The 57,671-nt window shown below is 72.3% G+C and carries 45 protein-coding genes and 1 pseudogene (1 of these 46 only partly in view); 28 read left to right on the forward strand and 18 right to left on the reverse strand.

What is annotated here, in order from left to right; genetic code table 11:
- Positions 1-9 carry the 5' portion of a class I SAM-dependent methyltransferase gene (locus N5I75_RS20335; RefSeq protein WP_476679310.1) on the reverse strand. It extends 576 nt beyond the left edge of the window, so the window shows 9 of its 585 coding nt (coding positions 1-9); the start codon lies at positions 7-9; the stop codon falls past the left edge of the window.
- Positions 10-130: 121 nt separating this feature from the next.
- Between N5I75_RS20335 and N5I75_RS20340 the strand changes: the two genes are divergently transcribed.
- Positions 131-487, forward strand: coding sequence for a YciI family protein (locus tag N5I75_RS20340; protein WP_476679311.1), 357 nt, complete (start codon positions 131-133; stop codon positions 485-487).
- A gap of 119 nt (positions 488-606) precedes the next feature.
- Positions 607-1,821 (forward strand): RNA polymerase sigma factor, encoded by a 1,215-nt coding sequence (locus tag N5I75_RS20345; RefSeq protein WP_476679560.1) that lies wholly within the window; start codon positions 607-609, stop codon positions 1,819-1,821.
- A gap of 31 nt (positions 1,822-1,852) precedes the next feature.
- Here N5I75_RS20345 and N5I75_RS20350 read toward each other — a convergent pair whose 3' ends face one another.
- Positions 1,853-3,091, reverse strand: coding sequence for a class I SAM-dependent methyltransferase (locus N5I75_RS20350; RefSeq protein ID WP_476679561.1), 1,239 nt, complete (start codon positions 3,089-3,091; stop codon positions 1,853-1,855).
- Between the two features lie 82 nt (positions 3,092-3,173).
- Between N5I75_RS20350 and N5I75_RS20355 the strand changes: the two genes are divergently transcribed.
- The 4 genes from N5I75_RS20355 (at position 3,174) to groL (ending at position 7,189) form a co-directional block, all read left to right on the forward strand.
- Positions 3,174-4,130, forward strand: coding sequence for a polysaccharide deacetylase family protein (locus tag N5I75_RS20355; protein ID WP_476679312.1), 957 nt, complete (start codon positions 3,174-3,176; stop codon positions 4,128-4,130).
- Positions 4,127-4,825 (forward strand): polysaccharide deacetylase family protein, encoded by a 699-nt coding sequence (locus tag N5I75_RS20360; RefSeq protein WP_476679313.1) that lies wholly within the window; start codon positions 4,127-4,129, stop codon positions 4,823-4,825. The genes N5I75_RS20355 and N5I75_RS20360 overlap by 4 nt, the downstream gene beginning before the upstream one ends.
- A gap of 309 nt (positions 4,826-5,134) precedes the next feature.
- The gene (gene groES / locus N5I75_RS20365) at positions 5,135-5,443 is read left to right on the forward strand and encodes a co-chaperone GroES (RefSeq protein WP_282535600.1); all 309 of its coding nucleotides are present in this window, start codon (positions 5,135-5,137) and stop codon (positions 5,441-5,443) included.
- Between the two features lie 120 nt (positions 5,444-5,563).
- Positions 5,564-7,189 carry a chaperonin GroEL gene (gene groL / locus N5I75_RS20370; protein WP_394433484.1) on the forward strand — a complete coding sequence of 542 codons (1,626 nt, stop codon included), beginning with the start codon at positions 5,564-5,566 and terminating at the stop codon, positions 7,187-7,189.
- 369 nt (positions 7,190-7,558) lie between these two features.
- Here groL and N5I75_RS20375 read toward each other — a convergent pair whose 3' ends face one another.
- Positions 7,559-8,332, reverse strand: coding sequence for an SDR family NAD(P)-dependent oxidoreductase (locus tag N5I75_RS20375; RefSeq protein WP_476679314.1), 774 nt, complete (start codon positions 8,330-8,332; stop codon positions 7,559-7,561).
- A 207-nt stretch (positions 8,333-8,539) separates the two neighbouring features.
- On the reverse strand, positions 8,540-9,217 hold the full coding sequence (locus tag N5I75_RS20380; protein ID WP_476679315.1) for an MOSC domain-containing protein: 678 nt from the start codon (positions 9,215-9,217) through the stop codon (positions 8,540-8,542).
- An 82-nt stretch (positions 9,218-9,299) separates the two neighbouring features.
- On the opposite strand from N5I75_RS20380, the gene N5I75_RS20385 reads away from it, so the two are divergent.
- Positions 9,300-10,238, forward strand: coding sequence for a LysR family transcriptional regulator (locus N5I75_RS20385; RefSeq protein ID WP_476679316.1), 939 nt, complete (start codon positions 9,300-9,302; stop codon positions 10,236-10,238).
- Positions 10,239-10,350: 112 nt separating this feature from the next.
- Here N5I75_RS20385 and N5I75_RS20390 read toward each other — a convergent pair whose 3' ends face one another.
- The gene (locus N5I75_RS20390) at positions 10,351-10,692 is read right to left on the reverse strand and encodes a WhiB family transcriptional regulator (RefSeq protein ID WP_476679317.1); all 342 of its coding nucleotides are present in this window, start codon (positions 10,690-10,692) and stop codon (positions 10,351-10,353) included.
- Positions 10,693-11,101: 409 nt separating this feature from the next.
- On the opposite strand from N5I75_RS20390, the gene N5I75_RS20395 reads away from it, so the two are divergent.
- The 4 genes from N5I75_RS20395 (at position 11,102) to N5I75_RS20410 (ending at position 15,476) form a co-directional block, all read left to right on the forward strand.
- Positions 11,102-11,713: a response regulator transcription factor gene (locus tag N5I75_RS20395; RefSeq protein ID WP_003948568.1), complete on the forward strand. Its 612-nt coding sequence runs from the start codon at positions 11,102-11,104 to the stop codon at positions 11,711-11,713.
- 293 nt (positions 11,714-12,006) lie between these two features.
- Positions 12,007-12,594: a sigma-70 family RNA polymerase sigma factor gene (locus tag N5I75_RS20400; protein ID WP_476679318.1), complete on the forward strand. Its 588-nt coding sequence runs from the start codon at positions 12,007-12,009 to the stop codon at positions 12,592-12,594.
- Between the two features lie 150 nt (positions 12,595-12,744).
- A complete protein-coding gene (guaB, locus tag N5I75_RS20405; protein WP_394433491.1) occupies positions 12,745-14,247 on the forward strand; it encodes an IMP dehydrogenase in 1,503 nt (500 codons plus the stop codon).
- 104 nt (positions 14,248-14,351) lie between these two features.
- Positions 14,352-15,476, forward strand: a complete 1,125-nt coding sequence (locus N5I75_RS20410; protein WP_476679319.1) for a GuaB3 family IMP dehydrogenase-related protein — start codon at positions 14,352-14,354, stop codon at positions 15,474-15,476.
- Between the two features lie 74 nt (positions 15,477-15,550).
- Here the strand turns inward: N5I75_RS20410 and N5I75_RS20415 are convergent, their stop codons facing one another.
- The 3 genes and pseudogenes from N5I75_RS20415 to N5I75_RS20425 all read right to left on the reverse strand — a co-directional run bounded on the left by N5I75_RS20415 (position 15,551) and on the right by N5I75_RS20425 (position 17,410).
- The gene (locus tag N5I75_RS20415; protein ID WP_476679320.1) at positions 15,551-16,096 is read right to left on the reverse strand and encodes a hypothetical protein; all 546 of its coding nucleotides are present in this window, start codon (positions 16,094-16,096) and stop codon (positions 15,551-15,553) included.
- 61 nt (positions 16,097-16,157) lie between these two features.
- Positions 16,158-16,406, reverse strand: a pseudogene (locus N5I75_RS20420) (UDP binding domain-containing protein); the annotation flags it as partial.
- A complete protein-coding gene (locus N5I75_RS20425; protein ID WP_476679321.1) occupies positions 16,328-17,410 on the reverse strand; it encodes a nucleotide sugar dehydrogenase in 1,083 nt (360 codons plus the stop codon). The gene N5I75_RS20425 and the pseudogene N5I75_RS20420, both read right to left, overlap by 79 nt.
- Positions 17,411-17,634: 224 nt before the next feature.
- On the opposite strand from N5I75_RS20425, the gene N5I75_RS20430 reads away from it, so the two are divergent.
- From N5I75_RS20430 to N5I75_RS20465, 8 genes are all read left to right on the forward strand, one after another.
- The gene (locus tag N5I75_RS20430) at positions 17,635-19,341 is read left to right on the forward strand and encodes a glycerol-3-phosphate dehydrogenase/oxidase (protein WP_476679322.1); all 1,707 of its coding nucleotides are present in this window, start codon (positions 17,635-17,637) and stop codon (positions 19,339-19,341) included.
- 204 nt (positions 19,342-19,545) lie between these two features.
- On the forward strand, positions 19,546-21,633 hold the full coding sequence (locus N5I75_RS20435) for a serine/threonine-protein kinase (protein ID WP_476679323.1): 2,088 nt from the start codon (positions 19,546-19,548) through the stop codon (positions 21,631-21,633).
- Positions 21,634-21,842: 209 nt separating this feature from the next.
- Entirely contained in the window at positions 21,843-24,230 is a 2,388-nt protein-coding gene (locus N5I75_RS20440) for a protein kinase (RefSeq protein ID WP_476679324.1), read from the forward strand.
- A gap of 123 nt (positions 24,231-24,353) precedes the next feature.
- Entirely contained in the window at positions 24,354-25,982 is a 1,629-nt protein-coding gene (locus tag N5I75_RS20445; protein ID WP_476679562.1) for a serine/threonine-protein kinase, read from the forward strand.
- Between the two features lie 93 nt (positions 25,983-26,075).
- Entirely contained in the window at positions 26,076-27,656 is a 1,581-nt protein-coding gene (locus N5I75_RS20450; protein WP_476679325.1) for a serine/threonine-protein kinase, read from the forward strand.
- Between the two features lie 91 nt (positions 27,657-27,747).
- Positions 27,748-29,415 carry a serine/threonine-protein kinase gene (locus N5I75_RS20455; RefSeq protein ID WP_476679326.1) on the forward strand — a complete coding sequence of 556 codons (1,668 nt, stop codon included), beginning with the start codon at positions 27,748-27,750 and terminating at the stop codon, positions 29,413-29,415.
- Positions 29,416-29,553: 138 nt separating this feature from the next.
- The gene (locus N5I75_RS20460) at positions 29,554-31,179 is read left to right on the forward strand and encodes a succinic semialdehyde dehydrogenase (RefSeq protein WP_476679327.1); all 1,626 of its coding nucleotides are present in this window, start codon (positions 29,554-29,556) and stop codon (positions 31,177-31,179) included.
- Positions 31,180-31,252: 73 nt separating this feature from the next.
- Complete coding sequence (locus N5I75_RS20465; protein ID WP_476679328.1) at positions 31,253-33,049, forward strand: GMC family oxidoreductase N-terminal domain-containing protein; 1,797 nt, start codon at positions 31,253-31,255, stop codon at positions 33,047-33,049.
- A gap of 82 nt (positions 33,050-33,131) precedes the next feature.
- Here N5I75_RS20465 and N5I75_RS20470 read toward each other — a convergent pair whose 3' ends face one another.
- Entirely contained in the window at positions 33,132-34,214 is a 1,083-nt protein-coding gene (locus tag N5I75_RS20470) for a hypothetical protein (protein ID WP_476679329.1), read from the reverse strand.
- 141 nt (positions 34,215-34,355) lie between these two features.
- On the reverse strand, positions 34,356-36,437 hold the full coding sequence (locus N5I75_RS20475; protein ID WP_476679330.1) for a glycosyltransferase family 4 protein: 2,082 nt from the start codon (positions 36,435-36,437) through the stop codon (positions 34,356-34,358).
- Between the two features lie 242 nt (positions 36,438-36,679).
- Here N5I75_RS20475 and N5I75_RS20480 point away from each other — a divergent pair, with 242 nt between their 5' ends.
- The gene (locus tag N5I75_RS20480; RefSeq protein ID WP_476679331.1) at positions 36,680-37,429 is read left to right on the forward strand and encodes a hypothetical protein; all 750 of its coding nucleotides are present in this window, start codon (positions 36,680-36,682) and stop codon (positions 37,427-37,429) included.
- Positions 37,430-37,887: 458 nt separating this feature from the next.
- Here the strand turns inward: N5I75_RS20480 and N5I75_RS20485 are convergent, their stop codons facing one another.
- Positions 37,888-38,175, reverse strand: coding sequence for a chorismate mutase (locus N5I75_RS20485; protein WP_476679332.1), 288 nt, complete (start codon positions 38,173-38,175; stop codon positions 37,888-37,890).
- 356 nt (positions 38,176-38,531) lie between these two features.
- Here N5I75_RS20485 and guaA point away from each other — a divergent pair, with 356 nt between their 5' ends.
- Positions 38,532-40,112: a glutamine-hydrolyzing GMP synthase gene (guaA, locus tag N5I75_RS20490; protein ID WP_476679333.1), complete on the forward strand. Its 1,581-nt coding sequence runs from the start codon at positions 38,532-38,534 to the stop codon at positions 40,110-40,112.
- A gap of 24 nt (positions 40,113-40,136) precedes the next feature.
- On the opposite strand, the gene N5I75_RS20495 is transcribed toward guaA, so the two are convergent.
- Positions 40,137-40,616 carry a pyridoxamine 5'-phosphate oxidase family protein gene (locus N5I75_RS20495; protein WP_476679334.1) on the reverse strand — a complete coding sequence of 160 codons (480 nt, stop codon included), beginning with the start codon at positions 40,614-40,616 and terminating at the stop codon, positions 40,137-40,139.
- Between the two features lie 117 nt (positions 40,617-40,733).
- On the opposite strand from N5I75_RS20495, the gene N5I75_RS20500 reads away from it, so the two are divergent.
- Positions 40,734-41,525, forward strand: a complete 792-nt coding sequence (locus tag N5I75_RS20500) for a class II aldolase/adducin family protein (protein WP_476679335.1) — start codon at positions 40,734-40,736, stop codon at positions 41,523-41,525.
- Between the two features lie 17 nt (positions 41,526-41,542).
- Here the strand turns inward: N5I75_RS20500 and N5I75_RS20505 are convergent, their stop codons facing one another.
- Positions 41,543-42,406: a DUF4429 domain-containing protein gene (locus N5I75_RS20505; RefSeq protein WP_476679336.1), complete on the reverse strand. Its 864-nt coding sequence runs from the start codon at positions 42,404-42,406 to the stop codon at positions 41,543-41,545.
- A gap of 165 nt (positions 42,407-42,571) precedes the next feature.
- On the opposite strand from N5I75_RS20505, the gene N5I75_RS20510 reads away from it, so the two are divergent.
- Both N5I75_RS20510 and N5I75_RS20515 read left to right on the forward strand, forming a co-directional pair.
- Positions 42,572-43,849, forward strand: coding sequence for a hypothetical protein (locus tag N5I75_RS20510; RefSeq protein ID WP_476679337.1), 1,278 nt, complete (start codon positions 42,572-42,574; stop codon positions 43,847-43,849).
- Positions 43,850-43,940: 91 nt separating this feature from the next.
- Complete coding sequence (locus tag N5I75_RS20515) at positions 43,941-44,465, forward strand: DoxX family protein (protein WP_476679338.1); 525 nt, start codon at positions 43,941-43,943, stop codon at positions 44,463-44,465.
- A 667-nt stretch (positions 44,466-45,132) separates the two neighbouring features.
- Here the strand turns inward: N5I75_RS20515 and N5I75_RS20520 are convergent.
- Positions 45,133-46,581: a PspC domain-containing protein gene (locus tag N5I75_RS20520; protein WP_476679339.1), complete on the reverse strand. Its 1,449-nt coding sequence runs from the start codon at positions 46,579-46,581 to the stop codon at positions 45,133-45,135.
- Here N5I75_RS20520 and N5I75_RS20525 point away from each other — a divergent pair.
- Genes N5I75_RS20525 through N5I75_RS20535 form a run of 3 tightly spaced genes read left to right on the forward strand, consistent with a single transcriptional unit; the run spans position 46,580 to position 50,046 of the window.
- Complete coding sequence (locus N5I75_RS20525; RefSeq protein ID WP_476679340.1) at positions 46,580-47,893, forward strand: PspC domain-containing protein; 1,314 nt, start codon at positions 46,580-46,582, stop codon at positions 47,891-47,893. The two genes, N5I75_RS20520 and N5I75_RS20525, sit on opposite strands and share 2 nt — an antisense overlap.
- On the forward strand, positions 47,890-48,594 hold the full coding sequence (locus N5I75_RS20530; RefSeq protein WP_476679341.1) for a LuxR C-terminal-related transcriptional regulator: 705 nt from the start codon (positions 47,890-47,892) through the stop codon (positions 48,592-48,594). The genes N5I75_RS20525 and N5I75_RS20530 overlap by 4 nt, the downstream gene beginning before the upstream one ends.
- 60 nt (positions 48,595-48,654) lie before the next feature.
- A complete protein-coding gene (locus N5I75_RS20535; RefSeq protein WP_476679342.1) occupies positions 48,655-50,046 on the forward strand; it encodes a threonine/serine exporter family protein in 1,392 nt (463 codons plus the stop codon).
- 33 nt (positions 50,047-50,079) lie between these two features.
- Here the strand turns inward: N5I75_RS20535 and N5I75_RS20540 are convergent, their stop codons facing one another.
- From N5I75_RS20540 to N5I75_RS20550, 3 genes are all read right to left on the reverse strand, one after another.
- Positions 50,080-51,732: a glycosyltransferase family 2 protein gene (locus N5I75_RS20540; RefSeq protein WP_476679563.1), complete on the reverse strand. Its 1,653-nt coding sequence runs from the start codon at positions 51,730-51,732 to the stop codon at positions 50,080-50,082.
- A 44-nt stretch (positions 51,733-51,776) separates the two neighbouring features.
- A complete protein-coding gene (locus N5I75_RS20545; protein ID WP_476679343.1) occupies positions 51,777-52,994 on the reverse strand; it encodes a glycosyltransferase 87 family protein in 1,218 nt (405 codons plus the stop codon).
- A gap of 95 nt (positions 52,995-53,089) precedes the next feature.
- On the reverse strand, positions 53,090-53,572 hold the full coding sequence (locus tag N5I75_RS20550) for a MarR family winged helix-turn-helix transcriptional regulator (protein WP_476679344.1): 483 nt from the start codon (positions 53,570-53,572) through the stop codon (positions 53,090-53,092).
- A 123-nt stretch (positions 53,573-53,695) separates the two neighbouring features.
- Between N5I75_RS20550 and N5I75_RS20555 the strand changes: the two genes are divergently transcribed.
- Positions 53,696-54,109: an organic hydroperoxide resistance protein gene (locus N5I75_RS20555; RefSeq protein ID WP_476679345.1), complete on the forward strand. Its 414-nt coding sequence runs from the start codon at positions 53,696-53,698 to the stop codon at positions 54,107-54,109.
- Between the two features lie 26 nt (positions 54,110-54,135).
- Here the strand turns inward: N5I75_RS20555 and N5I75_RS20560 are convergent, their stop codons facing one another.
- Positions 54,136-57,609, reverse strand: a complete 3,474-nt coding sequence (locus N5I75_RS20560) for a bifunctional glycosyltransferase/CDP-glycerol:glycerophosphate glycerophosphotransferase (RefSeq protein WP_476679346.1) — start codon at positions 57,607-57,609, stop codon at positions 54,136-54,138.
- Positions 57,610-57,671: the final 62 nt, after the last annotated feature.

Raw genomic sequence — 57,671 nt, forward strand, 5'->3', positions numbered from 1 at the left:
GAACGGCATGAAGAAAATCTTCGAGGAATTCCGGCGCTCGTGTCGATCCCGCTGCCGGCCGATCGACGCGGTAGTGCAAGCACGTTCACAAGGACACCGGACACCGGACACGAGAGCACTGGAGACGATCATGCCCCGCTACCTGACGATGGTCCGCATCGACGAGAACAACGCCCCCGAGGGCGGCCCCAGCGAGGAGCTGATGCAGCGCATGGGCGCCCTCATCGAGGAGATGACCAAGGCCGGCGTCCTGCTCGACACGGCGGGCCTGACCCCGACCGCGCAGGGCAAGCGCGTGCACTACGCCAAGGGCGACATCAGCGTCACGGACGGCCCCTTCACCGAGTCCAAGGAGGTCATCGGCGGCTACGCGATCATCCAGGCGAAGGACGAGGCCGAGGTCCTGGAGTGGACCAAGCGCTTCCTCCAGGTCCACGGCGAGGAGTGGAACATCACCTCCGAGATCCGCGAGATCGTCGAAGGCTGACCGGCGGACCGGCTTGGCGTCCGTCCCGGGCCGGTGTCTGATGGTGGGCTGTGAACGAGCACCTCTCCACGGCCCGCCCGGACGCCGAGACCGCCCGGGCCATCGAGACCGTCTTCCGCATGGAGGCGCCGCGCATCATCGCCGCCGTCACGCGCGTCGTGCGGGACGTCGGCATCGCGGAGGAACTCGCGCAGGACGCGCTCGTCGCCGCCCTCGAACAGTGGCCGGAGTCCGGCGTGCCCGAACGGCCGGGCGGCTGGCTCACCGCCGTCGCCCGGCGCCGCGCCGTCGACCTCGTGCGCCGCCGCGAGAACTACGCCCGCAAGCTCGAAGAGGTCGGCAGGGCGACGGAGTTCGCGTACGAGGAGCAGAGCCCCGCCGACCCGGACGACATCGACGACGACCTCCTGCGCCTCGTCTTCATGGCGTGCCACCCGGTGCTGTCGGCGGAGGCCCGGGTCGCCCTCACCCTGCGCCTGCTCGGCGGCCTCACCACAGCCGAGACGGCCCGCGCGGTGCTCGCCCCCGAGCCGACGGTCGCCCAGCGCATCGTCCGCGCCAAACGCACCCTCGCCACCCGCAACGTCGCCTTCGAGGTGCCCACGGGCCCCGACCGCGAGGCCCGCCTCGGCTCGGTCCTCGAAGTCATCTACCTCATCTTCAACGAGGGGTACGCGGCCACGGCAGGCGACGACTACCTGCGCCCCGGCCTCTGCGAGGACGCCCTGCGCCTGGCCCGCGTGCTCCAGTCGCTGATGCCCAAGGAGCCCGAGGTGCACGCCCTGGCGGCCCTCCTGGAACTCCAGTCGTCCCGCACGGCCGCCCGCACCGCCCCCGACGGCTCGCCCGTCCTGCTCAAGGACCAGAACCGGACACGCTGGAACACGCTCCTGATCCGGCGCGGGTTCGCGGCACTCGGCCGGGCGGACGCGGTGGCGTCGGGGCCGCCGGGACCGTACGCGCTGCAGGCCGCGATCGCCGCGTGCCACGCGCAGGCCCACACCTACGAGGAGACCAACTGGGCCCAGATCGCCACCCTCTACAGCCTCCTGGCGGCCCGTACCCCGTCCCCGGTGGTCCGGCTCAACCAGGCGGTGGCGGTGTCGATGGTGGAGGGCCCGGCGGCGGCCCTGCCCCTGGTCGACGCACTGACCGACGAACCGGCCCTGCGCACCTACCACTTGCTCCCGACCGTCCGCGCGGACCTGCTCGAACGGATGGGCCGGGTGGAGGAGGCGCGGGAGGAGTACGCGCGGGCGGCGGGGTTGGCAGGCAATGAGCGGGAGCGCGCTTTCCTGCTGGGCAAGTCCAGATCCAGCCCCTCCGGCGATTGAGGAGCGGGGCCCGGGGCGGAGCCCCGTGACCTCAGCGAGGGGCGGCCGGTGCCCCGATCAACATGGTCGGCGCCCCGGCAACCCGCGTCAGGAACACCGTCACGGCCCGCTTCCCGTACGGCTTGGGCATGACCTTGCGCCGCAGCTCCTCCGGCTCGACCGCGGACCCCCGCTTCTTCACGGTCAGCACCCCGACCTCCCGATCCCGCAGCAGCGCCTTCAACTTCTTGACGTTGAAGGGGAGCTGATCCGTGATCTCGTACGCGGCGGCATACGGGGACGGCCGCAGCACATTCCCGGTGACATACGCGATGGTCTCGTCGATGAGCCCGCCCCCGACCTGCTCGGCCACCTCGGCGACGAGATGCGCACGGATGACGGCGCCGTCGGGCTCGTACAGATACCGCCCCACGGACCGCACCCCGGGATCCGGCAGCCCGCGCCCGACGAGCTCCCGCGCCCCGGGCAGCAGCGTGGCCCGCATCCGCCCCGGCTCCGTGCCGAACCACAGCACCGCCTCCTTCACGTCACCCCCGTCCGAGATCCACTCGGCGTCGGCGCCGTCCGGGATCGCCTCGTGCGGGATGCCCGGCGCGATCTTCAGCGCGGCGCGCGGCGCGGCGAGCGCGGCGGAGACGGCCCAGGAGAGCGGCGGCGAGTAGGCCTCGGGGTCGAAGATCCGCCCGCGCTTGGCGGAGCGCCGGGCCGGGTCGACGAAGACGGCGTCGTACGCGGATGTGTCCACCTCCGTCACGTCCGCCTCCCGTACCTCGATGAGGTCGCCGAGACCGAGCGCGGCGGCGTTGGCGCGCGCGACGGCGCAGGTCTGCGGGTCCCGGTCGACGGCGAGCACGGAGATGCCCGCACGGGCCAGCGCGATGGCGTCGCCGCCGATGCCGCAGCACAGGTCGGCGACGGAGCGGACGCCGAGCGCGCGGAAGGACTCGGCCCGGTGGGCGGCGACCGGGGCGCGGGTCGCCTGCTCGACCCCGTTCGGCGTGAAGTACATGCGGCCCGCGTCGTCGGCGCCGAACTTCGCGACCGCCCGCTGCCGCAGCCGCGCCTGCGCGAGCGCCGCCGAGACGAGGGCGGCGGGGTGGTCGCGGCGCAGCCGGGTGGCGAGGGCGAGCTCCTGCGCCGGATCGTGCTCGCGCAGGGCGTCGAGCAGGGCCTGGCCCTCCGGGGCGAGGAGGGCGCGGAAGTCGGCGGCGGCGTCAGCGGCGTCGGCCGGGGCGTTACCGGCGGCGGGGGATGAACTCACCCGGTCCATTGTGGGCCAGTCGGAGGACCGTACGTGCGCGGTGGCGGTGTCGCCCCCTGGCCAGGGCCCTGAGCTGCGAGGATCCGGCGCCATGCGACGAGTGTCGGTACGACAAGACGACAGGACCGCCGCGCGGCCGGCCCGCGCGGGACGTGGCCGCCCGGCAGCGCCCCGCGCCTGGGCCCTCGCGCTGGCCACGGCATCGCTCGCGACGGCCTGCGCGGCCGAGCCCGACGACTCCGGCGCGCCACGGACGCGGGCGGTCACGAAGCAGATGGTGCGTCCGGCCGCGGGCCAACAGGCACTGCGGGCGGCAGCGGCCCAGCGCGCTGCGGCGGCCCGGCGCTGGGGCCTGGCGGAGACCCCTCTCACGGCACCGGAGCCGCCCGCGAGGAAACCGGTCATCAGGCCCCGCGCGGGCTTCGAGGTCGACGGCCAGGACCGCCTCGCCCTGCCGCCGGTCTTCACGACCGTGCCCACCAAGGACAAGGTCGTCTTCCTCACCATCGACGACGGCGCCGAGAAGGACCCGCGCTTCCTCCGCATGATGAGCGACCTGAGGATCCCGTACACGGCGTTCCTGACCGACACGGAGGTCAGGAAGAAGAAGCCCGGCTACGCGTACTTCAAGAAGGCCCGCGCAATGGGCGCGACCCTCAACAACCACACCCTGCACCACCGCTTCCTGCCGGGCCTCTCCTACGCGCAGCAGAAGCACGAGATCTGCGGCATGCAGGACAAGCTCCAGGACCACTACGGCAAGCGCCCCACCCTCTTCCGCCCGCCGTACGGCGACTACAACCAGGCCACCCTGAGAGCCGCCAAGGCCTGCGGCATCGAGTACGCGCCGATCTGGAACGCCGAGGTCTTCGCCGACCGCATCGACCACCGCGAGTGGGACCGGTCGCTCCACCCCGGTGACATCGTCCTCACGCACTTCCGGGGCCGCGCGGACTGGCCGGGCACGATGCGCGACATGCTCCGCTTCTTCCTGGACCACGTCACCGCCCGGGGGTACGCGGTGGCCCGCCTGGAGGACTACCTGTGACACCCCGCCGCGCCCTCGCCGGCACCCTGGCGGCGGCCCTGCTCCTCACCGGCTGCGCCGGATCCGTCGACCCGATCGAACGCATGGGCCGCAAGGCGGCGCAACGGGTCCGCCACCACCACCCGCCCCCGGCAGCGGCACCACCGGCCGCCCCGACGGCGACGGTCCCCCCGGTGATCGACCACGTCCCCACCTCCGACAAGGTCGTCTTCCTGACCTACGACCTCGACGGTGACGCCGGAAGGCCCACGGACCCCGCCTTCCTGGCGCTGGTCCGCGACCACCACCTGCCGCTCACGGTCTTCACCGCCGGGCCGGGCCGCCACGACTCCCTGGGACGGCTGCGCGCCCTGGGCGCCGACATCGGGAACCGCACCCTCACGCACCCCGCCCTGCCCGGCCTCGGCTACGTGGAACAGCACACGCAGATCTGCGCCCAGCAGCGCCACCTCAGGTCCCGCTTCGGCCGCACCCCCGGCTTGCTCCGCCCGCCATCGGGCGCGTACGACGCGACAACGCTGAGAGCGGCGGCGGCCTGCGACATCAAGGCGATCGTCCTGTGGACCCCGGACCCGGTGACCCTCCACCCGGGCGCCATCATCCGCACAACCCCGAGCAAGAGCCGGACCGTCGAGCTGCTGCGCGAGATCCGGCACCAGGGCTACAAGGTGGCCGCGCTGAGCGACTACCTGTAAAGGCTCACCGCTCAGGGGCGCGGGGAACGGCGCGACAAGCCACGACGAGAGGCGCTTTCGGCGGCGAAGCGAACCCCCGCGGCGGGGGGGCCGCCATCGAGCACAGGCCCACCCGACCCACGCCGCGTCGCCCGACGATTGGCACTCCGCTTGACCGAGTGCTAATCACGGTCATAGTCTCGACCCTGGCACTCACCACTGGAGAGTGCCAACAGCGACGGGCAGGTCCGGCACCCGCGACGACGGATCCACCTGGTCGCCACCTCAGACTCTTAACCCCGTGAGATCTCCGAAGGGGGAGACCGGATCGTGACGACCGCCAGCTCCAAGGTTGCCATCAAGCCGCTCGAGGACCGCATCGTGGTCCAGCCGCTCGACGCCGAGCAGACCACGGCCTCCGGCCTGGTCATTCCGGACACCGCGAAGGAGAAGCCCCAGGAGGGCGTCGTCCTCGCCGTGGGCCCGGGCCGCTTCGAGAACGGCGAGCGCCTGCCGCTCGACGTGAAGTCCGGCGACATCGTGCTGTACAGCAAGTACGGCGGCACCGAGGTCAAGTACAACGGCGAGGAGTACCTCGTCCTCTCGGCGCGCGACGTCCTCGCGATCGTCGAGAAGTAAGCGGCCTGAAAAAGCAGCTTTTGATGTGAAGTGCGCCCCTGGCACCCGCGACCGTAAGAAGCCGGGGTCAGGGGCGTTCTTCGTTCACCCCTAGTTTTTCGAGAGGGCTGAAACGCTCCCATGGCGAAGATCCTGAAGTTTGACGAGGACGCCCGTCGCGCCCTCGAGCGCGGCGTCAACAAGCTTGCCGACACGGTCAAGGTGACGATCGGCCCCAAGGGCCGCAACGTCGTCATCGACAAGAAGTTCGGCGCTCCCACCATCACCAACGACGGTGTGACCATCGCCCGCGAGGTCGAGGTCGAGGACCCGTACGAGAACCTCGGCGCGCAGCTGGTGAAGGAGGTGGCGACCAAGACCAACGACATCGCGGGTGACGGTACGACCACCGCCACCGTGCTCGCCCAGGCCCTGGTCAAGGAGGGTCTGCGCAACGTTGCCGCGGGCGCGTCCCCGGCCGCCCTGAAGAAGGGCATCGACGCCGCGGTGAAGGCCGTGTCCGAGGACCTCCTCGCGACCGCCCGCCCGATCGACGAGAAGTCCGACATCGCCGCCGTCGCCGGTCTGTCCGCGCAGGACAGCCAGGTCGGCGAGCTGATCGCCGAGGCGATGGACAAGGTCGGCAAGGACGGTGTCATCACCGTCGAGGAGTCCAACACCTTCGGCCTGGAGCTCGACTTCACCGAGGGCATGGCCTTCGACAAGGGCTACCTGTCCCCGTACTTCGTCACCGACCAGGAGCGTATGGAGGCCGTCCTCGACGACCCGTACATCCTGATCCACCAGGGCAAGATCGGTTCGATCCAGGACCTGCTCCCGCTCCTCGAGAAGGTCATCCAGGCCGGCGGCTCGAAGCCCCTCCTGATCATCGCCGAGGACGTCGAGGGCGAGGCCCTGTCGACCCTGGTCGTGAACAAGATCCGCGGCACGTTTAACGCCGTCGCGGTCAAGGCCCCCGGCTTCGGCGACCGCCGCAAGGCGATGCTGCAGGACATGGCCACCCTCACCGGTGCCACCGTCATCGCCGAGGAGGTCGGCCTCAAGCTCGACCAGGCCGGTCTCGACGTGCTCGGCTCCGCCCGCCGCGTCACCATCACCAAGGACGACACCACGATCGTCGACGGTGGCGGCAACAAGGCCGACGTCGAGGGCCGCGTCAACCAGATCAAGGCCGAGATCGAGAACACGGACTCCGACTGGGACCGCGAGAAGCTCCAGGAGCGCCTCGCGAAGCTCGCCGGCGGCGTCTGCGTCATCAAGGTCGGTGCCGCGACCGAGGTCGAGCTCAAGGAGAAGAAGCACCGTCTGGAGGACGCCATCTCCGCGACCCGCGCCGCGGTCGAGGAGGGCATCGTCTCCGGTGGTGGCTCCGCGCTCGTCCACGCCGTGAAGGTGCTCAACGACAACCTCGGCAAGGAGGGTGACGAGGCCACCGGCGTCTCCGTCGTCCGCCGCGCCGCCGTCGAGCCGCTGCGCTGGATCGCCGAGAACGCGGGCCTCGAGGGCTACGTCATCGTCTCCAAGGTCGCCGAGCTCGAGAAGGGCTCCGGCTACAACGCCGCGACCGGCGAGTACGGCGACCTGGTCAAGGCCGGCGTCATCGACCCGGTCAAGGTCACCCGCTCCGCCCTGGAGAACGCCGCCTCCATCGCCTCCCTGCTCCTCACGACCGAGACCCTGGTCGTCGAGAAGCCGGCGGAGGAGGAGCCCGAGGCGGCCGGCCACGGCCACGGCCACTCCCACTGACGCACTCCGCTGAAGTGACCTGAGGCTCGGCCCCCTGTGTGTGGGGGGGCCGGGCCTCCTGGTTTTGCGGGGGTGCGTCTGCGTGGGTCTGTTCTCTGCCGGGTGCGGCTTGCGGTGTGGTTGCTCGCGCAGTTCCTCGCGCCCCTGGCGGGGTTCCGTCTGCCGGGCGATGTCTGGTGCCGGGTGCACGTCTCGTCGTGGCTGGTCGCGCAGTTCCCCGCGCCCCCGAGATGCGCACTTCGTGCGCCATCTCAGGGGCGGGGCGAGGGGGCACGCGGCGCCCCTCCGGGGCTGCGGCGAAGCCGCATGCTCCAGGGGCGCGGGGAACTGCGCGACCAGCCACGACGCGACCCGCAGCCGAAAGCCTGACTACTGCGGCCCGTACTTCCGCCCCGTCCGCGACGTCACCCCGCCCAGCAGGCCGCGCGGCGTCACCTTCACCAAGCCCATCAGCGCCTTGTACCGCGGATCCGGGATCGACAGGGACTTGCCGCGGGACAGGTCCGCGAGCGCCGCTGTCACCAGCTTGTCGGCGTCGAGCCACATCCAGTTCGGGATGTTGTCCGTGCCCATCCCGGCCCGCTCGTGGAACTCCGTACGGACGAAGCCGGGGCAGAGCGCCATCAGTCGCACCCCCGTACCGGCGAGGTCCTTCGCCACGCCCTGCGTGAACTGCACGACCCACGCCTTCGAAGCGCCGTACGTGCCGCGCGGGACGAACGCCGCGACCGAGGCCACGTTGATCACACCGCCGCGCCCGCGCTCCCGCATCGAGGATGTCGCCGCCGAGGTGAGCCGCAGGACGGCCTCGCAGTGCACCTTCAGCATCGTCAGCTCGTCGGCCATGGGGACTTCCAGGAAGCGGCCCTTGTTGCCGAACCCGGCGTTGTTGACCAGCAGGTCGACCGCGGCCTTCGGGTCGGTCAGGCGCTGCTCGACCGCCGCGATGCCGTCGTCCGTGGCGAGGTCGGCCGTGAGCACCTCGGCCTCGATGCCGTGCCGGTCGTGCAGCTCGGTCGCCTGCTCCTGGAGCCGCTTGGTGTCGCGGGCGACGAGCACCAGATTGTGTCCGTCGGCGGCGAGGCGCCGGGCGAAGGCGGCGCCGATGCCCGCGGTGGATCCCGTGATCAGTGCCGTAGTCATGGAGCAAGGTTAGGCAGGGGCGACGGGTGGCGTGATCATCGGGCGGGGTCCGCCCGACCCTTCACGCGATCCGCGCCCCGCCCCGGTGCGTGATCCGCGCCCCGCCCCGGTGCGTGATCCGCGCCCCGACCCGGTGCGTGATCCGCGCCCCGACCCCGTGCGCGATCCGCGCCCCCCGCCCCCGTGCGTGATCCGCCCCCCGACCCCTCACGCGGTCCGCGCGCCGTACTTCTCCATGTACGTCCGCGCCACCCGCTCGACCTCGTAGTGGAGCGGAGCCCCGGAGTCGAGCACCCGCGGCAGCAGCTCCCGCTCCGTCATCAGCGCGCGGAACTCGAAGGAGACCGTCACCTCGTGCGCCGGGCGGTGCACGACCTCGATGGTGTCGCCCGCCCGGATCTCACCCGGCTCTATGACGCGCAGGTACGCACCCGGCCGCTGCTCCTGCGTGAACCGCTTGACCCAGCCCTTCTCGCCGACATGACCCTGGAAGGTCTTGCAGGGGATCCGGCTCGCGCTGACCTCGAGGAGCAGGTCGGGGCCGATCCGCCAGCGCTCGCCGATCTTCGCGCCGCACACGTCGACGCCCTCGGTGGTGAGGTTCTCGCCGAAGGAGCCGTTCGGGAGCGTGCGGCCGAGCGTGCGCTCCCACTCGTCTAGGTCCTCGCGCGCGAACGCGTACACCGCCTGGTCGTTGCCGCCGTGGTGGCGCGTGTCGCAGACGGCGTCCCCCGCGACGCCGCTCGCGCCGGTCCCCTTCTGGCCCGGCGCGCTCACCCGGACCGCGCCCTCGACCGGCTGCTTGTCTATGCCGGTCACGCCGTCCGGCTGGTCGGTGTAGTCGACGGCCTTGGGCCGGCCCAGGTTCAACGACAGAAGCTTCATGGCATCGCACGGTACGGGACCGGTCATCAAAGGCGCCACGCAATATTCGGCGCTCGCCCCAAGCAGCGCTTATGCTTGACCCATGATCGAGGCCCGGCACCTTCGCGTCCTGCGCGCAGTCGCCGCCACCGGCTCCTTCTCGGCGGCGGCCCGCGAACTGGGCTGCACGCAGCCCGCCGTCAGCCAGCAGATGAAGGCCCTGGAGGCGTCGGCGGGTACGCCGCTGCTGATCCGCACCGGCCGTGAGATGCGGCTGACCCAGGCCGGGGAGGCGCTCGTGCGGCACGCGGCGGGGATTCTCGCCGGGCTCACCGCCGCCGAGGAGGAGATCGCCGCGATCGCGGGCCTGCGCGCGGGCCGCGTCCGCCTCGTCTCCTTCCCCAGCGGCAGCTCGACCCTGGTCCCGACCGCCCTCGCCGCCCTGCGCGCCGAACATCCCGGCACCCGTGTCTCGCTGGTGGAGGCCGAGCCCCCGCGCTCGGTGGAGATGCTGCGGGAGGGGGACTGCGATGTGGCCCTCGCCTTCCGGTACGAGGCGCCTGGGCACGAGGACGAGGGCACGGGGCGGAACGCCGGAGGCGCGCACGCCGCCGAGGAGTGGGACGACCTCGTCGTGCGGCCGCTGCTCGCCGACCGGCTCGTCGGTCTGGTCGCCGAGGGGCACCCGCTCGCCGACGCGGGCTCGGTGACGATCGACGCGTTCGCCGACGACGCGTGGATCGCGGGCTGCCCGCGCTGCCGCCGCCAGCTCGTCGAGGTGTGCCGGGGCGCCGGATTCGCCCCGCGCATCGACTTCGCCACGGACGACTACCCGGCGGTGGTCGGCCTGGTCGGCGCGGGGCTCGGAGTTGCCGTCCTTCCCGAACTGGCCATCGAATCCGTTCGGCCCAAGGGTGCACGCACAGTGACGGTGGAGCCGCCCGTGCGGCGCGAGATCGTGGCGCTCACCCTGCCCGATCTGGCCCAGGTCCCGGCGGTCGCCGCGACCCTCGACCACCTGGCGAAGGCCGCCGCCCGCTGAGGCCCCGGCCGTGGGTGGGTGAGCCAGGTATGGCCGAGCCGGCGCACAGACGTGCGCAGAAACGTTCCTTCAGCTGACCTTCAGTCGCCCGCCTGTGCCCTTCAGCGAATCCTCAGTGGGTCGGGCCCATCGGTGCGGAACCGCCGCCGGCCGTCGCCGACGCCGTGACGAGCCGGTTGCGGGCCCGCCCCATCAGCTCCTCGCGCTCGTCCTCGGTGAGCCCGCCCCACACGCCGTACGGCTCCCGCACCTGAAGCGCGTGAGCTGCGCACTCCGCGCGGACCGGGCACCTCATGCAGACCTCTTTCGCCGAGTTCTCGCGCGCGCTGCGCGCCGCTCCTCGCTCGCCCTCCGGGTGGAAGAAGAGCGAGCTGTCCACCCCGCGGCAGGCCGCGAGGAGCTGCCAGTCCCACAGATCAGCGTTCGGTCCGGGAAGGCGGGAGAAATCTGCCATTGCGTAGTCCCCTTGTAGCCGGTTGTGGCCGGTTTCATCCGGTTGTGGCGCGGATACGGTGCCTGACCGTACATCTACTATCTAAGGAGATGAAAATATGACTCATTGCGAATCTAGCTACAGACACCAGGAAAAGTGAAGAAAAGCCGCCAAATAGGGCATAGCTTGTGATGAAACCTTGAGGGTCCGTTGCGGGACCTCCACTGTGTCCGGGCCCTCACGTAGAGTGCCGAACGAGACCGTCCGACCCGTAACTCTTTCGAGTGACCGTCGTTGGTAGTGCGGAGGCGGTTGAAAGAACAAGCGCTCGGGCATCTGTCCGGTGGTTTGCGAGTGTCGACCGCACAGGTGACGATTCGTACAAAGCCTGGAGGCTCAAGGTGACGCGCATCAGCTGCGGAGGACGGTCATGACATCCGTCCTCGTCTGCGACGACTCCCCGCTCGCCCGAGAAGCGCTCCGCCGCGCGGTAGCGACCGTGCCCGGCGTCGAGCGCGTGACGACCGCGGCCAACGGGGAGGAAGTCCTCCGCCGCTGGGGCGCCGACCGCTCGGACCTGATTCTGATGGACGTACGCATGCCCGGCCTGGGCGGCGTCGAGACGGTCCGGCGGCTGCTCTCCGCCGACCCCGGTGCGCGCATCATCATGCTCACCGTGGCCGAGGACCTGGACGGGGTGGCGCTCGCCGTCGCCGCCGGCGCCCGCGGGTACCTGCACAAGGACGCCTCGCGCGCCGAGCTGCGGGCCACCGTGACGCAGGCGCTCGCCGACCCCACGTGGCGGCTCGCCCCGCGCAGACTGCGCTCGGCCGAGATGGGTGCCGCGCCCACCCTCACCGCGCGCGAGATCCAGGTGCTCGAGGGCATGAGCCACGGGCGGTCCAACGCGGAGATCGGGCGCGAGCTCTTCCTCTCCGAGGACACCGTGAAGACGCATGCGCGGCGGCTGTTCAAAAAGCTCGGCGCTTCTGACCGGGCCCACGCCGTCGCGCTCGGGTTCCGTTGGGGTCTCGTGCGATAGCGCTCCGCTCAGAGGGCGCGAGGGGCCGGTGATCACGTGCGGCTTTCGTCGTGGCTGGTCGCGCAGTTCCCCGCGCCCCTGGCGGGGTCGCGGTGAACGGCGCTCTCACGTTTCGCGCGTGATGCCGCATCCTTGGAGGTGTGGAGTTCCTCGGGGACGGCGATTCGGGCGAGCAGGGTCAGCGAGAGGGGAGGGCGCAGGAGATGAGTTCCGGCGCACCTGCTCATAACGCTTCGGTGCACAACCAGGGCCGCGATGTCACGGACCGCGCCTCGACAGGGCACCATGGACCGATGCACGACGACGAGGCAGTGACCCCGCAGGGGGTCATCGGTACGCTCGTCGGCCGCGCCGTCGACGGTGACGAGCAGGCCACGCACGATCTGCTCGCCCACGTCCATCCCCTGGCGATCCGCTACTGCCGCACCCGTCTCTCCCGGCTCCCGGGGGACGCGCGGCACTTCGTGGAGGACCTCGCCCAGGAGGTCTGCGTCGCGGTGCTGCTCGCGCTGCCGCGCTACAAGGACACCGGACGCCCCTTCGAGGCGTTCGTCTTCGCCATCGCCGCGCACAAGGTCGCCGACCTGCAGCGCGCGGCCATGCGCGGTCCCGGTTCGACGGCCGTGCCGTCCGACGAGATGCCGGAGCGGCCCGACGACTCGCTCGGCCCCGAGGAGCGCGCGCTCCTGAACAGCGATGCCGCCTGGGCCAAGAAGCTCCTCGCGAACCTGCCCGACAACCAGCGGGAGCTGCTCCTCCTGCGGATCGCCGTCGGGCTCACCGCCGAGGAGACCGGGCAGATGTTGGGCATGTCACCCGGCGCCGTGCGCGTCGCGCAGCACCGGGCGCTCAGCCGCCTGCGGGCCCTGGCCGAGCAGTAGCGCGGGGGCCGGGAGCGATAGCACAGGGTCTCCCGCCGCGTACGTGGGAACGTCCAAAGAAGCTTGATGATCTTGCTCGTGGAATGAGACACCCCTGACTCCCGTTAGCATGGACATCCGCACCGATCAAGGCCATTTGGGGAAGGTGTCATGACTGCAAACGTCGACGGAGTGCCCGAGAAATTCGCGACACTCGGGCTGACCTACGACGACGTGCTGCTGCTGCCGGGCGCGTCGGAAGTGCTGCCGAACGCGGTCGACACCTCGTCCCGCATCTCCAGGAACGTCCGCGTGAACATCCCGCTGCTCTCCGCGGCGATGGACAAGGTCACCGAGGCGCGCATGGCGATCGCCATGGCCCGTCAGGGCGGCGTCGGTGTGCTGCACCGCAACCTGTCGATCGAGGACCAGGTCAACCAGGTCGACCTGGTGAAGCGGTCCGAGTCCGGCATGGTCACCGACCCGATCACCGTGCACCCCGACGCCACGCTCGGCGAGGCGGACGCGCTGTGCGCGAAGTTCCGGATCAGCGGCGTCCCGGTGACCGACGCGTCGGGCAAGCTGCTCGGCATCGTCACCAACCGCGACATGGCCTTCGAGTCCGACCGCGGCCGTCAGGTCCGCGAGGTCATGACGCCGATGCCGCTCGTGACCGGCAAGGTCGGCATAAGCGGTGTCGACGCGATGGAGCTGCTGCGCCGCCACAAGATCGAGAAGCTTCCGCTGGTCGACGACGCCGGTGTGCTCAAGGGCCTCATCACCGTCAAGGACTTCAAGAAGGCCGAGCAGTACCCGAACGCGGCGAAGGACGCCGAGGGCCGTCTGCTCGTCGGCGCCGCCGTGGGCGCGAGCCCCGAGGCCCTGGAGCGGGCCCAGGCGCTGGCCGGTGCCGGGGTCGACTTCCTCATCGTCGACACCTCGCACGGCCACAACAGCAACGCGCTGAGCTGGATGTCGAAGATCAAGTCGAGCGTCTCCGTCGACGTCATCGGCGGCAACGTCGCCACGCGCGACGGCGCCCAGGCGCTCATCGACGCCGGTGTCGACGGCGTCAAGGTCGGTGTCGGACCGGGCTCGATCTGCACCACCCGCGTCGTCGCCGGTATCGGCGTCCCGCAGGTCACGGCGATCTACGAGGCGGCGGTCGCCGCCCGCGCGGCCGGTGTCCCGGTCATCGGCGACGGCGGCCTGCAGTACTCCGGCGACATCGGCAAGGCGCTCGCCGCCGGTGCCGACTCGGTGATGCTCGGCTCGCTGCTCGCGGGCTGCGAGGAGTCGCCGGGCGAGCTGCAGTTCATCAACGGCAAGCAGTTCAAGTCCTACCGCGGCATGGGCTCGCTCGGCGCCATGCAGTCCCGTGGCCAGGGCCGCTCCTACTCCAAGGACCGGTACTTCCAGGCCGAGGTCGCCTCCGACGACAAGCTCGTGCCCGAGGGCATCGAGGGCCAGGTGCCCTACCGGGGCCCGCTCGCCAACGTCCTGCACCAGCTCGTCGGCGGCCTGCGCCAGACGATGGGCTACGTCGGCGCGGCGAGCGTCGACGAGATGGAGAGCAAGGGCCGCTTCGTCCGCATCACGTCCGCGGGCCTCAAGGAGAGCCACCCGCACGACATCCAGATGACGGTCGAGGCGCCGAACTACAGCCGTAAGTAACGCCCACGCCTGGTGAGGGGCGGTCCCGCATTGCCGGGGCCGCCCCTCATCCGTGTGTCGGGGATACTGGAAGACGCAGACCAAGAGGGAAAGGCCCACATCACGTGACTGAGATCGAGATCGGGCGCGGCAAGCGCGGCCGCCGCGCGTACGCCTTCGACGACATCGCCGTCGTACCGAGCCGGCGCACCCGCGACCCGAAGGAGGTCTCGATCGCCTGGCAGATCGACGCCTACCGCTTCGAGCTGCCGTTCCTGGCCGCCCCCATGGACTCCGTCGTCTCCCCGCGGACCGCGATCCGCATCGGCGAGCTGGGCGGCCTCGGCGTCCTCAACCTCGAAGGCCTGTGGACCCGGTACGAGGACCCCGAGCCGCTGCTCGACGAGATCCGCGAACTGGACGCCGAGACCGCGACGCGCCGCCTCCAGGAGATCTACGCCGCCCCGATCCAGGCCGACCTGATCGGGCAGCGCATCAAGGAGGTGCGCGACTCCGGTGTCGTCACCGCCGCCGCGCTCTCCCCGCAGCGCACCGCCGAGTTCTCCAAGGCGGTCGTGGACGCGGGCGTCGACATCTTCGTGATCCGGGGCACCACCGTCTCCGCCGAGCACGTCTCCGGTGCCGCCGAGCCGCTCAACCTCAAGCAGTTCATCTACGAGCTGGACGTGCCCGTCATCGTCGGCGGCTGCGCCACGTACACCGCCGCCCTGCACCTCATGCGCACGGGCGCGGCCGGTGTCCTCGTCGGCTTCGGCGGCGGCGCCGCGCACACCACGCGCAACGTGCTCGGCATCCAGGTGCCCATGGCGACCGCCGTCGCCGATGTCGCCGCCGCGCGCCGTGACTACATGGACGAGTCCGGCGGCCGGTACGTGCACGTCATCGCCGACGGTGGTGTGGGCTGGTCCGGCGACCTGCCCAAGGCCATCGCCTGCGGCGCGGACGCCGTCATGATGGGCTCCCCGCTGGCCCGCGCCACGGACGCGCCCGGCCAGGGGCACCACTGGGGCATGGAGGCCGTCCACGAGGACGTGCCGCGCGGCAAGAAGGTCGACCTCGGCACGGTCGGCACGACGGAGGAGGTCCTGACCGGGCCCTCGTCCACGCCCGACGGGTCGATGAACATCTTCGGTGCGCTCAAGCGGGCCATGGCGACGACCGGGTACAGCGAGCTCAAGGAGTTCCAGCGGGTCGAGGTCACGGTGGCTGATTCCCAGCACCGGCGCTGACGCTGTGTCGTAGCAGGACGTGAGTGGGGCCCCGCCGGATCGGCGGGGCCCCACTCACGTGCTCGACCTGTCGGTCAGAGGGCCGCCTTCTTCGAGCTGCCGAACGCGGCGAAGGCGCCGATGGCGAGGAAGAGGAACGTCATGGGGTCGGCGTCGTCCTTCCACGCCTTGCTGAGGTCGCCGAAGTGGTCGGTGAGGACCTCGAACCACGACAGGTGCGCCAGGTCGGCGAGGGCCATCGCGAAGCCGGTGAGCTGGCCCAGGTACACCGCGCCGAGCGCGAGCACCGCGCAGACGACCGGCAGGACGGGGTTGCGGCCGCCGACCTTGCCCGCGACGAAGCCGATGAGGGCGCCGACGCCCACGGCCGCGTAGCCGATCTCGTGCTCGGTGGCCTTCATGACCGCGCCGTAGATCCAGGCCGTGACGAGGGCGAGGACCACGGCGGCGACGATGCCGAGGGCGACGTTCCCGCTACGGGCCGGCGGCGCCGGGGGGACGAACCCGCCCGGCTGGCCCTGTTGCTGTGGGAACGGGGTGTACGGCTGCTGGCCCTGGGGCTGCTGCGGCTGCTGCTGGGCGTAGGGATTGGCGTCCTGTGGCGGTGTCGGCTGGGTCATGCGGTCCCCCCGGGGAATGAAGAAGACACTGATGTGTCCATGAAGGGCCGCACATTATCAGTCAGAGCCGGTGCGCCGCCCCCGCCGGAGTCGCTCCTCTGGTGTCCAGCAGGAGTTGCGCCTTCACCGCGAGTCCTTGCAGGTCATAGGTGCGGTGGTGCTGGAGCAGGATCGTGAGGTCCGCGTCGGCCGCCGCCTCGTAGAGCGAATCGGCGCGCGGGACCGGACGGTTCAGGACATTCCAGGACGGCACGTAGGGGTCGTGGTAGCTGACGGCGGCGCCGAGCTGCATGAGGCGGGTGGCGATCTCCTGCGCGGGGGCGCCCTGGCGGTCGGCGAGGTCGGGTTTGTAGGTGATGCCGAGGAGGAGGACGCGGGCGCCCCGGGCGGACTTGCCGTGCTCGTTGAGGAGCGTGGCCGCGCGCTGGACCACGTAGGACGGCATGTGGTCGTTGACCTGACGGGCCAGTTCGACCATGCGCAGGGGCGGGTGGGGAGGTGGCGGGAGGTGAGGTCCTGGGGGAGGGCGTGGCCGCCGACGCCGGGTCCGGGGCGGAACGCCTGGAAGCCGAAGGGCTTGGTCTCGGCGCAGCGGATGACGTCCCAGAGGTCGACGTTGAGGTCGTGGCAGAGCACGGCCATCTCGTTGACCAGGGCGATGTTGACGTGCCGGTAGTTGGTCTCCAGGAGGTGCACCGTCTCGGCCTCGCGCGGGCCGCGGGCGCGGACGACCTTGTCGGTGAGGCGGCTGTAGAAGGTCGCCGCCGACTCGGTGCAGGCCGGGGTGTAGCCGCCGATGACCTTGGGGGTGGAGGCGTAGGGCTGGCTGCGGTTGCCGGGGTCCAGGCGGCCCGGGGCGTGGGCGAGGTGGAAGTCGCGGCCCGCGCGGAGCCGTGAGCCCTCTTCGAGGAGCGGCAGCAGGATCGACTCCGTGGTGCCCGGCGGGACCGGCGACTCGATGATCACGGTGGTGTGCGGGCGCAGCTGGGCGGCGAGGGTGCGGGTCGCCTTGATGACGGGGTCGAGGGAGGGGCCGCCGTCGGCGCCGGGCGGGGTGGGGGCGCAGATCACGGCGGTGCGGACGCGGCCCAGTGCGGCGGGGTCGGCGGTGGGGCGGAAGCCGCCGGCGAGCATGCGGCGGACGTCGGCGGCGGTCAGGGCCGCGTCGTCGCCGTCGCCGGGGACGCGGCCCGCGGCGAGGTCCTTCGCGCGGTCCGGATCGTGGCCGACCGTGGCGATGCGCGCGGCGACGGCGGCCTGCGCGAGCGGCAGGCCGAGGTGGCCGAGGCCGATGACGGCGAGGTCTGCGGGCATGGCGGTTGCCGTCCTTCCCGAGGAGGCGGTTCCGGTGACTAACCGGGGCGGGACGAGTGCGCAAGCCCGGTGGTCAGGACGGGCGAGCGCACTGTCAGACTAGGAGTAAATATGACCGATATGCGGTATTGCGCCGCAATGGGTTGCGGAGTGTTGCGTGCGAGTGCGCCCGGGGCGGGTACACCTGCCGGTGAGGCCGGCGCCGACGACAGCGGGAGGCAGCAGTGAAGGCAGCGACACTGGGACCCGAGCAGCGGGCGCAGGCCCTCGCGACGATGGCCGAGGGCGAGCTGGACATCCTGGTCGTGGGCGGCGGGGTGGTGGGCGCGGGCACGGCCCTGGACGCGGTGACGCGCGGCCTGTCCACCGGGCTCGTCGAGGCGCGCGACTGGGCGTCGGGCACGTCGAGCCGGTCCAGCAAGCTGATCCACGGCGGGCTCCGGTACCTGGAGATGCTGGACTTCGCCCTCGTACGGGAGGCGCTGAAGGAGCGCGGGCTGCTGCTCGAACGGCTCGCGCCGCACCTCGTGAAGCCCGTGCCGTTCCTGTACCCCCTTCAGCACAAGGCATGGGAACGGCTGTACGCCGGTTCGGGCGTCGCGCTCTACGACGCCATGTCCATGGCGCGCGGACACGGGCGCGGGCTTCCCGGGCACCGGCATCTGTCACGGCGTCACGCGCTGCGCGTCGCGCCCTGCCTGAAGAAGGACGCGCTGGTCGGCGCGCTCCAGTACTACGACGCCCAGATGGACGACGCCCGCTACGTCGCGACGCTCGTGCGCACCGCCGCCAAGTACGGCGCGAAGGTCGCCAACCGGGCGCGCGTCACCGGGTTCCTGCGCGAGGGCGAGCGGGTCGTGGGCGCACGCGTACAGGATGTGGAGGGCGGCGGCGAGTACGAGATACGGGCCAAGCAGGTCGTCAACGCCACCGGCGTGTGGACCGACGACACCCAGGCCATGGTCGGCGAACGCGGCCAGTTCCACGTCCGCGCCTCCAAGGGCATCCACCTCGTCGTGCCCAAGGACCGCATCAACTCCACGACCGGGCTCATCCTCCGCACCGAGAAGAGCGTCCTCTTCGTCATCCCGTGGGGGCGGCACTGGATCGTCGGCACCACCGACACCGAGTGGGACCTCGACAAGGCCCACCCGGCGGCCTCCAGCGCCGACATCGACTACCTCCTCGAACACGTGAACTCCGTCCTTGGCGTGCCGCTCACGCGCGACGACGTCCAGGGCGTGTACGCGGGCCTGCGCCCGCTGCTCGCCGGGGAGTCCGACGCCACCAGCAAGCTGTCGCGCGAGCACACCGTCGCGCACCCCGTGCCGGGGCTCGTCGTCGTCGCGGGTGGCAAGTACACGACGTACCGCGTGATGGCGAGGGACGCCGTCGACGAGGCCGTGCACGCCCTCGACCAGCGGGTCGCCGAGTGCGTCACCGAGGACGTACCACTGGTCGGGGCCGAGGGGTACCGGGCGCTGTGGAACGCGCGGGCGCGGATCGCCGCGCGCACCGGGCTGCACGTCGTACGCGTCGAGCATCTCCTCAACCGGTACGGGGCGTTGGCCCAGGAGGTTCTCGAACTCATCGCCGCGGACACCGGGCTCGGGGCGCCCCTGAGCGGCGCCGACGACTACCTGCGGGCGGAGATCGTGTACGCGGCCTCGCACGAGGGGGCCCGCCACCTCGACGACGTGCTGACGCGCCGGACCCGTATCTCCATCGAGACGTTCGACCGCGGGACCCGCTCGGCGCGGGAGGCGGCCGAACTCATGGCGCCGGTGCTCAGTTGGGACAAGGATCAGATCGAGCGGGAGGTCGCCCACTACGAGAAGCGGGTGGAGGCCGAGCGTGAGTCGCAGTTGCAGCCCGACGACCTGACCGCCGACGCCGCCCGGCTCGGGGCACCCGACATCGCGCCGCTGTGACGCTGTGACACGCCGGTAGCCCTTGCCCTTGGTCGCGCGCCCAGGAAGAGTGGCGTCGTACAAGGTCAACGGGCAGGCGGGCTGCCCGGATCCGGACAGAGAAGACGTTCCCGACAACCGTTCGCGGGAGCGACCCTGGGCGTCGGGCGGTCCCCACGTGAGGGACAATGAAGGCTCTGTCAGGGCGGGTTGCAGAGGGGACGCATGTCGGAGGCGGAGCGGGCGGGCGAGACCCGTCAGGACAAGAGCGCTCGTCAGGACGCGTCCGTGAAGGACGCGCCGGACACGGGCGGCGACCGGGACGGACAGAAGTCCGCCGGTCAGGGATCCGCCGGATCCGCCGGTGGGGCATCCGCCGCCGGCCGGGAACCGGCCGGACGGCTGCTCGCCGGGCGCTACCGCCTCGGTGACGTGCTCGGCCGCGGTGGCATGGGCACCGTGTGGCGGGCCAAGGACGAGACGCTCGGGCGCACCGTCGCCGTGAAGGAGCTGCGCTTCCCGTCGAGCATCGACGAGGAGGAGAAGCGCCGCCTCATCACGCGCACCCTGCGCGAGGCGAAGGCGATCGCCCGGATCCGCAACAGCGGCGCCGTCACCGTCTTCGACGTCGTCGACGAGGACGACCGCCCCTGGATCGTCATGGAGCTGGTCGAGGGCAAGTCCCTCGCCGAGGCCGTGCGCGAGGACGGGGTGCTCACCCCGCACCGCGCCGCCGAGGTCGGCCTCGCCATCCTCGACGTGCTGCGCTCCGCGCACCGCGAGGGCATCCTGCACCGTGACGTGAAGCCGTCCAACGTGCTGATCGCCGAGGACGGCCGCGTCGTCCTCACCGACTTCGGCATCGCCCAGGTCGAGGGCGACCCCTCGATCACCTCCACCGGCATGCTCGTCGGCGCGCCCTCCTACATCTCGCCCGAGCGGGCGCGCGGCCACAAGCCGGGCCCCGCCGCCGACATGTGGTCGCTCGGCGGCCTGCTGTACGCGGCCGTGGAGGGCACCCCTCCGTACGACAAGGGGTCGGCGATCGCCACGCTGACCGCCGTCATGACCGAGCCGGTCGACCCGCCGGCCAACGCGGGCCCGCTGGAGCCGGTCATCTACGGGCTGCTCGCCAAGGACCCCGCCCAGCGCCTCGACGACGCGGGCGCACGGGCGCTGTTGAAGAACGTCATCAACGCGCCCGCGCCCAAGGCGGCCCCCGAGCCGGAACCGGCGGACGCCACCAAGGTCGTGCCGCTGCCGCCCGTGCCGCCGGAGGAGAAGGCGCCGGGCAAGGCGGGCGCCGCCGTCGCGGCCAGGGGCGAGGAGGCCGCCGAGAAGCTGCGGGGCGCGCTCAAGTCCGTACGCAAGGCCGCCGCTGCCGCGACGGCCGCCCGGGAGAAGCCCGCCGCCCAGCAGAAGACGGCCGCCACGGCTGTCCCGGGGTCGGCGGGCGCGGCATCCGGCCGGATCCCGGCGCAGCCCGGCGGGCCGCCGCCGCGCACCCCCGCGCCCAAGGCGTCGATCACCGACGTCGTGCCGCGCCGCACGCTGGTCATCATCGCGGCGGTCGTGGCGCTCGTCGTCCTCGGTGTGATCCTCGCGGTCTCGCTCAGCGGGGGCGACGACGACAAGGCGAGCGGCACCGGCGGCGGTGACAAGGCCGCCTCCGCCGGGGCCACCGGGTCCGCGGGCGCGGGCGACGGCAAGGACACGGAGACGGACGGCGGCAAGGGCGACGACAAGGGCTCGGGCAAGGACGACGACTCCTCCGGCAAGGGGTCCGACCAGGACAAGGGCGGCGCCTCCGCCTCCGCCTCGGCGTCCGGTTCCGGCGCGAGCGCCGGCCAGGGCGCCTCGCCGGGCAGCGACGGGACCGACCCCGACGCCAAGACGTACAAGCACTCCCAGGGCTTCGAGATCGACCTGCCCAAGGGGTGGAAGTACGTCTCGACCAGCGCGGCCGGGGCCCGCTTCACCGGCCCCGACTCCCAGAAGCTCCTGGTCGGCTGGACCAGTTCGCCGAAGTCCGACCCGGTGAAGGACTGGCAGAACCAGGAGAACTACATGCGGCGCTCCCAGTACGACCGCATCCGCATAGCGTCGGTCGACTACCGCGGCTGGAACACGGCGGACTGGGAGTTCACCTACGTCGACGGGGGCACCAAGTACCGCTCGGTGGACCGGGGCTTCGTGGTCAGCGGATCGCTGGGGTACGGGCTGATGTACACGGCGAAGGACGCCGACTGGAGCGGCGAGCAGCGCAAGACGACGTGGAAGACGTTCACGGAGTCGTTCACGCCCAAGTCCTGAACCGGTTCGAGAACCCGGGTCTTGACGGCCCAGGTCGCGGGTACCCCCTCCGGGAAAGCTGACGATTCTCAACTCCGGACGCTTTCGGCACGTATCGTGAGTGCTTGCGGACCGTGCGCAGCCGTATACGGAAGCGTCGTGCCGCAACAGTTTGTACAACTGGGCACATAGCGAACGGAATTGACCGCAGGCGGATCTGGGGAGGCGTCGTGGACGAGTACGCGGGACGGGTGCTCGCCGACCGTTACCGTCTTCCCGTTCCGGCGCCGGACGCGCAGGAGTTCTCGGAGAGCCGCGCCTTCGACACCTACAGCGGGCAGGAAGTCCTGGTCAGGCAGGTGCCGTTGCCGGAGGTCGTCGAGGCGGAGGTGCTCGACGCGGACGGTCTCCCCGACGGGTTCCGGCCCGGGGCGCCCGCCCGGGGCGCCGCCGAGCCCGCCGTCGCGCGGGCCATCGAGGCCGCGCAGGCCGCCGCGCAGATACCCGACCACCCCCGGCTCGACCAGGTCTTCGACGTGTTCGCCGAGGGCGGGTCGCTGTGGGTCGTGAGCGAGGTCGTGGCGGCGCGCCCCCTCGCCGAACTCCTCGACGAGGCGCCGCTCAGCCCGTACCGGGCCGCGGAGGTCGCCTCCGACGTGCTGACCGCGCTGCGGGCGCTGCACGCGCACGGGTGGGTGCACCGGAACATCACGGCGCGGACCGTGCTTGTCTGCGACGACGGGCGGGTCGTGCTCACCGGGATGGCCGCGGGGGCCGCCGAGGAGGCGTTGTGCGGGTACGATCCGCGGCCCCCCTCGCCGGGGGAGGCGGAGTTCGACGAGGCCGCGTCCCCGTCCCCGTCCGCGCCCCCGCCTGCGCCTGGCGCCGGGCCCGGGTTCGGGTTCGGGTTCGAGGCGGCTGTCGAGGTGGCCTCGCCGTCGCCCGTCAGGTTGCCCGCGCAGGCTGGTCCGCCCGCCGGCGCGCTGCCGCGGGGTGATGATGCCGAGGACTTTCGGGCGGCTCGGGCCGGGGCGATTGCCGCGTACCGGGCCGGAGCGCGGGCTGCCTCCGGCGGGGAGGCGTGGCATGGGGCTGGGCCCCGGGCCGGTCATGAGGTCGAGGCCTCGCCTGGTGGCCCCGCGGTGCGGCCTGCCCGGTGGGATGAGCTTGTCGCCGGGGCTGACGGCCAGGACACGGGGCTCCGCCCCGGACCCCGCTCCTCAAGCGCCGGAGGGGCTGGATTTGCGCTGGCTGGGGCTGGAGTTGCGCCGGGTGGGGCTGGGGCCTCACCGCTCAAAGCGGCAAATGAGCTGAGCGGGGTCGCCGCCGAGCGGGCTCGGCAGGTGCGGATGACCGTTGTCGGGCCCGTTACCGAGCGGTGGGCGCCTGAGCAGGCCTACCCCGTGCAGGAGAGCTGGCAGCTCGCGGCGCCCGTCGGGCCCGCGACCGATCTGTGGGCGCTGGGCGCTCTGCTCTTCCGGGCCGTGCAGGGGCACGCCCCGTACCCGGAGGAGTCCACGCCGGAGCTGGTCCAGATGGTGTGCGCGGAGCCGCCCGCGTTCGCCGAGGAGTGCGGGCCGCTGCGGCCCGTCGTGGAGTCGCTGTTGCGGCAGGACCCCACCGAGCGGCTCGACTTCGAGGAGCTGCGCGGCTGGCTGCGCTCCCTCGTGCGGTCCGCGCCCGAGCCGGACGCGGGGGTGAACGTCGTACCGGCACCGCCGTTCGACGCCGCCCGGCTGCCCGTCAAACGCCGTCGCGGCGAGCTCGTGCGCAGGCACGGGCGGCACAAGCGCGGCCGGGTCGAGCGGGCCGCGCGCGCTTCCAAGCCGCCCAGGGCGCCGAAGCCGTCCAAGGCTCCGAGAGCGCCCAAGGCCGAGCCCATACCCAAGGCGCCGCGCGCACCCCGTGAGCGGGGCGGGCGGCAGCCGAGGTCGCTCGGGCGGTGGCTGCTCGTGCTCGTGCTTGTCGGGCTCGTCGGCGCGGTGGCGTACGCGATGGCCTTCATGCCGAAGGACGACGGTGCCTCGGGGACGCGGGAGAACGCCAACTCGATCGGGGGCGGCGCCCCGCAGCGCTCGCAGGAGCCCTCGGCACCCGCGTCCTCCGCGTCGCCGGACCGGAAGGACAGCTCCGAGCCCTCCAGCACCCAGCCGCAGTCCGACATCGCCGCCGGTTTCGCCCTGCGCAAGGACCCGGAGGGGTTCGAGGTCGCCGTCGCCGAGGGGTGGCAGCGGCAGGCCAAGAACGGGCGCGGGCAAGTCGTCTACGCGCAGGGCAAGTTCGAGCTGCTCGTCGTCCCCGGGCGCGACGCGACCGCCACGTACGGCAGTGACCCGATGAAGTACCAGCGGGAGGACGAGCGGGAGTTGCAGCCGTTCCGCGACTCGACGTGGGCCACCTCCAGCGGCATGAAGACCGTCGAGGTCGGCGGACGGTCCATGGCCGAGGGGCAGTTCACGTGGCAGGGCTCCGACGGACGGGACGTGTTCGTGCGGAATCTGGCCATGATCGTCGGCGGCAGGTACCACGTCGTCCAGGTGCGCGGCCCCGAGGCGGAGCGCGACGAGGTGACGCGGTTGTACGACCAGGCGTCGGCTACTTACCAGTACCGCGGCTGAACCGGGAGGTACCGGACGCGAACCGCGTCACAGTGCTGTCTCCATGGCACCCCGCCTGTTCCTTGAGTGGCCGCCGCTCCCTAGTGTGGGCACGTCAAGACCATTGGTGGGAACGTGAATCAGATGCAGGGCCAGCTCCTCGCGGGCCGCTACCGGCTCGGCGAATCCATCGGGCGCGGCGGCATGGGCCGGGTGTGGAGCGCACATGACGAAGTGCTGCACCGGAAGGTCGCCGTCAAGGAACTGACGGCCGCTCAGTGGGTGTCGGAGGCGGACCGCGCGGTGCTGCTCGCGCGGACGCAGACCGAGGCGCGGGCCGCCGCGCGCATCAACCACCCCAACGTCGTGACCGTGCACGACGTGCTCGAACACGACGACCGGCCCTGGATCGTCATGGAGCTGGTCGAGGGCCCCTCGCTCGCCGACGCGGTCAAGGAGCACGGCCGCATCGTGCCCGCCGAGGCCGCCAGGATCGGCCTGTGGACGCTGCGGGCCCTGCGCGCCGCGCACAAGGCCGGGGTCCTGCACCGCGACGTGAAGCCGGGCAACGTGCTGCTGGCCAAGGACGGCCGGGTCAAGCTGACCGACTTCGGCATCGCGCAGGTCGAGGGGGACTCGACCATCACCAGGACCGGCGAGATCGTCGGCTCCGTCGACTATCTGGCGCCGGAGCGCGTGAGCGGCTCCGAGCCGGGCCCCGCCTCCGACCTGTGGGGGCTCGGCGCCACCCTCTACACGGCCGTCGAGGGCACCTCGCCGTTCCGGCGCACGTCGCCGATCAGCACGATGCAGGCCGTCATCGAGGAGGAGCCCGGGACCCCCGAGCACGCGGGGGCGATGGGGTCGGTCATCAGCGCGCTGCTGCGCAAGGACCCGGCCGCGCGGCCCACGGCGGACGAGGCCGAGGCGATGCTCGCCGAGGCGGCGGAGGGACGGTCCTCCAGCGCGGCGCAGGCGTACGTGCCGACACGTGTGCACACCCAGACCTACACACCTGCCCCGGCCCCCGCCCCGCAGCCGCACACCCCCACCTCCGTGACGGCGCCCGTGCCGCCGTCGGCCGCGCCGCGGCGGCGCTGGCCGCGGATGGTCGCCATATGGGTCGCGGCGCTGGTCATCGGCGGTGGCGGTGCGCTGGTCGGCGCCAAGTACTACGAGGGCAGGGGCGACGGCGACGACACCGCGTCGAGCCAGGGCACGACCGGCGGGACCGGGGACGACCAGGGCGGGAGCGGCAAGAACGGCGACAAGGGTGACACGGGTGGCACGGGCGGGCAGGAGACCGGGAACGGGGCGATCCCGAATGACTGGGTGAAGGTCCAGGACGTCGAGGGGTTCGGCCTCATGCTGCCGCCGGGCTGGCAGCGGCAGGTGAACGGCACCCAGATCGACTACACGCCCGACGACGGCAAGCAGTTCCTGCGCATCGCCATCGACAAGAACTCGCAGTGGCGGGACTCCTACCAGCACCAGCTGGACCTGGAGAAGACCGTGAGCAAGGGCCTGCCCGAGTACCGGCGGATCGCGCTCGACTCCAACCACTTCCGCGACCGCGAGGGTTCCCTGTGGGACTTCACGTGGACGGCGGGGAACAAGGACGCCACGACCGGGCCGAGGCGTGCCATCGAGCAGACCTACCGCGAGGCCGACGGCACCGAGTACGTCCTCTACCTCTCCGCGCCCGCGGACCAGTGGCCCGGCGCGCGGGAGCGGTTCGACGCCATTCTGCGCGGATGGGACCCGCCTCAGTAGACCCGTGCGCCCGTCGGTGACACCGCATTTCGGAAACGTTGCTGACCGGAACCGGACAGTCCTTGCACGCATGTGTGCGGCATGATGGGGCGCATGGGGACCGAGGGGGCCAACGTCCGCGTGATCGGCGGTCGTTACCGGCTGGAGGCCGAGATCGGCCGCGGCGGCATGGGGGTCATCTGGCGGTCCACCGACACGTTGCTCGCGCGACAGGTCGCCGTCAAGGAGCTCGGCCTGGACGAGTCGCTCTCCGCGGGCGAGGCGCGGCTCCAGCGCGAGCAGATGCTGCGCGAGGCCCGGGCCGTCGCCCAGCTGAACCACCCGAACATCATCGTCGTGCACGACGTGGTCCTGGACGACGGACGCCCGTACATGGTGATGGAGCTGGTCGACGGACCTTCGCTCGCCGAGCGGCTCGCGCAGGACGGGCCCGTCGACGCCCTGCACGCCGCCCGGATCGGGCTCGCGCTGCTCGGCGCGTTGCGCGTCGCCCACGCCGGCGGGGTCCAGCACCGCGACCTGAAGCCCGCCAACGTCCTCCTGGAGTCCGGCACCGGCCGGATCGTGCTCACCGACTTCGGGATCGCGCGGGTCGCCGGGGCCACGACGCTGACCGAGTCCGGCGGGTTCGTCGGCTCGCCCGAGTACACCGCGCCCGAGCGGATGCAGGAAGGCCGCACCGGCCCCGCCGCCGATCTGTGGTCGCTCGGCGCGCTGCTGTGCGCCGCGCTGTCCGGCGAGTCCCCGTTCCGCCGCGAGTCCCTCGGCGGCACCCTGCACGCGATCCTCTACGAGGAGGCGCTGCCGCCCGCCGAGGCCGCACCGCTGCTCCCGGTCGTCCGGGGCCTCCTGGAGCGGGAGCCCGAGCGGCGCCTCGACCTCGACGAGGCCGAGCGGCTGCTGCGCGCCTACGTCGCCACGGGCGCGACCCCGCAGGCGGCCCCGGCCCGGCTGCCGTTCCTGCCGCCGCCGCTGGACACGGTCGTGGTGCGGCACCGCAGGATCCCGACGCGGGTGGTGCTCGTGGCCGCCGCCGTCGTCGCGGCGGTCACCGGGGCCGGGATCTCCGCCGCCGTGCTGCTCGCGGGGCAGGACGACAACGCGCCGCAGTCGCCCACCTCGACGGCGTCGGGCCCCACGCGCACGGAGACCACGACGCGGGCGCCCACCCCGACCGTGACCGTCACGCAGCAGCCGGCCCCCACCACGCGGCCGCCGCTGACCGTGCCGCCCGGCTACCGGGGCGTGCGGGACGTGAAGGGGTTCGCCCTCGCCGTGCCGAAAGGGTTCTCCCGCTCGGTCGACGGGGTGTGGGTGTACTACATGTCGGCGGAGCGGACCTTCCGCATCGGCGTGCGGGTCTCCGCGCCGCAGAACGGCGGGCCCGCCGCGACGCAGCAGCGGGCGGCCGCCGCCGGGCCGCGCACCAACCCCGGCTACCGGGACGGGAAGATCACCGACACGTCGCACGACGAGCACGACGCCGCGCTGTGGGAGTTCACCTGGGACGACCCGAGCGCCTCGGGCGAGGCCCGGCGCGTCATGGACCTGTGCTGGGAGGAGGACGGGCGCCGCTACGACGTCCGGGTGTCGGCGCCGGTCGGCAGGATCGACGAGGCACGGGGGTACTTCGACGCCGCCGTGGACACGTTCACCCCTTCTGCGGGGGAATGACGGGCCGTGCCGCGCGGGGCCGGTCACAAGTCCGTGACCCTTGCCGGGATGGCTGTGGAAGCCGGGGCTCCCGCACGGTAGGGATGGACCCATGAACGACAACGGGGGAACCGCCCACGGTCCGAACGGCCTGAACGGCCCGAACGAACCCACCAGCTTCAGCCTGCAACCGCCCCGGCCCGGGACCGCGCACGCGCCCGCCGCACCGCATGTGCCGCACGTGCCGCACCCGGGCAACCCGTACGCCGCCGCCCCGCCGGCAGAGCCGCAGCCGCAGCCCGACCCGGGCGCGGGCCGGCTGGTCGCGGGCCGCTACCGGCTCCTCGCCAAGCTGGGCCACGGCGGCATGGGCACCGTATGGCGGGCGCAGGACGAGACGGTGGACCGCGAGGTCGCCGTGAAGGAGCCCCGCGTCCCCGACCACCTGCCCGAGCGGGAGCGGGCCAATGTCTTCGAGCGGATGCGGCGCGAGGCGCGGGCGGCGGCCCGCCTGGACCACCCGGCGGTGGTGAACGTGCACGACGTCGCCGTGGAGGACGGCCGCCCCTGGATCGTCATGGAGTTCGTGCGGGGCCGTTCGCTCGGCGCCGCGCTCCAGGAGGGCACGCTCGGCGCGCGCGAGGCCGCCCGCGTCGGGCTCGCCGTGCTCGGCGCCCTGGAGGCCGCGCACGCGGCGGGAATCCTGCACCGCGACGTGAAGCCCGACAACGTCATGCTGGGCCGCCACGACCGCGTCGTCCTCACCGACTTCGGCATCGCCCGGATCGAGGGCGAGACCAGCCTGACCGACACCGGCGGCTTCGTCGGCTCGCCCGAGTTCATCGCCCCCGAGCGGGTGCTCGGCCAGCGCCCGGGGCCGGCTTCCGACCTGTGGTCCCTCGGCGTCGTCCTCTACGCGGCGACCGAGGGCGTCTCCCCGTTCCGCCGCTCCAACACCCCGGCGACCCTCCAGTCCGTGCTCAACGCGACGCCTGCCGCGCCCGCCTCCGCGCGGGGCCCGCTCGCCGACGCCATCAACGGGCTGCTCCAGAAGGACCCGGCGCGCCGCCCGTCCGCCGCGCAGGTGCGGGCCCTGCTCGAGCGCGCCGCCGAGCCGGAGCCCACGCGGGTGGTGCAGGTGGGCCCGGCCCGAAGCGGCGTACGCCTCGGCCGCAAGACGCTGATCGGGGCCGCGGCCGGTGTCGTGGCCCTGGCGGCGGCCGCGTACCTGGTGATCGCGGACCCGTTCGCGGGGCCCCTGCCGGACGGCTGGACGAAGCACGAGGAGAAGGCGCTCGGCGTCACGCTCGCCGTGCCGGACGAGTACCAGGCCGGGCGGCCCACCGACACGGACACCGACAAGAACTGGGTGACGTACACGGACTGGAGCGGCGGCGTCTCCGTCGGCGTCCACGTGGCGCGCAAGAAGGACGACACGCTGAACCAGATCAAGGGCTCGGCGCGGGCCCAGATGTACGACGACGACACCGGGTTCAAGGACAGCGGCGACGCCGACTTCGACATGCCGAAGGGGGCGAGGACGGCGCCGGACGACGACGCCAAGTTCCAGGGCGACGACGCGGCGCGGAACACCGTCACCTACAAGACGGACGACACCACCGACCCCCGGCCGCGCGAGGTCCGGTTCTTCTACTTCAGGAACGAGGCCGGTGACATGTACCGGGTGTCGGTCGAGTATCCCGGCAAGGGCGACTTCACCGAGCGCGGCCGCGAGGTGGCCGACGACGTCCTGGCCCATCTCGAGATCGCCGAGAAATGACCGGCCATCGGAAGCGCCTCTGTAAAGCCCCTGATCAGCACCTTTGATGCCAGCGAACACTGGCGCGGTGCGTGGGGACGGTGAAAGCTCGTTACTGATGGGTACCGAAAGCGTCGCCTTCGGCATACGCTCCCCTGCATGACGGAGTCGCAGGCCACCCCCGAGACCGTACAGAAGACCGGGACCAACCCGACGGCCGCCGCCCCCGCGGGCGCGCGCACGGCTGCCGACGTGGTCACGCCCGAGCTGGTCGCCCAGCTCACCCGGGGCGTGGTCGGCTCGGGCCGGACGGCGAACCACACGCCGTTCACCGGTGAGAAGCTCGCCGACCTGCCGGAGTCGACGCCCGAGGACGTGGCGACCGCCTTCGAGCGGGCCCGCGCCGCGCAGGAGGTGTGGGCGCGGACGCCGGTGCGGCAGCGCGCCGCCGTGCTGCTCCGCTTCCACGACCTGGTCCTGGAGCGCCAGGCCGAGGTGCTCGACCTGATCCAGCTGGAGACCGGCAAGGCGCGTCTGCACGCCCACGAGGAGGTGCAGGCCGTCGCCGTCGCGGCCCGCCACTACGGGCGCAAGGCCCCCGCCTACCTCAAGCCGAAGCGGCACACCGGCGCCGTCCCGACGCTCACCAAGGTCACCGAGCTGCGCCAGCCGCGCGGTGTCGTCGGGCAGATAGCCCCGTGGAACTACCCGCTGGAACTCTCCGTCGGTGACGCGCTGCCCGCCTTCGTCGCGGGCAACGCCGTGGTCATGAAGCCCGACACGGAGACCTGCCTGACCGCCCTGTGGGCCCGCGACCTCCTCATCGAGGCGGGGCTGCCGCCCGAGGTCTTCCAGGTCGTCCTCGGCGAAGGCCCGGTCGTGGGACCCGAGTTGGTGAAGCACGCCGACTACGTCTCCTTCACCGGCTCCACCCGTACAGGGCGCGAGGTCGCCCAGGGCGCGGCGGCCCGGCTCGTCGGGGTCTCGCTCGAACTCGGCGGCAAGAACGCGATGCTGGTCCTCGCGGACGCCGACGTGGAGAAGGCCGCGGCGGGCGCCGTGCGCGCCTGCTTCTCCTCCGCGGGCCAGCTCTGCATCTCCATCGAGCGGCTGTACGTCCACGAGTCGGTCGCCGACGCCTTCCTGGAGCGGTTCGCGACCCGTACGAAGTCGATGCGGCTCGGCAAGTCCCTCGCGTACGGCGCCGACATGGGCTCGCTCGTCGGCGAACGCCAGCTCACGACCGTCACGGCCCATGTCGAGGAGGCCGTAGCCAAGGGCGCGAAGCTCCTCGCCGGTGGCGTCGCGCGCCCCGACATCGGCCCGTACTTCTTCGAGCCGACCATCCTCGACGGGGTGGAGGCGCCGATGGCGGTCTGCTCCGAGGAGACCTTCGGCCCGGTCGTCTCCGTCTACCGCTTCACCGACGAGGACGAGGTCATCGCCCTCGCCAACGCCACCCCGTACGGCCTCAACTCGTCGGTCTGGACGAAGGACGCGCGGCGCGGCCACGAGGTCGCCGCCCGCCTGCGCACCGGCACCGTGAACATCAACGAGGGCTACGCGCCCGCGTACGGCAGCGTCCAGGCGCCCATGGGCGGCATGAAGGACTCCGGACTCGGCCGCCGCCACGGCTCCGAGGGCCTCCTCAAGTACACCGAGGCCCAGACCGTCGCACACCAGCGCGTGATGCCGATGGCCCCGTCCTTCGGCATGGACGACGAGAAGTACGCCCAGTTCATGACCCGCAGCTTGTCCTTGATGAAGAAGTTCCGCTTGCGCTGAACCCGGCCAGGGGCGCGGGGAACTGCGCGACCAGCCACATACGACCTGCACTCGCACGCAAGGAGATCTGGCAATGACGCTGGGCGAGAACGACGACTCCGCGTACGACTACGACGTGGTCATCATCGGGTCCGGGTTCGGGGGATCCGTATCCGCCCTGCGCCTCACCGAGAAGGGCTACCGCGTCGGCGTCCTGGAGGCGGGCCGCCGCTTCGCCCCCGGCACGCTCCCCAAGAACTCCTGGGACGTGAAGAACTACCTGTGGGCGCCGAAGCTCGGCATGTACGGCATCCAGCGCATCCACCTGCTCGGCAATGTCATGGTCCTGGCCGGCGCGGGCGTCGGCGGCGGTTCGCTGAACTACGCCAACACCCTCTACGTCCCGCCGAAGCCGTTCTTCGAGGACCCCCAGTGGAAGGACATCACCGACTGGGAGGAGGAGCTGAAGCCGTACTACGACCAGGCGCGGCGGATGCTCGGCGTACGCCTCAACCCGACGATGACCCCGGCCGACGTGCACCTGAAGGCGGCGGCCCAGGCGATGGGCATCGGCGACACCTTCCACATGGCGCCGGTCGGCGTGTTCTTCGGCGACGGCGAGGACGCGGACGGAAGCGTCACGGCGCGCCCCGGACAGCAGGTCCCCGACCCGTACTTCGGCGGAGCCGGGCCCGCGCGCAAGGCGTGCCAGGAGTGCGGCGAGTGCATGACGGGCTGCCGCCACGGCGCGAAGAACACGCTCAACGAGAACTACCTCTACCTCGCCGAGAAGGCGGGCGCCGTCGTCCACCCGATGACGACGGTCGTCTCCGTCACCGACGACTCGCAGGGCGGTTACGCGGTCGCGACACTGCCGACGGACGACAAGAAGAAGTCGGCCGGGCGCGTCCTCAAGGCCCGCAAGGTGATCGTCGCGGCGGGCACGTACGGCACGCAGACGCTCCTGCACCGGATGAAGTCGAGCGGCCAACTCCCGCACATCTCTGCCCGGTTGGGCGAGCTGACCCGCACCAACTCCGAGGCGCTGGTCGGCGCGCAGACCACCGACCGGCGCTACCGGCAGCGGCACGGCGCGAACCCCGACTTCACCAAGGGCGTCGCCATCACCTCGTCCGTCCACCCGGACGCGAACACGCACATCGAGCCGGTCCGCTACGGCAAGGGCTCGAACGCGATGGGCGGCCTCTCCATCCTCCAGGTGCCGTACGCGGAGAAGTCGTCCCGGGTCGCGAGCTGGCTGGTCAACGCGGTGAAGCACCCGACCCTCATGGCGCGCTCCCTGTCCAACCGCCGCTGGTCGGAGCGGACCATCATCGGCCTCGTCATGCAGTCCCTGGACAACTCGCTGACGACGTACCTGAAGCCGGACGGCGTCGGCAAGGGGCTGCTCACCGCCGAGCAGGGCCACGGCGCGCCCAACCCCAAGCAGATCAAGGCGGCCTCCGAGGGCGCGTCCGCGATCGCCGCCGAGATCAACGGCTTCGCCGGGTCGAACGTCGGCGAGCTGATGGGCACCCCGCTGACCGCGCACTTCCTCGGCGGCTGCCCGATCGGCGACAGCGCGGAGAGCGGCGTCATCGACCCGTACCACCGGCTGTACGGGCACCCCGGGATCTCCGTCGTGGACGGCTCCGCGGTCTCCGCGAACCTGGGCGTGAACCCGTCCCTGACGATCACGGCGCAGGCCGAGCGCGCGATGTCGTACTGGCCCAACAAGGGCGAGGAGGACCCGCGTCCGCGCGTGGGCGCGGCCTACACGCGGCTCGCGCCCGTCGAGCCGAAGAGCCCGGCGGTCCCGGCGGAGGCGTTCGGCGCGCTGAAGCTGCCGTTCCTCGGGATGCCGGCGGTGCCGCCGCAGAAGACGCAGTAGGGAGCAGACGCAGAAGGAAGGGGAACGCGAAGGACCCGCACCCCCCTCCGAGTGCGGGTCCTCCCGTTTACGTGCGGGGCGCTTACGCCTCGTTGCCCGCCTTGCGGCGACGCACGGAGTAGACGACACCGGCCCCGGCGAGGACGGCGATCCCGCCGACCGTGCCGAGGGTCGGCAGCGCCGAACCGGAGCCCGTGGCGGCGAGCGTCCCGGAGTACGGGGTGCTGCTCGCCTGCGGGGCAGGGGTGTTGGACGGGGTCGGCGTGCTGGTCACGACCGGCTTCGGCGAGGTGACGGCCGCCGGGACCGTGCCGGGCTTCTTCGGCGCGGCGACGATCTCGAACCGGTACTCCTGGTCCTCGGGGACGCTCTCGCCGCAGACGCCGTTCGGGTCCACGCTGGTCGCGAAGGCCACCGAGCCGCCGATCCCGGTCGGGGCCTTGCGGTCGACGCTGAGGCGCAGCGGGAGGTCGGCGTGGTCGCCCGGGGCGATGCGGCCGACGTTGGTGAACGGCTCGTAGTTCTCGGCGTCGATGGCGGTGTCGATGTCGTGCCAGCCGTCCATGCCGGAGTACTGGACGTGCACGTACTTGCTGATCTCGGTGGTGTCCTCGTCGTAGGCGAACGCGAAGGCGTACAGCCGCACGAACGCCGCGTCGAACTCCTCGGACGTCTTGTTGGAGACCCGGAAGGTGAAGTTGTGCCAGCCGGAGCCCGCGACGACCTTCGAGGGCAGACCGCGCAGCTCCGCGAGGGTGCCGGGGCTGTCCTCGATGGCGGTGCACTCTTCCTCGGTGGAATCGCCGTCGCCGGGCTTCTCCTCGCCGGGCTTCCCGACACCGGGCTTCGGGTCACCGGGCTTGCCCGGGTCGTCCGTGTCCTTCACCGGCGGGGTCTTCGTGTCGTCGGCGGGGTCGGCCGGACCGGGCTCGGTCTCCGTCTCCGCGTTCGGGTCGCCGGCCGGGTCCTTGACCGCGTTCGGGTCGGACTCGGTGGTCCCCGGGTCCGCCTCCTGCGCGATGGCGTTCGGGTCGGTCGTGCTGGTCGCGGTGGTGGCCGCGGGCGCCGACGGCTCGTCCGCGAACGCCGCCGGGGCGGAGAGCAGCGCGATCGGGGCCATGGCTGCCGTGGCGGCCGCCGTCACCAGTGCGCGGCGAAGCGTCATTCCTACCTCGATCGGTATGCAGAGGGACTTTCGTTTCCGCATAGGTGACCCGTGGTGGCAGGGAATGGTTGTCCCGATTCTCACGGAATTCTTATGTGAACTGGATCACTGGGATCACTGGGATCTCGGTGGTCTCGGGACTCACCGCTCACGGGCGCACACCGCGAAGTCGCTGGACGCCGTCACGTACACCTTCACGCCGTGGCCGCCGCGCTCGGGGAACAGGTCGGTCTTGTTGCGGTCGACGATGTCGCCGCCGAGCCGGCCGATCGGCACCGGCGCCGGATCGGGCGTGGCACGGTGCAGCCGCAGGTCCCAGTAGTCGCGCTCGGCCGCACGGCGTCCGGCCGCGTCGGCGTAGGGCAGCGTGAACGTGAAGCCGCCGTCGGCCAGGGGCTCGACCGGTACGGAGAAGTTCTGGCCCTCACCGGCGCGGGAGACGGCGACCACGCGCGCCCCGTCGAGACCGGCGCCGGTGCCGAGGAGCACGGCCGTGAACGTGGCGCTGTCCTCGCCGATCCCGACGCGCTCCACCTCGGCGTGCGCGGGGCGGTGCCAGGTGCGCAGGGCGAGGAACCCGTCGACGGTGGGGTACGGCTGCCAGGCCGCGACCCCGTCGGGGCCGGTGTACGGGGCCGCGCCGACGCGCCGGGCCCGCTCGGCGAGGCCGCACATCAGGCGCCGCCGCTTGGTGGTGCCGCGGGGCGCGACGTAGCAGTCCCAGCGGCCCTCGGCGAGGACGTGCTCGGCGGGGGAGAGCGTGACGGCGGCGGCGTCGGGGTCCGGCGCGGCGGCGAGGTCCGGCACGGGCACCCGGATCTCCCGCCCCTCGGGGTCCTTGCGCATCCGGACCACGAAGTCGAGCGGCCCCGCGGGCAGCGTCTCGGCGTCGAAGCGGACCGTGACGCCGCCGTCGGCGGTGGAGCGGACGTAGGCGGTCGGCGCGGCCGTCGACTTCTTGGGCTGCTGCACGAGCGCGAAGGCCTTGGGCCGGCGCCACAGCCGGCCGCGGCGGCGCTCCTCGGGGCGCTGCGGTTCGGGGATCTGCTGATGCTCCAGGCGGCGGGCCGCGAGGACGCGGAAGAGCTCCTCGTAGCGGCGGGCGACGACGTCGGGCGCGAAGTCGGCGGCGCGGGCGCGCGCCGCCTCACCCATCTCGTCGCGCAGCGCGGCGTCGGACATGAGCCGGTCGAGCGCGTCGGCGTAGCGCCGGATGCCGCTCTCGCCGTCCTCCTTCGGCACGAGCAGGCCGTTCTTGCCGTGCTCGATGATCTCGGCGGGGCCGTGCGGGCAGTCGGTGGCGACGACCGGGACGCCGCAGTGCATGGCCTCCACGATGGTCATGCCGAAGGACTCCATGTCGGAGGAGACGGCGGCGATCGCGCCCTTGGCCCACTCGGTCTCGATGGGGGAGACCGAGCCCATGAGGAGGATCCGCTCGTACAGGCCGAGGGCGTCGATCCGCGCGCGCAGCTCTGCCTGCTTGGGGCCGCGTCCGTAGATGCGCAGGGTCCAGTCGGGGTGGGCGTCCGCGACCTGGGCGAAGGCGTCGACGAGCCGGTCGTAGCGCTTGACGGGGATCAGCCGCCCGGCCGCGACGATCACCTTGGAGTCCCGCGTCGAGGGCTGCGCCTGCCCGGCGGGCACCCCGTTGGGCACGCAGGTGATCAGCGTGCGGACCTGGGGGAGCGCGGCGCGGTAGGCGGCGGCGTCCGCCTCGGAGACGGTGACGTAGGCGTCGAGCTGCCCGATCGCCACGTTCTGGTCGCGGCGCACCTGGTCGGCGTGGCCGGCGAGGGAGAGGTGCTCCTGGCCGACGCGCAGGTAGCGGCCGGTGCCGTAGCGGGCGAGGTAGCCGTTGAGGATCGGGCGGGTGGCGATGACGACGTCGGCGTCCGTTTCGGCGAGGTAGCCGGAGAGGCGCTGGTCGTGCAGCGCGGTGTAGCGCTGGCGCCCGGAGACGGTGCTGCCCTCGTTGTACATCGTGTTGGGCCGCTGGGTGAGCGGGTCGTCCCCCGCGTACTCCTCGCTGTCCTCACGCAGGTCGATCAGGGTGGTCATGCGTACGCGGGGGTCGAAGGGCAGCCCCGTACGGTCGGCGGTCCTGTGCACGCTGACGACTTCGACGTTGTGCCGTTCGGCCAGTGCGCCGGACATGTTCGCGGTGGCACGGATGGTCCCGCCGATGCCGTACGCGTTGTTGATGAGAAAAACGATCTTCATGGTGTCCTCTCCCCCCAGGAGGCGAGCCGGTGCCGACTCGCGTTTTGGTTGAGACAAACCGGGCGGGACAGCGTTGCTTCGTGTGACGCAAGTCACTCAGGAACGAGCCACGAGGGCGAGCTGTCGCTTATATGGCGAATGTCACGCCGCCGTCGTACAACCATCTGGTCGCGATGCGATCGTTACGTGGAACGCCAGGCAAAGGTCTGGTAAACACCGCAGGTCCGGGCTTTCATACGGACATGAAGACAGGTGTACGACGCATGCTCGCCGGGATCTGCGTGACGGCGGCGCTGGCCGCCAGTGCGGCATGTGGATCAGGCGGGGGCGGCGAAGAAAAGGCTGAGGGCGGAGGTGCGTCCGAGGCCGCCGAGCAGTCGTCGTCGCAGTCACCGTCGGCGTCGGCGGAGCCGGGCCTGAAGCCGCTGAGCAAGGAGCGGCTGGACCAGGTCATGATCACCAAGGCCGATGTGAAGGGGTACCTCGTCGGAAAGATGGGCGAGGACGAGATCCCGGACGTGGGCGTGCCCGCCGACCCGGCCGCGTGCCAGCCGATCGCCGATCTGTTCCTGCTGCGCTCCGAGCCGAAGGCGGCCGCCCGCGTGGCCCGCTCGGTGACCAGCCTCACCGATACCGACGCCAACACGGTCCGGCTCGGCCTGCTCGCCCACCAGGAGGCGGACGCGGAGAAGCTGATGGCGGCCCTGCGCACGGCGAGCGAGAAGTGCGACGCCTACGAGCACGCCGGGTACCGGCACAGCGGCGTCCGGCCCGGGAAGGCGCCGGAGGCGGGGGACGAGGCGGTCTCGTACACGATGACCGGGAAGATCGACGGTGACACGCTCGGAGAGGCGTACGTCGTCGTGCGCAGCGGCTCGACCGTGGCGGTCTTCCACGCCATGAACGCCGCGGACGTCAAGGGCGCCCACGTGCCGACGAAGATCATCGAGGCGCAGCTGGCCAAGCTGGAGAAGGCCGATGGTTCGGCATAACCGCTGACAGGCACGGCGAAGGGCCCCGCAGGACGGATCTGCGGGGCCCTTCGTCATCGGCTCCGACGTCAGGGCAGCGTCGTTGCCGCGGAGCGGCGCCGGGGGGTCGCGCCGCAGGCTCTTCGCGGGACAAGGGGACGGGAGAGAAGAAGAGGGAGAAGTATGGGGGTTCGAATTTGTGTGGGGGATCGGGGTCCAGGAGGCCGACCGGCCCCGGGCGTCCCCGGGACCGGCCGTTCTCTCGGGTGACCGGGCTGCTGTCCCCTGCCGTCCGGTCACTGCACCGCAGCGAGGTCCCACGACGTACGGATGACCGTGACGTCTCATCGCTCCGGCAAAGCCACGCGTGGTTCGACTGGCCCGCCCCTGGCTGACACGGACACCGGGACCAACGAAGCCCGCCGCGTCCGGGTCACGCGCCGTACGGGTGAGTGCCGCACCGAACTGGGGTCCGGGTCTCAGACACGGCCCCGGCACAGTTCGAGCAGGGTCATCGCGAGTGCGGTGCCGGGCTTGCCGAGCGCGTCCCTGTAGTGGCCGAGGACCTCCATCTCGCGGGAGAGGTTCACGCGCGGCCCACCGGCGGCGAGCCGGGTCTCCTGGACGACGGCGGAGACGGCCATCCGTTCCTGGACGAGGCCGATGATGCGGTCGTCGAGGGAGTCGATGCGGGCGCGGGAGGCGGAGATCACGCCGGCGGTGTCGGTGCCGGTGTCGGTGTCGGTGGTGGTGTCGGTGACGGTCATGGGTTCAGGCTCCAGAGTTCTATAGGGGACGCGGAGCCCGGTACCGACAGAACCCGGAAAACGACAGGCGCCCCGGGCCTTGTCGGCCCGGGGCGCCTGTGGAAGTCGCTTGTCAGTGGTTCAAGCAGCACGACCATGGCATCCGGCGGGCCGGCTGCCATAGGTAAAGACGTAGGTCGTCTGCGTGAACATGGGGCCGACTATAGCGCGCCCCGCCTCCGGCGGTTTTTCTGTCAGCCCCTCCGGCGTTTGAGGAGCGTGGTCCGGGGCGGAGCCCCGTGACCTGAGGGACAGCTGACCCGAACCGTTAGAATCGACGGTACGACCCCCTGCTAAACGCCGCCGGAAGGCAACCCGTGTCATCAGCGACTTCCGCTGCCGCCGCCCCCGACACCGTCCTGGTCGTCGACTTCGGTGCGCAGTACGCCCAGCTCATCGCCCGCCGCGTCCGTGAGGCCCGGGTCTACAGCGAGATCGTGCCGAGCACCATGCCGGTGGCGGAGATGCTCGCCAAGAACCCGGCGGCGATCATCCTCTCCGGCGGCCCGTCGTCGGTCTACGCGGAGGGCGCCCCGCGCCTGGACCGCGAGCTCTTCGAGGCCGGTGTCCCCGTCTTCGGCATGTGCTACGGCTTCCAGCTGATGGCGACGACCCTCGGCGGCACCGTCGACAACACGGGCGCCCGCGAGTACGGCCGCACGCCGCTCGCCGTCTCCAAGACCGACTCGACGCTGTTCGAGGGCACGCCCGCCGAGCAGCCCGTGTGGATGTCCCACGGCGACGCCTGCTCGGCCGCGCCCGAGGGCTTCACCGTGACGGCCTCGACGGACGTCGTCCCCGTAGCCGCGTTCGAGAACGACGAGAAGAAGCTGTACGGGGTCCAGTACCACCCCGAGGTCATGCACTCCACGCACGGCCAGCAGGTCCTGGAGCACTTCCTGTACCGGGGCGCGGGCCTCGCGCCGACCTGGACCACGGGCAACGTGATCGAGGAGCAGGTCGCCGCGATCCGCGAGCAGGTCGGCGACAAGCGTGCCATCTGCGGCCTGTCCGGCGGCGTCGACTCCGCGGTCGCCGCGGCCCTCGTCCAGAAGGCCATCGGCTCCCAGCTCACCTGCGTCTACGTCGACCACGGCCTGATGCGCAAGGGCGAGACCGAGCAGGTCGAGAAGGACTTCGTCGCCGCGACCGGTGCGAACCTCAAGGTCGTCGACGCCAGCGACCGCTTCCTGAAGGCGCTCGCCGGGGTCTCGGACCCCGAGGAGAAGCGCAAGATCATCGGGCGCGAGTTCATCCGCGTCTTCGAGCAGGCCCAGCTGGAGATCCTCCAGGAGGAGGGCCCCGAGGTCGCCTTCCTCGTGCAGGGCACGCTCTACCCGGACGTCGTCGAGTCCGGCGGCGGCACCGGCACCGCCAACATCAAGTCCCACCACAACGTGGGCGGGCTCCCCGACGACATCGAGTTCGAGCTCGTCGAGCCGCTGCGCCAGCTCTTCAAGGACGAGGTCCGCGCGGTCGGCGCCGAGCTGGGCCTGCCCGAGGAGATCGTCCAGCGCCAGCCGTTCCCCGGCCCCGGCCTGGGCATTCGCATCGTCGGCGACATCACCAAGGAGCGCCTGGACCTGCTCCGCGAGGCCGACGCGATCGCCCGCGAGGAGCTGACCGCCGCGGGCCTCGACCGTGAGATCTGGCAGTGCCCGGTCGTGCTGCTCGCCGACGTCCGCTCGGTCGGCGTCCAGGGCGACGGCCGCACCTACGGCCACCCGATCGTGCTGCGCCCCGTCTCCTCCGAGGACGCCATGACGGCGGACTGGACGCGGATGCCGTACGAGGTGCTCGCGAAGATCTCCACGCGCATCACCAACGAGGTCAAGGACGTCAACCGCGTGGTCCTCGACGTGACGAGCAAGCCGCCGGGGACGATCGAGTGGGAGTAGTCCCGACGACGGGCGGGGCCGGGGTTACCGGCGCCTGATCGTGCGTACCGCCTCGCCCGGCGTCCACACCTGGGTCACCAGATAGGTGTCGTCCTCGACGTACACCCTGGTGACCTCGGTTGTTTCGGTGCGGAAGAGGTGGAAGTCGTCCGGGTCCGGCACCTCGACCCGGCCGGTGTAGCGGGCGATGGTCGCCGGGTCCTCGACGAGGAACGCGCGGCCGCTGACGCGTACGTCACCGCCGTGCGTCGTCGTGCCCTCGCCCGGATTGGCCTGGAGGGCGAAGCGCGGGTCGCGCATCAGGTCCCGGGCCTTCAGTGAGCCCGGCATCATGCCGAGCCACAACTCCCCGTCCAGGAAACGGACTTCGAGCCCCGACGTACGGGGCGAACCGTCCTTGCGCAGAGTCGCCAGGACGTGATGCGTGTACAGGGCGAAGCGGTCCTCGACGGTCTTGGCGAGGTCCGGCTCGGCGGCGGCGAAGGCAGCCCAGTTCGAGGTCATGGGCCGAGTGTGGCGCGGATACCCGACACCTGCTGTCGGGATATCCGGCCGGTCCGGCGCAGTGTCTTCACAGCCCGGGCCTGTCGCCTTGCGGGGCGCCCGGGTACCTTCCGCCTCATGTCCACGCAGAGCCCAGCCCCGATCCCCACCGACCAGCTGCACTTCGCCATGCCGCCGGTGCACACGAACCCCGCCGACGAGCGCCGGTACCGCAAGGAGCGGCTCGCGGGCGCGCTGCGGAACTTCGGGCGGCTCGGGTACGAGGACGGGGTGTCGGGCCACATCACGGCCCGGGACCCGGAGTTCGAGGACTGCTACTGGGTGAACCCGTTCGGGATGCCGTTCCGCCACATCACCGTGAGCGATCTCGTCCTCGCCAACGGGGACGGGCAGGTCGTCGAGGGCCGGTACCACGTCAACCAGGCCGCGTTCACCGTCCACGCCGAGGTGCACCGGGCCCGGCCCGACCTCGTCGCGGTGGCGCACTGCCACTCCACGTACGGGCGCGCCCTCGCCGCGCTCGGCGAGCTGATCGAGCCGATCACCCAGGAGGCGTGCGCGTTCTACGAGGACCACGCGCTGCTCGACGAGTACACGGGGGTGTCGGTCGACGCGGGGGAGGGCAAGCGGATCGCGGTCGCGCTCGGCTCGTTCAAGGCGCTGGTCCTGCGCAATCACGGGCTGCTCACGGTCGGGGACTCGGTGGACGCGGCGGCCTGGTGGTTCATCGCCCTGGAGCGCTGCTGCCAGGTGCAGCTGACGGCGCGGGCGGTGGGGCGGCCCGTGCTCATCGACCGGCCCCAGGCGGTGGCGACCCGGGACCGGACGGGCGGCGACCTCGTGGCGTGGATCAACTACCAGTCGATGTGGCAGGACATCACGCGCAGCGAGCCGGAGCTGTTGTCGTAGCCGCTCGCGGGGCCCGTTCAGCGGAAGTCGCGGAGCACGACCAGCTTCGTGCGCGTGAACTCGGCGTCGGTGAGCACGCCGTCCCGGTGCAGCTCGCCCAACTCCCGCAAGCGGCGCAGCAGTACGTCGTGGTCGGTGTGGCGGGACGTGGGGAGCGCGGGGGTGCCGGGCGGCGCGGACGGGTGCGGCAGGCGGGCCGTGACCGCCGCCGCGACGAGGGCGGTCAGCAGATCCTTGCGGGCGTTGCCCCACAGATCGAGGGCGTACGGGTCCTTCTCCGGCGGCAGCTTCGCGTACGGGGAGCCCTTCAGGACGAAGCGCAGCACCCCGTCCTCGTAGCCGGAGTTGGGGACCCAGTCGACGCCGTCCAGGTCGTCGAGGGGGATGACGCGCGGCCCCGTCACCCGCTTCACCCGGTCCGAGGTGTCGCTCCAGTCGATGCGGACGCGGCTGCCGTCGAAGGAGACCATGCCGTCGCTGGAGCGGACGGAGACGGGAACGGCGGGGCCCGGCACGAGGTAGGTGTCGGCGGGCCCGTCGGGCAGTTGCTCCAGGAGCAGCGCCTGGCGGATCTCCTCGGCGATGTACTCGGCGACGCCGGAGCGGTCGGCGTCGACCGCGAGCCGGTAGGGGTCCGCGGTGTCCGGGAGGCGGCCGCCGGTCGCCTGGAGGAGGGGGTCGGCGGCCTCGCGCAGGGTGAGGCGGAGCCGGCCGCGCTTGCGCTCGGGTTCGTAGGCGACCCCGGAGACGGCCGTGAGCGGCACGCTGATCTCGCCGTACGTCTGCCGCAACAGGGCCACGCTGCGGTGCAGACCTGGGGTGATGCGGATGGTGCTGCCGTCGAAGGCCCAGGTTCCGTCACGCTGGATGATCTCGGCCATACGGAAATTCTCGCAGCGGCGTCAACATGCCGGTCAATACGGACGAAAGGCGTTCACTCCACGGAGTCGCCCCCGTGCGCCGGGTCGACCGCCGCGTACGGCACAATTCCCCATCGATACACGGAAGTTGACGGGCGACACAAAGCTGAGGGCGGGGGCGTCGCGGTGGCGATGCGGGAAGCACGGCAGGGCGGGGCGGCGGGCACGCACGAGGGCGGATGCACCTGCGGGGACTGTCCGCACGGCGCGCGCGAGGGGCACCGCAGGGCGGTCGCCGCGTTCCTCGCGCGCCGGGAGGAGCTGGCGTCCGGCAGCGGGGTGCCGCCCGCCGTCGCGCACTCCGCCGGGGCCTCCCGGCAGTGGATCTCCGACGAACTCACCCAGTCCGCCCAGGCCGTCGCCGAACGCGGCCGGGCGGCGGGCACGGCGTGGCGCGCGAGCCTGCTGCCGCGCACCCTTTTCCTGGTCTGGGGCGGGTTCCTCGTCCTCCTGCTCGTGCAGGCGCTCACCGCGATCGGCGCGGGCTGGAGCACGGCGCGCACGGCCGGGCTCGTCGCGGCGGTCCTTGTCGGCGGGGTGCTGAGCGGCGCCGCCGCCCTGCACCGGGCGCGCGGCGGCGTCCTCGCGCCCGTCATCGGGGAGGACAACCGGCTGTCGACGTCACGGGCGGTGGCGGGCTGCGTGGTCGTCCTCGTGGTGTACGCGGTGCTCGTCCTCGCGGGGGAGCTGGCGCTGGCGTCGGGGGCCCGGGCGCGGGAGGAGTTGATCGACGGCCTCGACCTGGCGCGCGGGGCGGGGCTGTTGACCGTCCTCGCGGTGGTGTGCGGGGTCGCGGTCCTCGTGCGGCGGGTCGTCGGACTGCGCGTGCTCGGGCAGCGGTTGCAGAAGGTGCCCGCGATCCGGCCGCGCGCCGCCGACCTGCTCACCGACGACTCCGGGCGCGGCAGCTTCACCGACACGCAGTACGTCGCCGTGTCCGCGGCCGCGCTCGTGTGGGCCGCCGCCCGGCTCGCCCGTCGGCCCGACCAGCTGCCCGACCTGCCGTGGGGCCTCGCCGTCCTGGTCGCGGTGTCGGCCGCCACGTACCTCTGCGGGAAGTACGCCGAGGGCGGGCGGCCCGTCGTCCTCTCCGTCGTGCGCGCCCGCGAGGCCGGTGACCTCGACGCGCCGATCCGCACCGGCGAGGACATCGAGATCCGCGGTGTCGGGTTCGTGCCGCCGGGCGCCGGCACGGCGGACCAGCTCGCGCGGGTGGCGGTCCGGATCGGCACGGTGCACGTCCATGTGCCGCTGGTGCCGGTGCCGGGCGGGTTCACCAATCCGGCGGACGGGCTGCTGGTCGTGCCGGTGCCGGTGGATGTCGAGCCGGGGCGGGTGGAGGTGCAGGTGGTCACGGCTGCGGGGGTGGAGACGAACCGTTGCGCGATCGACGTCGTCGATTGAGCCGTCTCTGGGTGAGCCGGGGCGGCGTCGCGTCCGTATGGTCGGTTACAGGCACGGCATCTGGTGCGACGCGAGAGGTGGCGGAGCGGCGATGGCGCACGGCATGCGGACGGATACGCACAGCGGGTACGGGGTGGGGGGTGGTGAGGGTGGGGGTTGGCGTGCGACCGGGCGGCGGTTCGCGCTGCTGCCGCTGAGGGTTTTTCTCGGAGTGACCTTCATTTACGCGGGGCTCGACAAGCTGACGGACAGTGCGTTCTTCCGGTCTACGGGGTCCGGGTCGGTCGGCGAGCAGATGCGCACCGTGCGCGACGTCGCCGCCCTCCCGGAACTCGTTGATCTGGCGCTCAGGTCTCCGGCCGGGTTCGGTTACGCGATCGCGTTCGGGGAGCTTGCGGTGGGGGTCGGGACGTTGCTGGGTGTGTTGGGGCGGCTTGCGGCGCTCGGGGGTGCGCTGATCTCTCTGAGTCTGTGGCTGACGGTGAGCTGGGCGACGGAGCCGTATTACTTGGGCAATGACCTGGCCTACCTGATGGCGTGGCTGCCTCTGGTCTTGGCCGGGGCGGGGGTCTGGTCCCTGGACAAGTGGTGGCACCGTCGCCGCCGAACGGCTTGAGCCGCCGGGTGCATCGCCGTGTGCCGTGCGGCTGCGCCGCTGGCTTTCAGAGGTGCGTTGTGATGTGCGCCTTTCGTCGTGGTTGCTCGCGCAGTTCCCCGCGCCCCTGAAGCATGCGGCTGCGCCGCAGCTCCATAGGGCGCGCGTCTCCCGTGGGCCCTATGGAGCTACGTGTAACGCGCCCCCGACGCGCGCGCCTCGCTGAGATGGCGCACGAAGTGCGCATCTCAGGGGCGCGGGGAACGGCGCGAGCAACCACGATGGGCGCGCGGTCGGCGACGTACCTGTAAGGGGCGCGGGGAACGGCGCGAGCAACCACGATGCACGCGCAGGTGGCAACGCACCTATAAGGGGCGCGGGGAACTGCGCGACCAGCCACGACGGGCGCGCGGTCGGCGACGCAGCTGGAAGGGGCGCGGGGAACTGCGTGACCAGTCTCGACGGGCCTGCGGTCGGCAGCGGGTCTCAGGGGCGGGGTGTGGAGGATCTCGCGCGGAGGCGGATTGCGTGGGTTATCGTTCCCACCGCTCCGGCCAGGCCCAGGCCCCCGCAGACCAGCGGAATCCCCACGAACCACGGCGCGTCCCACGCACCCCCCGCATCCCCGAAATACACCAGCGCCGTGGCCATCAGCACCAGACCCGCAAGCAACCGCCCGGGATAAAAGTCATGCCGCACGGGACACCTCCGCCTGTCCGACTCCGACCTCGACGTGGAGTTCGAGGACACCGCCCCCATCGCCGCCTCCGTCGCCGCCACCGGCGGGCGCCAGCGTGCGGGTCTTCTCGATGCCGGGGCGGACATCGACGTCGTGCCGGTCGTCGCCGGGCAGCCGCACGTCCCCGACCCCGACCTCGACACGCAGCCGCACCTTCTCGTCCCGCGGCAGCACGATCTTCGCCCGGCCCGCCCCGACCTCCAGGTGCGTGGTGACCGTACGGCCGTCGGCGATGTCCACCCGGGACAGATCGAGCGTGCCGACGCCGGAGCCCAGCTCGTACCGCGGCCGCAGCTCGGACGCGCTCGCGGGCGCCCAGGTCGTCCGCGCCCACTCGGTGCTGATGTTGGCGGGCAGCGCGGCGGACGCGACGAGCAGCCCGGCGGTGATCACGGCCCAGAAGATCGACCCCGCCCCGGTCCGCCCCCGGAACGCGCTGACCGCGATGCCGAGTCCGAACACCCCGAGCGCGCAGGCGAGCCCGGTCTGCAGGCTGGCGCCGAACGTCCGGGACTCCCAGGACGCCCCCGCCCCGGCCGCCCCCGCGACGAGCGCCACCAGGAACGTGAGCCCCCCGATCCCGCGCGGCCGCGCCACCGCCCCGCCGGGCCGCCGGTCCACCTTCCCGGGCCCGGCTTCCGCGCTGTCCGGCGGCCCCCAGATGTACCCGGTCCCGCCGACATGCGTACCGTCCTTGACGATCGGGTCCCGCCACCACGACGGCGCGGGCGCGACGGGCGGCGCCTGCGCCTCGGGCGGCGCGTCGGCCACCGCCTGCGCGGCGACGGGGTCGGGGTCGGTGGCGCGGCGCTGCTGCGACCAGTACCCGGCGCCCGCGAGCAGCAGCGCGAGGACAACGGCGAAGGTGAACGCCCCGACGTTGTTCAGCATCGACAGGAAGACGCCGCAGCCGACCAGCGCCGTGACGATGGCGGCGAGCCCGGGACCGTCGACCCGGCCGGTGAGGAGCTTGCGGAACTCGTTCTCGTCCTCGTCGTCGTACGGCACGAACAGCCAGGCGAAACCGTAGAAGAGGAGGCCGACCCCGCCGGTCACGGAGAGCACGGCGAGCCCGATCCGGAAGATCACCGGGTCCATGTCGCAGTGCCGGCCCAGGCCCGCGCAGACACCGCCCAGCGTCTTGTACCGCCGGTCGCGCCGGAATCGGCGCGGCGGGGCCGCGACGGTGTCCTTCTCCGCGGTGGGTACCGCGCCGTGAGGCTGCTCGGTCATACGTCCATGGTGACGGGCCGGGTCCGCCGGCGGCAGTCGGGACAACCCTGGCCGGACCCTGAGATCGCCCCTGAGACCGACGCCCGCGGAACGTGAAGGATCAGGGGTGCCTCGGGGGCCGACCCTGATGCCCCGCCCGCGCCCGCCGTGTGACGATCGGGTCATGCAGGAAGCAGCGACCGCCCCCCGCGCCGAGCACCCCGGGGCGCCCCGGGACGCCCGGGACCCGGGGCCGCCCCGCAAGCTCTATCGCAGCAGCGACGGCCGCTGGCTCGGCGGCGTCGCGCGCGGCCTCGCCGGCCATCTCGGCCTTCCGGTCGTGTGGGTGCGCCTGGTCTTCGCGGGCCTGTTCATGGCGGACGGCCTCGGCGCCCTGCTCTACGCGGCGTTCTGGTTCTTCGTGCCGCTGGGCGTGGGCGGCGTCGGCACGGACCGGCCGACCGTACTGGCCACCGAGACCGCCCCCGACGGGCGGCGCAGGCTGGTCGCGCGCCGCCCCGACAAGGGGCAGCTCCTCGCCCTGCTGCTCATGGTCATCGTCGCGATGATCTTCGTGCAGAACGTGAACCTCACCGGCAACACCAAGGCGTACCTGGTCCCGACGGTCCTCGTCGGCGCGGGCGTCGCCCTCGTCTGGCGCCAGGCGGACAACGCGCGCAGGGCCCGCTGGGCCGAGGCCGGCCGCCGCAAACGCACCTTGCAGTTCGCCCGCGCCGCCGCCGGTGTCGTCCTCGTCGGCGCGGGCGTCACCGGCATCTTCGTCACGCAGGGCGCGACGGAACATCTTGGCTCCATCCTCCAGGCGGCGCTCGCGGTCCTGGTCGGCATCGCACTCCTCGCCGGCCCCTATCTGATCCGCATGACCCAGGACCTCTCCGAGGAACGCCTCATGCGCATCCGCGCCCAGGAGCGCGCCGAGGTCGCCGCCCACGTCCACGACTCCGTCCTGCACACCCTCACCCTGATCCAGCGCAACGCCGAAAGCCCGGCCGAGGTACGCCGTCTCGCCCGCGCCCAGGAACGCGACCTGCGGGCCTGGCTGTACAAACCGGCCGCCGCCGAGAACCCGCAGGAGCCGGAGACGGTCGCGGAGGCGGTCAAGCGGCACGCCGCCGAGGTCGAGGACAAGCACGGCGTGCCCCTGGAGGTCGTGGTCGTCGGCGACTGCCCGCTCGACGAGGCGCTGCGCGCGCAGATGCAGGCCGCGAGGGAAGCGATGGTGAACGCCGCGAAGTACGGTGGCGAGGGCGGCGCCGTAAGGGTGTACGCGGAGGTGGAGGGGGACGAGGTGTTCGTGTCCGTACGGGACCGCGGACCCGGCTTCGACCTCGACTCCATCCCCGCGGACCGCATGGGCGTCAGAGAATCGATCATCGGCCGGATGGAACGCAACGGCGGGACGGCCCGGCTGCGGGCGGTGCCGGACGGCGGCACAGAGGTCGAACTGACCATGAAGAGGGCGGAGAAGACGGCATGACGACCGACGACGCAGCGCAGACCACGGCGGAGGGACCCGGGCGGCACGTACGCGTCGTCCTCGTCGACGACCACCGCATGTTCCGTACGGGGGTCCAGGCGGAGATCGGCCGTACGGAGACGACGGGTGTCGAGGTCGTCGGCGAGGCGGCCGACGTCGACCAGGCCGTCACGGTCATCGCGGCGACGCGCCCCGAGGTGGTCCTGCTCGACGTCCATCTGCCGGGCGGCGGCGGCGTCGAAGTCCTGCGCCGCAGCGCGCAGTTGATGGCCGACGCCGACAACCCGGTGCGCTTCCTGGCCCTTTCGGTGTCGGACGCGGCGGAGGACGTGATCGGGGTGATCCGCGGCGGCGCCCGCGGCTACGTGACGAAGACGATCACCGGCACGGACCTCGTCGACTCGATCTTCCGGGTGCAGGAGGGCGACGCGGTCTTCTCGCCGAGGCTGGCCGGGTTCGTCCTGGACGCCTTCGCCTCCACGGACGCGCCCCCGGTCGACGAGGACCTGGACCGCCTCACCCAGCGCGAGCGGGAGGTGCTGCGGCTCATCGCGCGCGGTTACGCCTACAAGGAGATCGCCAAGCAGCTCTTCATCTCGGTGAAGACGGTCGAGTCCCACGTGTCGGCGGTGCTCAGGAAGCTCCAGCTCTCGAACCGTCATGAGCTGACGCGGTGGGCCACCGCCAGGCGCCTGGTCTGACGAGATCCGCCCGGCGGTTACTCGCCCGTATGGGTGATATGTCCGTTACGCTCCATCTGTATGCCTGTGAGGAACGACACCCGCACCCTGTCCGCCCCCTGGCTGGCCCGGGCCCTGCCGCGGTTGCGCGGGCTCGAACCGATGAGCAGTTACGGGTTCGCCGGTGAGTTGCTGCATGACGACGGGCGCGCGGACATGCAGGCGTACGGGGCGCGCGTCGCCGATCTGGCGGTCCGGGTCGGGGAGGCGCTGCTGTCGTACGGGGCGTCCGCGGAGGAGGCGGTCGCGGGGGTGCTGGTCACCGCCGAGACGTACGGGCTGAGCTACTGCGAGCCCGGGGTCACGCTGGGGGCTGTTTCGCTGTCCGCCTTCGCGCCCGGGGAGCTGACGCCCCTGTATGCCACCCGGCATGTGCGGCGGCACTCCACCGACTTCCGGTCCCTCGGACATCTGCAGGCCCTCGTCGGACGGATCAGCGCGCACTCGCTGACCCTGGACGAGGCGCGGGCCGAGGCCGGGCGGATCCTCGACGCTCCGGGCGACGCCGGCGGGCGGCGCTGGGGCCGGTGGCGGGCGCCCGTGCAGACCGGGCTCGTCGCGGCCGGGGGCGGACCCGTCTTCGGTGGCGGGCCGCTCACCTCCGTGTGCTCGTTCGTCGCCGGGGTGCTGGGTGGGCTGCTGAACGGGTGGCTGGGGCGGAACGGGGTGCCTGCCTTCTACCGGTACGCCGTTGCCGCGATGCCTGCCGCCGTCATGGCTCTTGCCGTCAGCCGGTTCGCTCCGCCGTCCGCCGTCCAGGCCGTCGTCGTCGCCGGGGTGCTCGGGCTGCTGCCCACCGTCACCTTCGTCAGCGCCGTGCAGGACGCTCTCGCCGGGCACTATCTGACCGCGCTCGGGCGGCTCGCCGACGCGCTGCTCGTCTTCGCCGCCGCCGTGACGGGGGTCGTCGCCGTGCTCGGGGTCGGGCAACTGGCCGGGCTCGGTGTGCCGATCGTGCCGTCCGTGCGGCGCTCCGACCATTTCGGGGCGCCGGCGGTGGGGGCGGTCGTGTTCGCCGTCGCCGTGGCGGCGCGGGCGCGGACGCCGGGGCGTGACTGGCTTGCCGCCGCGGTGCTCGGGCTCGGCGGGTTCGTGGTCTCCGTGGAGTTCGAGGTGCGGGGGTTCTCTTCGCTGGTCGGGACGGCTCTGGTGGCTGCCGCCGTGGGGGGTGCCGGGCATCTTGTCGCTCGGCGGCGGCGGGAGTCGGCGTTGCCGATCGTTGTGCCGGGGATCGCGCCTCTGTTGCCGGGTGGGGCGCTTTATGCGGCGTTGGGGGCGTTGGCCTCCGGGCGGACCACGTCGGGGGTTGCCGGGATGGTGAACGTGGCGGCGGTCACGCTGGCGCTGGCCGTGGGGGTGGGGTTGTCCGGGGAAGTGGGGCAGCTCGTTCGGAGGGTTCGGGCGGCTGGATGACAGGTCACGGGGCTCTGCCCCGGACCCCGCTCCTCAATCGCCGGAGGGGCTTGAGAGGAACAGGCGCGCTGCTCGTCGGCGCAGCACCGATGCCACCCCCCGCAATCCCGTCGCCGTGCGCAGCGCCAGCGCCCCCGCATGGGTCGCGTAGGGCTGAGCGAGGAGGATTCCGTGGCGGCGGCTCGGGACTGCCACGCGGCGGAGCAGGCCGGGGCCGTGCGAGGCGTGGGGGGTCGTGTCGCGGTGGGTGCCGTCGGTGAAGGTCAGGCGGAGGCGGATGTCGCAGGTGCCGGGGCGGCCGAGGGCCGAGAGGTCGAGGGTCGTCGACGCCACCCACGTCGTGTCGTCCGGGCTCACGTCCGGACCGTACGCCGTGAAGGGCGCCGTTCTGCGCTGGAGCACCGCGCCCCGCCGTTCCACCAGCTCGACCTCCACCTCGCGCGGGCCCGCGTCCGCCACCCGGCCGTACAGCTCGTGCAGCCGCAGCGTGAGGCGGGTGGAGCGGATGCCGGGGCGGAGTTCGCCGTCGACCGCCACGGGGAGCAGGTGCATCGGGCGGTGCAGTAGGTGTTCCAGGGTCAGGTGAGGGAGGTCCGCCGACCAGACGGGCGTGCCGTCGGGGGCCCGCGCGTACGGCGGGAGCAGCCGTGCCGGGCGGGCCGCGAGTTCCTTCAGGCGCGGCAGGTCGCGCGGCGCCGGGGAGGCGAGGACCAGGCGGCCGGCGAGGCGGCCCGGGGCCGGGGCCGCGTCGAAGTCCGCGGTGTCGAAGGTCTCCAGGTAGGCGCGGGTGCGGGTCCACCAGTCGGCGCGGTACGCGGGGCCGCGCAGATCGAGTTCGCGCGCGTACATCCGCAGGGAGTGGTCGAGGAAGGTGGAGCGCGCCGCGCGGGCCAGCCGTTTGCTGGAGGCGTCGAGGAGGATGGCGACGGACTGGCGGTGGGCGTCGAGGCGGGCCTGCCAGTTGGCGATGGACGCCCGGTCGAGGGAGAGGGAGAGCTTCCCGGCGGCGCGGCGCACGTGCCAGATGTAGACCCGGTGGGGGATCAGGGCGATGCGCGGGGCCGCCGCGAGGACGCGGGCGCCGAACACGAAGTCCTCGTAGACGAACCGGCCGTCGGGGAAGCGGACGGCGTGCTCACGCAGGAAGTCCGTGCGGTACAGCTTGTTGACGCAGAGGGTGTCCCGCACCAGGCGCGGGCGCTTCTCCGGGGTGGCGAGGACCCGTTCCTCCGCGTAGAGGTCGGGCTGCCAGGGGATCTCGCGGCCCGACGGGAGTTCGCGGCGTACGCACAGTCCGGCGGTGACCTGCGCACCGTGCCGGCCGGCCGCGTCGAGCAGCGCGTCCACGGCGCCCGGCGGGAGCACGTCGTCGCTGTCGAGGAACATGACGTACGAGGAGGAGGCGCGGGCCAGTCCGTCGTTGCGGGGGGTGCCGCAGCCGCCGCTGTTGGTCTCGCGGTGCACCACGGTGAGGCGGGGTTCGTGGGCGGCGAGTCCGTCGAGCAGGGCGCCGCTGCCGTCCGTGGAGCAGTCGTCGACCGCGATCACCTCCCGGACGGCAGGACCCTGTGCGAGCGCCGAACGCACCGCGTCGGTGACGTGGGCGGCGTCGTCGTAACCGATCACGACGACCGTGACGGTGGGGGCCGGGGCCTGGGTCGGGGCTGCGTCTCCTGCGCGGTTCACGGGGTTCACGGGGTGAATCCTATGGGTTTGCGCCTATTGTCCGATTAATGAAACGCCTTCCACAGCGCACGGAACGACATCCACACCGCCGCCACGAGCAGCGCGTTCCGTACCGCCATCACCCCGACGCCCGCCCACGTCCCGGCGATCACATCCCCGTACAGGACCGGGTACGCGAGGCCGCTCAGCGCCGCCGCCGCGAGCACAAGGAGCGCGACCGGCCGCTGTGTCGTGCGGCGCGAGGTGAGGCAGACCGCCGCCAGGCCGAGCAGCCAGACCAGGTACTGCGGGCTGATCACGCGGCTGGTGACGGTGAACATCAGGACGGCGCAGAGTGCGGCGTCGTAGGGGGTCGCCTCCGTGTGGTGCCGTGCCCGCAGCCGCCACCACAGGAGCACCGCGAAGGCCACCGCCGTCAGCGCGAGCGAAGTCGTCGCGATCGCGCCCACCCAGGGGCCGACGTACTCCATCGCCCCGTACTGGTACCGGACCCGCCCCGGCCACCCGGCGAGGCGGGCCAGCGCGAGCACCGTCCCGCCGAGCGACTCGATCTGCACGCCGCGCCCGCCCTGCCCGTTCAGGAACGACAGCGGGGCGCGGAAGACCAGCGCCAGGAGCAGCAGCATCGCCGTCGCGGCGGCGAGCGCCGTGCCCCAGACCTGGCGGGCCGTCCGGCCCCGTTCCACGCCGAGCAGGGTGAGCGCGGGCCACACCTTCACCAGGGCGCCGAGCGCGGCGAGCGCGCCGGAGAGGCGGGGGGCCCGGCCGAGGGAGAGCAGGGCGAGGACGGCGAGGGTGGTGACCTCGATGTCGTAGCGGGCGAGCGGCACGTGCAGGAGGAGGGGGAGGCCCGCCGCCCACAGCCAGGCGCCGCGCGGATCGCGGTCGCCGCGTGCCAGTACGTAGGTGACCAGCGCGTCCGTGGCGAGGGTGAGGGCGACGAACGCCTGGAAGTACGTGAGGCCGGGCAGCAGCGAGGGCGCGAGGAGCAGGGGGCCCGCGCCCGGCGGGTACTGCCACAGCGGGTCGCCGGTCGGGAACGTGCCCTGGGCCAGGGTCGCGCTCCAGTGCGCGTACCGGGCGTGCACCTCGCCCGCGACGCCGCCCACGCCCAGCGGATGTCTGCCGTCGATCACGAGCAGCGCGAGCATGGCGGCGCGCGTCAGCGCCCAGACGACGGGGAGCGCGGTACGGGAGGGGCGGACCCAGGTGTCGTGGACGGGGTCCAGGGCCGTCAGACGGTCTCGCGTGTCGATGGTCACGCTAGGGGAGCGTATGTTCCGTACGGGCGTATGTCTCGTATGGCCTGTATGTCCGGTACGGCGTCGCGGCGTCGCGGCGTCTCGGTGTGGAGCGGTCAGCCCAGCGTCGCCGTGTCCAGCGCCTCCGTCAGCCGGTTCAGGCGGCGGCGCAGATCCTCGATCTCCGCCAGTTCGAAGCCGGTCGCGCGCGCGATGGAGCGCGGGACCTCGGCGGCGCGCTCCTTGAGGGCGGCGCCCGCGTCCGTGAGGCTCACGTCGACCGAGCGCTCGTCGCGCGCGCTGCGTTCGCGCCGCACCAGACCGTTCGCCTCCAGGCGCTTGAGCAGCGGCGACAGCGTGCCCGAGTCGAGCCGCAGCCGTTCGCCGAGCCGCTTGACCGGGACCGCCGCGCCCTCCTCCCAGAGGACCAGCATCACCAGGTACTGCGGGTAGGTGAGGCCGAGGTCCTTGAGGAGCGTGCGGTAGACGCCGCCGAAGGCGCGCGACGCCGCGTTCAGCGAGAAGCAGATCTGGCGGTCGAGCCGGAGGAGGTCGTCGACCCGGGCCTCGGTCTCGGCAGCGGGGCGGGAATCGGTCATGCAATCAAGCCTATCCGAACAGGCGCGTTCAGTTGTGCACAACTTAATTGCGTGCCATAGTTGTCTCGTACGCGGAGCCCGCCGACAGCGGGCCTCCGACGAACTTCCGACGAAGGAGCCCTCATGGATGCCCTCTACACCGCCGTCGCCACCGCCACCCACGGCCGTGACGGCCGCGCCGTCTCCTCCGACGGTCTGATCGACCTCCAGCTCGGCATCCCCGCCGAGATGGGCGGCAACGGCCAGGGCTCCAACCCGGAGCAGCTCTTCGCCGCCGGTTACGCCGCCTGTTTCGGCAGCGCGCTCGGGCTCGTCGGCCGGGGCGCGAAGGTCGACGTGACCGACGCCGCCGTCACCGCCGAGGTCTCCATCGGCAAGCAGGGCGAGGGCTTCGGCCTCTCGGTCGTCCTCCGCGTCGAGCTGCCCGACTCGGTCGACGAGGAGACGGGCCGCAAGCTCGTCGAGCAGGCGCACCAGGTGTGCCCGTACTCGAACGCCACCCGCGGCAACATCGACGTCGACCTCGTCATCGAGTGACCGTCCGCCGTGTCTGAGGCGCCCCCTCAGCGCATGAGCCGTTCCGCGACGCGCGCCGCCGCGCCCCCGTCGTCCAGGTCGCAGTAGGCCGCGCGGAACGCCTCGTACGCCGCCGCGTGCCGGGGCGCCAGCGTGTCCAGGTCGCGCAGCGCCGACACCACCTCGTCCGTCGACGTGAGCAGCGGGCCCGGGGCGTGGTCCTCGAAGTCGAGGTAGAAGCCGCGCACCGTGTCCCGGTAGTGGTCGAGGTCGTAGGTGTGGAAGAGCATCGGGCGGCCGGTGTGCGCGAAGTCGAACATCAGGGACGAGTAGTCCGTGACCAGGACGTCGGCGAGCAGCAGGAGTTCCGCCGCGCTCGGATGGCCCGTGACGTCCCGGACGAACGGGGCCCGCGCCCCCGTCAGGCGGCCCGTCGCCTGCGGGTGCTTGCGGACGAGGAGGACGTGGTCGCCGGCGAGTTCGCGTTCGGCGGCGGCGAAGTCGAACGCGGGCTCGTGGCGGAAGCGGCCGGGGGCGTGCGCCAGGTGGTCGCGGTAGGTCGGCGCGTAGAGCACGATCCGCTTGTCCGGGGCGATGGCGAGGTCGCGGCGCAGCCGTTCGGCCCGTTCGCGGCGGGCGTCGGGCGCGGTGAACAGGATGTCGTTGCGCGGCGAGCCCGCCTGGAGGACCTCGCCGTCGTAGCCGAGGGCGCGGGACAGGTGCGGTGCCGACCAGCGGGACGGGGCGACCAGGACGTCCCACTGGCGGGAGAGCTTCGGCAGCAGCGCCAGATGGTCGTGGTCGGCGTAGAGGGTGTCGGTGAGGTCGGCGCCGATCCGCTTGAGCGGGGTGCCGTCCCAGGTCTGCACGACGGTCTGGCCCTCGCGGCGCTCGAAGAAGTCGGGGAGCTGGTGGGCGGTGACGATGCGGCGGCAGCGGGCGAGCGCCGCGTACCACTCGGCCGAGTGCTCCTCGACGCCGCGCGCGGTCGGCGGCACGTGGGTGCGGCCGTCCCGGGTCACCCAGAGGTGCTCGACGGCGGCGCCGCGCCGCACCAGTTCGGCGTGGACGGCGCGCGGCGAGTCCCCGTCCATGTAGAGCACGGCGTCCTGGAGGGGGAGCTGCCGCTGGGCCGGGTAGTGCCCGGTCCGCAGCCGGTGCCGGCGGTACGCTCCGCGATCGGCCGGCGGAAGAGCGGGCCCCACCTCGACGACCAGCCGGTCCCCGAAGCGCCGGTCGAGGGTGAGGTCGCGGGCGGAGTCCGGCCGGTGCCGCGGCAGTTCCGCGCTCACCGATGTCAGGACCCGTACCGGAACCCCGTCCCCGTGCCGGTCGTCGGGCTCCCGGAGGAAGGCGTACCAGCGGCCCTCCCAGAGCCCCGACGCGGTGATGGCCGCGCGGAAGCGGCCCGCCTCGTGCTCGGTCGGGGCCGTCAGCTCCTCGTTGGTCGTGCTGTGGCGCAGGACCAGTTCCGGGCGGGTCCAGGACGCGGCGGACGCCGTGCCCGCGACGACGAACGAGCCGTCACCGTCCCCGGACCATTCCACCTGGTCGGCCATCGGCTGCCGGGTCAGTTCGATGACGAGCTGGCCCTGGTCGTTGGCGGTGGCGCACAGTTCGCGGTCGCCCGCCTCGTAGCGGCCCGGCGGCAGGTCGAGCACCGCCGCCACCGAGCGGGACTTGCCGTCGGGCAGCCGGAAGTTGACCTGCCAGCGGTCGCCGTGCGGCGGCTCGACCTCCTTGGGCGCGCGGTGCGGGGGCGCGGGCACCTTGGCGAGCCGGTCGAGCGGGACCCGCACCAGGAACCGGCCGCCCGCGCACGTCACCGGGAAGTCGAACTCGGTGCCGGAGTGCTGGTGCGTCAGGCGCAGGGAGCGCGGCTCGATGCCGTTCAGGAGACGGCCGGAGAGGACCATGGCGCCGTCCTCGCCGCGGTGGTCGTCGGCGAGCGCCGCGTACGCCACCACCTTCAGGACGAGCCGCCCCTTGGTGTGGCCGAGGACGAGCCGCGTGCCGTCCCCCAGGTCACGCACGAGGTGCTGCTGCGTCGAGGCGTCCAGCGCGCGCAGCGCCGCGCGGCGCACCTGCCCGTGCCCGGCGACGACGACGCCGAGGTTCCACGTGCCGGGCTGCCACCGCCCCTTCACCTTCAGCTTCTCCGGGTCGATCGTCATGGCGAACCCGGAGTGGTCGTAGTCGTGCAGCTCCTGCCCGGAGTTGGCGGTGGCCGCCGGGTCGGCGACCGACCGGGTCGGGACCAGGCGTACCTGCGTGCGGCTGCCCTCGGCCCTGAGCAGGCCCGTGCGCACCGACTTCCCCGGCCGCCCCGCCGCCAGGTTCCGCACGTACGCGTACCCCGTCACCCGGAGCTTGCCGTCCGCGTCCCACGCCGCCTCGCGCACCCGCGCCACCACCGGCAGCTCCCGCTTGCCGATCCGCAGGAGCCGGTCGGGAAGGCGGGTCAGGCCGGGGTAGGCGGCGCTGCGCCGCAGTGCGCCGCGGACGTGGAAGGCGGTGCCGTTGCGGCGCTCGAAGGAGAGCAGCCGTACGAGGTCGTCGACGCGGCCCTCGCCGACCAGATGCCACTTCACGCGCAGGTGGAGGGGGAGCCCGTCGGCCGCCGCCGGATCCGCGCGGCGCAGGAAGTCGGCCGTGCCGTCGCAGAACGCCTGCCGGTACTCGGGCCCGCCCATCGGCAGCCCGTCGAGGAAGTACACGAAGTCGTCGCGCAGGCAGGACGTGTCGTACGTGCGCTTCAGCTCGGGCCGGTCGGCGAAGCTCTCGGCGAGGAAGCGGCTGACGTGGTCGCAGGCCGCGATCCGGTCCCGTACGCCCTTCACGTCGGTGCGGCGCCGGGTGATGGAGCCCTCGCGCACCCGCCAGTAGTAGACGTGGCTGTCGAGCACGTCGACGGACTCGGCGAGGAAGTGCGCCGGGATCATGACGGGCGTGTCCTCGTAGAGCCTGCCCTCGGGGAAGGTGAAGCGGTGGCGGTCCCAGAACGCGCGCCGGAACACCTTGTTCCAGGCGACGCGGTCGGCCAGGAGCTGGACGTCGCGGGTGATGTGGGTGCGCTCGCGGCGCCGGGTCAGCCACTTGTACTGCCAGGCCTGCTGCCGCCCGCGCTCGTTCAGCCGCCACACGTTGCCGGTCACGAAGTCGGAGCCGGTGCGGTCCAGGCTCGCGACCATCCGCTCGTAGGCGTCGTGCGGCACGATGTCGTCGCTGTCGACGAAGGTGAGGAACTCGGCGCCGGGGCCGAGCCGGCGCACGCCCGTGTTGCGGGCGGCGCTCAGTCCGGCGTTGTCCTGGCGGACGTAGCGGAAGCGGGGGTCGCGGTCCGCGAAGGCGCGGGCGATGCGCGGGCTGTCGTCCGTGGACCCGTCGTCCACGAGGACGACCTCGAACTCTGTGAAGGTCTGGGCGGCGATCGACTCCAGGCACTCGGCCAGATAGTCCTCGACGTTGAAGACGGGAACGACGACGCTGAGACGGGGGCGGCGGCCAGGCTCTTGTGACATTCAGCGTATTTGCCCGATAAGTCGCTGTATGACAACAGTTTCGGCGGTGCTCGCCCGTCTGG

It is taken from the genome of Streptomyces sp. R818, from assembly GCF_056172735.1.

Bases quoted from the DNA above. Each gene is read 5' to 3' on its own strand.
- N5I75_RS20340 (WP_476679311.1), top strand. From the start codon at position 131: ATGCCCCGCTACCTGACGATGGTCCGCATCGACGAGAACAACGCCCCC.
- N5I75_RS20345 (WP_476679560.1), top strand. From the start codon at position 607: ATGGAGGCGCCGCGCATCATCGCCGCCGTCACGCGCGTCGTGCGGGAC.
- N5I75_RS20350 (WP_476679561.1), bottom strand. From the start codon at position 3,091: ATGGACCGGGTGAGTTCATCCCCCGCCGCCGGTAACGCCCCGGCCGAC.
- N5I75_RS20355 (WP_476679312.1), top strand. From the start codon at position 3,174: ATGCGACGAGTGTCGGTACGACAAGACGACAGGACCGCCGCGCGGCCG.
- groL (WP_394433484.1), top strand. From the start codon at position 5,564: ATGGCGAAGATCCTGAAGTTTGACGAGGACGCCCGTCGCGCCCTCGAG.
- N5I75_RS20375 (WP_476679314.1), bottom strand. From the start codon at position 8,332: ATGACTACGGCACTGATCACGGGATCCACCGCGGGCATCGGCGCCGCC.
- N5I75_RS20380 (WP_476679315.1), bottom strand. From the start codon at position 9,217: ATGAAGCTTCTGTCGTTGAACCTGGGCCGGCCCAAGGCCGTCGACTAC.
- N5I75_RS20385 (WP_476679316.1), top strand. From the start codon at position 9,300: ATGATCGAGGCCCGGCACCTTCGCGTCCTGCGCGCAGTCGCCGCCACC.
- N5I75_RS20390 (WP_476679317.1), bottom strand. From the start codon at position 10,692: ATGGCAGATTTCTCCCGCCTTCCCGGACCGAACGCTGATCTGTGGGAC.
- N5I75_RS20395 (WP_003948568.1), top strand. From the start codon at position 11,102: ATGACATCCGTCCTCGTCTGCGACGACTCCCCGCTCGCCCGAGAAGCG.
- N5I75_RS20400 (WP_476679318.1), top strand. From the start codon at position 12,007: ATGCACGACGACGAGGCAGTGACCCCGCAGGGGGTCATCGGTACGCTC.
- guaB (WP_394433491.1), top strand. From the start codon at position 12,745: ATGACTGCAAACGTCGACGGAGTGCCCGAGAAATTCGCGACACTCGGG.
- N5I75_RS20415 (WP_476679320.1), bottom strand. From the start codon at position 16,096: ATGACCCAGCCGACACCGCCACAGGACGCCAATCCCTACGCCCAGCAG.
- N5I75_RS20425 (WP_476679321.1), bottom strand. From the start codon at position 17,410: ATGCCCGCAGACCTCGCCGTCATCGGCCTCGGCCACCTCGGCCTGCCG.
- N5I75_RS20435 (WP_476679323.1), top strand. From the start codon at position 19,546: ATGTCGGAGGCGGAGCGGGCGGGCGAGACCCGTCAGGACAAGAGCGCT.
- N5I75_RS20445 (WP_476679562.1), top strand. From the start codon at position 24,354: ATGCAGGGCCAGCTCCTCGCGGGCCGCTACCGGCTCGGCGAATCCATC.
- N5I75_RS20450 (WP_476679325.1), top strand. From the start codon at position 26,076: ATGGGGACCGAGGGGGCCAACGTCCGCGTGATCGGCGGTCGTTACCGG.
- N5I75_RS20455 (WP_476679326.1), top strand. From the start codon at position 27,748: ATGAACGACAACGGGGGAACCGCCCACGGTCCGAACGGCCTGAACGGC.
- N5I75_RS20460 (WP_476679327.1), top strand. From the start codon at position 29,554: ATGACGGAGTCGCAGGCCACCCCCGAGACCGTACAGAAGACCGGGACC.
- N5I75_RS20465 (WP_476679328.1), top strand. From the start codon at position 31,253: ATGACGCTGGGCGAGAACGACGACTCCGCGTACGACTACGACGTGGTC.
- N5I75_RS20470 (WP_476679329.1), bottom strand. From the start codon at position 34,214: ATGACGCTTCGCCGCGCACTGGTGACGGCGGCCGCCACGGCAGCCATG.
- N5I75_RS20475 (WP_476679330.1), bottom strand. From the start codon at position 36,437: ATGAAGATCGTTTTTCTCATCAACAACGCGTACGGCATCGGCGGGACC.
- N5I75_RS20480 (WP_476679331.1), top strand. From the start codon at position 36,680: ATGAAGACAGGTGTACGACGCATGCTCGCCGGGATCTGCGTGACGGCG.
- N5I75_RS20485 (WP_476679332.1), bottom strand. From the start codon at position 38,175: ATGACCGTCACCGACACCACCACCGACACCGACACCGGCACCGACACC.
- N5I75_RS20495 (WP_476679334.1), bottom strand. From the start codon at position 40,616: ATGACCTCGAACTGGGCTGCCTTCGCCGCCGCCGAGCCGGACCTCGCC.
- N5I75_RS20500 (WP_476679335.1), top strand. From the start codon at position 40,734: ATGTCCACGCAGAGCCCAGCCCCGATCCCCACCGACCAGCTGCACTTC.
- N5I75_RS20505 (WP_476679336.1), bottom strand. From the start codon at position 42,406: ATGGCCGAGATCATCCAGCGTGACGGAACCTGGGCCTTCGACGGCAGC.
- N5I75_RS20515 (WP_476679338.1), top strand. From the start codon at position 43,941: ATGGCGCACGGCATGCGGACGGATACGCACAGCGGGTACGGGGTGGGG.
- N5I75_RS20525 (WP_476679340.1), top strand. From the start codon at position 46,580: ATGCAGGAAGCAGCGACCGCCCCCCGCGCCGAGCACCCCGGGGCGCCC.
- N5I75_RS20520 (WP_476679339.1), bottom strand. From the start codon at position 46,581: ATGACCCGATCGTCACACGGCGGGCGCGGGCGGGGCATCAGGGTCGGC.
- N5I75_RS20530 (WP_476679341.1), top strand. From the start codon at position 47,890: ATGACGACCGACGACGCAGCGCAGACCACGGCGGAGGGACCCGGGCGG.
- N5I75_RS20535 (WP_476679342.1), top strand. From the start codon at position 48,655: ATGCCTGTGAGGAACGACACCCGCACCCTGTCCGCCCCCTGGCTGGCC.
- N5I75_RS20550 (WP_476679344.1), bottom strand. From the start codon at position 53,572: ATGACCGATTCCCGCCCCGCTGCCGAGACCGAGGCCCGGGTCGACGAC.
- N5I75_RS20555 (WP_476679345.1), top strand. From the start codon at position 53,696: ATGGATGCCCTCTACACCGCCGTCGCCACCGCCACCCACGGCCGTGAC.
- N5I75_RS20560 (WP_476679346.1), bottom strand. From the start codon at position 57,609: ATGTCACAAGAGCCTGGCCGCCGCCCCCGTCTCAGCGTCGTCGTTCCC.